This window comes from Nonomuraea cavernae, assembly GCF_014646355.1.
In the GTDB taxonomy this organism is placed as follows: Bacteria; Actinomycetota; Actinomycetes; order Streptosporangiales; family Streptosporangiaceae; genus Nonomuraea; species Nonomuraea cavernae.
In genome coordinates, this window is the sequence record NZ_BMNH01000014.1 from 1 (window position 1) to 57,671 (window position 57,671).

Genomic DNA, 57,671 nt, shown 5'->3' on the forward strand with positions numbered 1-57,671 from the left:
TGCCGGTGCCGTTGCCTCGGTAGAGGTGTAGGTCCTTGGTGGTGGTGTTGCGGGCGATGATGTCGGCTTTGCCGTCGCCGGTGAAGTCGCCGGGGCTGAAGATGATGTCGAAGGCGGACCAGTTGTGGCCGAACGCCTCGCCGGTTCCCGATTGGAAGCCGCCGCTGCCGTTGCCACGGTAGAGGTGCAGATCCTTGGTCGTGGCATTACGGGCGATCACATCGGCTTTGCCGTCACCGCTGAAGTCACGACCCCCGCCGCCCGCAACGTACGGCCAGATGGTGTTGACGATGATCTGGGCGTCACCCGCCTGCGGCTGATAACGCTCGGGATATGCCGACACCTGCACGGCCTGACATACCTGGCCGATCTGCGCCGTCATCCAGGTGTTGTTCGGATACTTCGACAGCATCTTGTTGAGGAAGGCGTTCGTCGCCCAGGTGGGATTGAGCCGCTGTGCCACGGTGCCCCACGACGCACGCTGCTGGAACAGGCCGAGGCTGTCGTGATCGAGTTCCTCGGCGATGTTGTCGATGCTCGACTCGACGATCGTCGTCGCGATGGCGATGACCGCGGCCCGCGAGTGCAACCCCCGGTCGTGCACCGCCTCGATCACCTTTCGCGCGCAGGAGACCCGGTACGCCGACATGTATCCCCGCATCTTGGCCGTCAGCTTGCCGTTGAGCTGCGTCGCGAGCGCGGAATCGGTCGGTGTCGTGCCCGAGGAGTCACAGGCCGCGAGGGCACGGGCCGTGGAGACGTCGCCGGCCCTCCTGGTGCCATCCGGATCGGGGTCGGCCATGGCGGCGGTCGGTGCGATCAGGGAGGTGACCGCGGTGACGGCCAAGGCCAGACCGGCGAGCCGCACGGCACCCGCCCGTGAGCCAGGTTGAACAACGCGCATCGGAGTTCCTTGTCTCGAGACCATTACGGCTGAGACAGGACACTCCCGGATGGCGGTACAAAACGCCTTCAGAAACTCTGTAAAGGCACTTCGTTCACCGATGCTCGGCCGCCGGCGAAGGCGAAGGCGAAGGCGACGGCGACGGCGACGGCGACGGCGACGGCGACGGGGATGGTCAGGGCAGGTGGCGTTCCAGGGACTCGAGCTTGCTCGTCATCCCGTCGGTGACCCCCTCGCGCAGGTCGGCCTTGAGCACCAGGCTGACTCGGGGCGCCACCTTCGCCACCGCGTCGACGGCCCGCTTGACGACCGCCATCACCTCGTCCCACTCGCCTTCGACGGTGGTGAACATGGCGTCGGTCCGGTTGGGCAGACCGCTGTCGCGCACGACCTGGACGGCGCGGGCCACCGGCTCGGCGACCCCTTCGCCGACGCCCAGCGGAGTGATGGAGAATGCGACGATCATGGGTGCCCCCTCGCGGCTCGGGGCACGGCCCATCCGCGCCCGCGGACTCGGCCGGGTGCCGCTCGCGGCCCGAGCTCGGCGGGGAGGACGGCGCTCACCGGCGTGAATGATCCTAGCGAGCGCCCAGGAAGCGAAAAGCCACGGCACCCGCAGTGCCGTGGCTAGCGCGGAAAGTCAGACGTGCTCATGCTCCTCTTCGTCCTCGTCACTCGGGCCGTCGGAGGGCTCGACACCCAGCACGGCCTCACGTGGCTCGATCTCGTCGATGTGGTCCACCAACTGCAGCACGTGGTCGGGCTCGATCAGCCACTGCAGCGCGGACGCGCCGGTCTCGTCGGAGGTGACGAGCTCGGCCTGCTCGGCCCGCTCCTCCTCCGTGAGCTCGGCGTCGGGATGCCGGATCTCGGCCAGCGCGGCGGCCTGCAGCGCATCGACATCGAGCACCTCGACGGTCAGTTCGACCGTCAGGCGTAGGAATTTCTCGTTATCGCTCATGGCGACGATGCTAGGGCAGCTTCCACTCGACAGGAGCCGCGCCCTGCTGAACGAGCAGCTCATTTGCCCTGCTGAACGGCCGGGAGCCGAAGAAGCCGTTGCGCGCCGAGAGGGGGGAGGGGTGCGCCGACTCGACGCGCGGCACCCGACCCAGCATCGGGGCGAGGTTGCGGGCGTCGCGGCCCCACAGGATGGCGACCATCGGCTTGTCGCGGGCCACCAGCGCGCGGATGGCCTGCTCGGTGACCTCTTCCCAGCCCTTGCCGCGGTGTGAGGCGGGCTTGCCGGGCATGACGGTCAGCACCCTGTTGAGCAGCAGCACGCCCTGGTCGGCCCACGGAGTCAGGTCGCCGTTGGCGGGCCGCGGCAGGCCGAGGTCGGTCTCCATCTCCTTGTAGATGTTGACCAGGCTGCCGGGCAGCGGCCGCACGTCGGCGGCGACCGAGAAGGACAGCCCGATGGGGTGCCCGGGCGTCGGGTAGGGGTCCTGCCCGACGATCAGCACCTTGACGTCGTCGAAGGGCTGGTTGAAGGCGCGCAGCACGTGGGCTCCCGCCGGGAGGTACTGCCTGCCTTCGGTGATCTCCTTGCGGAGGAACTCGCCCATCTGGGAGATCCGCTCGGCGACGGGCTCCAGCGCGTGGGCCCATCCGGCTTCGACGACTTCGTTCAGGGGACGACCGGCCATGACTGTTGAGCCTATCCAGGTCTGGTACGGCCCGTGCCCGAAACCTGGACGCTGGGCCGTACCAGAATGATCACGACGGGCGCCCGTGCCCCCGCGGGTGTACGGGCGCCCGCCATCGGCGGAGCTACTTCACGGAGCCGGCCATCATGCCCTGCACGAAGTAGCGCTGGAAGGCGAAGAAGAGGACCAGCGGGATGATCAGCGACATGAAGGCGCCGGAGGACAGGATGTCCACGTTGGAGCCGAACTGCCGCATCTGAGACTGGAGCGCCTTGGTCATCGGCTGGCTGCCGGGGTTGGCGAAGACCAGCGCGATGAGCATGTCGTTCCACACCCAGAGGAACTGGAAGATGCCGAGCGACGCGATCGCCGGCTTGCCCAGCGGGAACACCACGGAGGCGAAGATCTTCCACTCCGAGGCGCCGTCCATCCGCGCGGCCTCCAGCAGCGAGGCTGGGATGCCGACGAAGAAGTTACGGAGCAGGAAGATCGCGAAGGGCAGTCCGAACGCCACGTGGAACAGGACCACGCCGGGAATCGAGCCGAAGATTCCGATGCCGCCGTAGAAGCTGGCGATCGGGATCAGCGCGATCTGGATCGGCACGATCAGCAGCCCGACCACGACGAGGAAGAGCGTGTCACGGCCCGGGAACTCCATCCACGCGAACGCGTAGGCGGCCATGGCGGCGATGCCGATCACCAGGATCGTGGTCGGCACCGTGATGGCCACGGTGTTCCAGAAGGACGCCGTGAAGCCACTGGCCAGCAGGTTGGAGTAGTTCTCGATGGTGAGCTCGGCGGGCTTGGTGAAGATCGTCCACCAGCCCTCGGCGCTGTTGACCTGCACGCTGCGCAGCGAGACGACCAGCAGGCCGAGCGTCGGCACCAGCCAGAACAACCCGAGCAGCACCATCACGACCTGGACCACGCCGCTGCCGAGGCGGTCGACGATCCGGCCGGCCAGACTTCTGGGCGGAGCCCCCGCCTCCAGGCCGACGGGCGCCGGGGCGCTTACGGTCGTCATGCGTTCTCCCTCCTGAACCGGCGGATGTTCATGATCATGAAGGGGAGCACCAGGATCAGCAGGAAGATCGCCAGGGCGCTGCCCAGGCCCTGGTTGTTCCCGCCGCCGAACGACACCCGCCACATCTCCAGCGCGACCACGTTCGCCTCTGGCTGGACGGACGACGGCGCGATGATGAAGACCAGGTCGAAGACCTTCAAGGTATTGATGATCATCGTCACGAAGACGACGAGCAGCACCGGTGACAGCAGGGGCACGGTGATCCGCCTGAACACCTGCCACTCCGTGGCACCGTCGATGCGGGCGGCCTCCAGGGCGTCACGCGGGATGGCCGCGAGCCCGGCCGCGATCAGCACCATGGCGAACCCGGCCCACACCCAGACGAACGCGCCGATGATCGCCGGTGTGATCAGCGTCGGGCCGAGCCAGGTCAGACCGTTGTACGAGGCCTGGAAGTTCGACTCCGGCAGCCGTAGGACGTAGGAGCCGGCGGGCAGCCCGGCGAAGCGGAACGAGCCGTCCTCGGCGGTCGTGGCGGTGCCGGCCACCCGGCCGTCCATGACCGCCTCCACGGTCATGCCGGGCAGGCCCTTCTCGCCGTCGTCGATGGCGTTGTTGGTGCCGCCGCCTCCCGCGGTGAAGTCGAACCACACCGTTCCGGACAGCGTGTCGCCGCCGGCAGGGGGCTTGGCGGGCTGGGCGTCACTCGGCATGATCCCCGGCTTGACGCCGACGATGGGGATCAGGACGGGCTGGCCCGGCTGCGCGGCCTGCTTGGTGATGGCCCCGCCGCCCTGGGCCGTGACGGGCGATTCGTCGCCCTCACGGGGACGGGCCTCCGGGTAGCCCTGGGAGGAGGAGAACGTGTCGTGCACGGTGGTCAGGACGGCGTTGGCGATGCCCTTGTCCGGGTCCTCCTCGTAGACGAGGCGGAAGATCACGCCGGCGGCCATCAGCGAGACGGCCATCGGCATGAACACGATCAGCTTGAACGCGGTCGACCACCTGATGCGCTCGGTCAGCACCGCGAAGATCAGACCCAGCGTGGTGACCACGATGGGCGCCGCGACCACCCAGATCAGGTTGTTGCGGATCGTGGTGAGCATGCCTTCGTCGGAGAAGATGGTGGCGTAGTTGCCGAGCCCGACGAATCCGGTGCCGGCGGAGTCGAAGAGGCTCCGGTAGATCGAGTAAACGATGGGGTAGACCACCCAGACTCCCAGCAACACCGCCGCCGGGAGAAGGAAGGCGATGGCGAGCGCCGGTGAGGGGCCGAGGCGTCGTAGTGGTTTCTTGCTGCTGCGGGGGGTGTCAGCCGGTCCGGCGGGAGACCCGCCCGAGACTCGCTCGGACGGGTCCTGCGGGCCGTTGAACCGTTCGGTCACGGCCATACCTCTTACTTCCAGGCCTTCTTGGCTTCGGCCTCGAGCGCGTCCTGCGCGCCCTTGATGTCGCTCGGGTCGCGCAGGAAGTCCTGCAGGACCTTCCACTCGCCCTTGCCGTCGGTGCCGCCGAAGGCGCTCGGCGCGAGGTCGGACATGTCGTAGCGGACGGCGTCACCGGCCGAGACGATGGTCTGGCCGAGCGCCTTGGTCAGCGGGTCGGGGTAGTTGTCGGGGGAGACGTTCTTGTTCGGGGACAGGTAGCCGGGGAGCTTGGCCCAGATCTCGCCGCCCTCCTTGGAGGCGAGGAACTGCAGCAGCTCCATGGCGCCGGGGGAGTCCTTCATCGCCACCGCGACGTCGCCGCCGAGCACGACCGGGGAGGTGTCGCCGGCCTTCGGGAACGGGAAGTACTTGGCCTCCTCGCCGACCTTGGCGCCTTCCTGGACGGCGGTGACCGCCACGAAGTCGGCCTCGATGACCATGGCCGCCTTCTTCTGGCCGTAGACCTTGCTCACACAGGTCGGGAAGTCCGTCTGCAGCGCGCCGTCGGCGACGAACTCCTTCTTGCCCGCGATCTGCGCGATCTTCTCCAGCGCGGTGGCCACGCTGGGGTCCGTCCACGGGATCTCGTGCTTGGAGAGCTGGTCGTACTTCTCCGGGCCGGCCGTCGAGAGGTAGACGTTCTCGAACAGGTCGGTCAGGGTCCAGCCGGAGGCGCCACAGAAGGAGAAGGGCGGGGTGCCGGAGTCGGCGACGGTCTGAGCGGCCTTGAGCAGCTCGTCCCAGTTGGTCGGCGGCTGCACGCCGGCGTCCTCGAACGCCTGCGAGCGGTACCAGACCAGCGACTTGTGCGCCGCCTTGATGAGCACGCCGTACACCTGGCCGCCCGCGGAGCCGAGCTCCTTCCAGTAGGGGGTGTAGTTGGTGTCGATCTCCTTGGTCACGCCCTCGGTCAGCGGCTTGAGCGCCTTCTGGTCGGCGTACTGCTGGACCAGGCCGGGCTGGGGCAGGATCGCCACGTCGGGCGGGCTGCCGGCCTGGATGCGCGGGCCGAGGTAGGCGCCGGTGTCCTCACCGGTGGAGGCGTAGGTCACCTGCGCGCCGGTCTTGTCGGAGAAGGCCTTGAGCACCTTCTCGAAGTTGGCCTGCTCGTCACCGGTCCACTTGGCCGCCACTTCGAGCTTGACACCCTCCAACGTCTTGGCACCAGCCGCGGGGGCGGAGCTCGACGCGGTGGGCTCGCTGGTCGTCGGCGCGTTGCCGCACGCGGCCACGGCTACCGCGAGCCCCGCGAGGATGGCTGCTGCTCTGGCGTTTCGCATTAGTGCCTCACTGGGTTCTGATGATCTCTTCGAGTTCGGATTTCAGCGAGACCGCCATGTCGCCGGCGGACTCGCTGTAGGGAGGGCTGAGCGCCTTGGTGACCGAGCTGGCGATGACCAGGCTCAGTTGGTTGTAGTTGGCGCTCGCCGGCCGCGGCTTGGCGGCGAGGATGCTCTCCTTGAGCACGGGCAGGTAGGGGAAGCGCTTGATCAGCTCAGGATCGTCGTAGAGCTCGGACCACACCGGAGGGAAGGAACCTTCGGTGAGGACCCGGCGCTGGTTCTCCAGGCCCGTGAAGTAGCGGATGAACTCCTGTGCGGTGTGCTGGTGCTTGGAGGAGGCGCTGACGGCCAGGTTGATCCCGCCCAGCGAGCTGGAGCCGGGACCGTCGAGGCCGGGCAGCCTCGTGACCGCGAACTTGTCGCCGAGCTTGGCCTTGGCCGGGCCGTACGCGTGCGGCCAGTTGCGGACGAACGCCAGCCGGCCCTCCTGGAAGGCCAGGCGTGACTCCTCCTCCTTGTAGCTCAGCGACTCCTTGGGAATCCAGCCTTCGCGCAGCCCCTGCTGCAGGAAGGCCAGCGCCGTCGCCGCCTTGGCGGGGTCGAGGGTCACTCGGGTGCCGTCGGGGCTGACGACCTGCCCGCCCGCTGACTGCACGGCTTCGGAGAAGTTGACCGTCAACCCCTCGTAGGCGAGGAACTGTCCGGCGTACCCGTCAATATCGTGCTTTTTTGTGACTTCTTGTGCTGCCGTGCGAAGTTCCGCCCAGGTGCGAGGCGGCTTCTTGATGAGGTCGGTGCGGTAGTACAACAGGCCCGCGTTGCTCGTGTACGGCACCGCCCACAACTTGCCCTTGTAGACCGCGGTGTCCACGACGGGCGGCAGGAACCTGTCGAGCGGGAAGAGCCCGCGCTCCAGGGGGATGATCCAGCCGTTCTCCGCGAACTCCGCCGTCTGCACCACGTCAAGCCCGAGCACGTCGTAGCGACTGCTTCGAGCCTGGAGATTGGCCACCATCTGCGCGCGCTGCTCGTCGGCGGCCTCGGGCAGCTCCAGGAGCGTCACCTTCTCGGCCGGGTGGGCCTGGTTCCAGCGATCCAGCAGGGGTTGCAGGTACGCCGTGGTGTCGCGCCCGGTGGCGAACGTGATCGGGCCTGTTCCGCCCGTTCCGGTGTCGTCACCGCCCTCGTCGCCCGTAACCGCGCAACCGGCCGCCAGTAGGACGGACAGCACGATCGGTAGCGAGCGACGCACGCTGTTACCTCCATGTTTCAGCGATTACATACGTGTTAGGTAGATGCATTCATGTTATGCACAGAGGTAATCTGGTGGTCAACGGATTGCTTCGTAACGCTCACGTAACAGAACAGGGAGGTGAGGCGGTGCGGCCGCACCTGCTGGCGCTCCTGGCAAAAGAGCCTGCCCATGGATACGAGCTGAAACAGGCGCTCGAGCAGACCTTCGGCAGCGCCTATCCGTCTCCCAACATCGGACAGATCTATGTGACGCTCGGCAGGCTGGAGAAGGACGGACTGATCAGAGCCGTCGACGTCGAGCAGTCCAACCGGCCCAACAAGAAGGTCTACTACCTGACGGCCAAGGGGCGCGACGCGCTCACCGCGTGGGTCGACGAGCCCACCGAGGGCCCGAGGGTCCGCGACGAGTTCTTCATGAAGCTCGTGCTGGCCCCGCTCACCGGCATCGCCGACCGCATGGCGTTGATCAGCCGGCAGCGCCGACACTATCTTTCGCTCATGCGCGACCTCAATGACCTCCTGGTTCACATCGAGCCCGGCGATCGAGTGGCGATTCTGCTCATCGAAGGTGCCATGCTGCATCTGCAAGCCGATCTCGACTGGCTGGAGCGGTGTCAGGAGGATCTCGCATGAACCCGGTAGTGAAGACGGTCAGCCTGGTCAAGATCTACTCCGGTGGAGCCGTCCCCGTGCCGGCCGTACGCGGGGTGGATCTGCAGGTGGAGCCGGGAGAGTTCGTCGCGATCATGGGTCCGTCGGGGTCGGGCAAGTCGACCCTCGTGCACATGCTCGGCGGTCTCGACGCCCGCACCAGCGGCGAGATCTGGCTCGACGACCAGCGCGTCGACACGCTCTCCGAGAGCGCCTGGGCGCTGCTGCGGCGCAAGAAGATCGGATTCATGTTCCAGTTCTTCAACCTGGTCGCCAACATGACGGTGGCCGACAACGTGGAGTTACCCGCGCTGCTGGCCGGCGTCTCGCCCAAGGACGCCCGCGAGCGCCGCGAGCACCTGCTGGGCGCCCTCAACCTCTCCGAACGCGCCGACGCCGCTCCGGGCCAGTTGTCGGGCGGCGAGCAGCAGCGGGTCGCGCTGGCCCGCGCGCTGGCCAACCAGCCGAGCGTGCTGCTGACCGACGAGCCCACGGGCAACCTCGACAGCCGCAACACCCGCGACGTGCTGCGCCTGCTCAGCGACGTGCACAAGGAAGGCCAGACGATCATCATGGTCACCCACGACGCCCGGGTGGCGAGCCTGGCCGACCGCCTGGTGTCCCTGTTCGACGGCGAGATCGTCGACGACGGCCGCATCGCGCGCCGGCGTACGGGCACGGCCGGCGCGGTGATCGACCTCAGATGAGCTGTGGCGAGATGAGCGGGTGAGATGAGCACAGCGCTGGCCGGTGGCCGGTGGATCAGAGCCGACCTGCGGGCCAGGAAGGGCCAGGCGACCCTCACCGTGCTCGCCGTGGCCGGGATCGTGGCCGCCCTCATCACCGCCGTCACCCTGCTCGAGGACGGCACCAATCCGTGGCGCAACCTGTCGGCCCAGACCGACGGCGCCCACGTGTGGCTCTACACCAAGGACAGCCCTCAGGTCGCCGTGGGCGAGATCGACGGCGTGACCGACACCGCGGGGCCCTACCGCTCGGCGCCCGTCACCGTCGCCCAGGACGGCAAGAAGGAGCCCGCGTCGTTGCGCGCGATGTCCGCCGCGCGCCCGCTGGTGGCCCACCCGGTGGTGGCCGAGGGCCGCTGGCTCGACTCGACCCAGCTCGACGGCGTGGTGGTCGAGCGGTCGTTCGCCAGCTCGCTGCGGCTGCGGGTCGGCGCGCCGTTCACGATCATCGCGCTGAGCGGAGAGCGCCACACGCTGTACGTGCGCGGCATCGCCGACTCCGCCGAGCAGGGCTTCTACCCCGAGTGGACGCCCGGCCTGGCCTGGGTGCTGCCGACCATGCTGGAGCGGATCGAGCCCATGCTCGGCCGCAGCGAGTGGGTGACCGGCCTGCGCCTGGCCGACCCCGACTCGGCCCAGCTCGTCTCGCAGCGCGTGGTCGTCATGCTGGAGGACCAACTGCAGCGGGTCTACACCTGGCGCGAGGTCCGGGCCGCGATGGAGCTGGACAACCGGCTGCTCGGCACGCTGCTGGCGCTGTTCGGCGTGGTCGGCCTGGTGGCCGCCGCGCTCGCGCTGGCCAACGCCGCCGGCGGGCGGGTGCTCGGTCAGCTACGCGACCTGGCCACGCTCAAGTCGCTGGGATTCACCGGGGGCCAGGTCGCCCTGCTGCTCCTGGTCGAGCACGGCGCGCTCGGCCTGCTCGGCGTCGGGATCGGCACGCTGGCCGGCTGGGGGGTGGCGGTGGCCTTCCTCGGCGTCTCGGTGCCGCCGATGCCCATGCTGGCCATCGTGGCGGGCACCGCGCTGGTCGTGCTGGCCGCGGTGGGCGTGCCCGCGTGGCGCGGCGGACGCACCCCGCCCATCCCGGACGCCCCGGTGGCGCCACCCCGGGGCCACCTGTCCAGGATGGCCCGGCTCGCCCTCCTCGTACGCCTCCCGCCCGCCCTGGTCCTCGGCACCCGCGACGCCTTCACCAGGCGGGTGCCCGCGTTCCTGACCGTGTTCGGGCTGGCCGTGCCGATGATGATGATCACGATCGGCCTGGGCGTCTGGTCCACGCTCGACGGCTTCCTGAGCCATCCCGAGCAGGTCGGCCAGCACGCGTCGCTGTACGTCAAGCCCGGCAAGCTGGATCCGGCCGAGGCCAGGCGCGTCGCCGTGGAGGATCCCGACGTGCGCGCCGTCTACCCGGGCACCGACGTCAACGCCCTGGCTCCCGGAGAGGCCCGTTCGGTACGGGTCCGGGCGCTCGGCACCACGGGCGAGCCCTACCCGTTCCCGGTGGTCGAGGGCCGGATGTACGGCCGGCCAGGCGAGGCGGTCGCCGGGCAGGGGCTGCTCGACCTGCTCGGCCTGAAGATCGGCGACCGGGTGCGGCTGACCGTGGGCGGTTCGCCGCTGATCGTGCGCATCGTCGGCCGGACCGTCGAGCCCGACCTCGACGGCGAGGTGCTGTCCGTGGGCCTCGACAGCCTGGCGGCCAAGGACTCGGTGCCGCCCGAGCACTACGCGCTGGCGCTGCGCCCCGGAGCCGACCCCGGCGAGGTGCGGGCCAGGCTACTGGCCGAGTCGGCCGAGAGCCTGGAGGTGCAGCGGGTGGTCAACCCCGCCGACCGGCTGGCGGTGATCCGGGTGGTGATCGTGGCGCTGATCGTGGTGCTGGCGCTGATCGGCCTGGCCAACCTGCTCACGGCCAGTGCCCTGGGGCTGCGTGACCACGCGCTGGACCTGGCGGTGCTCAAGGCGATGGGGCTGACGCCGCGGCAGGTGATGGCGACGCTCGTGACCGGCACCGGGCTGCTCGTCGTGCTGGGCGTCGCGGCGGGCACGGCCGCCGGGGTCTCCATGGTGACCGGCCTGATCGATCTGCAGGGGCACACGAGCGGGGTGGGCGCCGGCATCGGCCGGGCGCCCTCGGCGCTGACACTGACGCTCGCCGTGCTGGCGGCGGTGGGCGCGGCACTGACGGTGGCGCTCATCCCGGCCCGCCGCGCCGCCCGCGCCCAGGTGCCTGTCACGGCCCGCTGAACCGGGCGAGGGCACCACATGCGAAAGCGTCCGGCACGGTTTTCGCCGTGCCGGACGCGCGGACGCTCAGGGCTTGAGCGCGAACCAGTAGAAGCCGTGACCCGGCAGCGTGAGCAGGTAGGGCAGCTCACCGATCACCGGGAACCGCACCCCGCCCCGCGCCTCGACCGGCGTCATGCCGGTGAACCGGCGCAGGTCGAGCTCCACCGGCTGGGGATACTTCGACAGGTTGTTGACGCAGAGCATCAGGTCGTCGCCCTCCTCACGGATGTAGGTGAGGACCGCGGAGTTGGACGACCACATCTCGGTGTAGGCGCCGGTGCCGAACACCGGGTGGTTGCGGCGGATCTCCAGCATCCGGCGGGTGAAGTGGAGCAGTGAGCCGCTGTTGCGCTGCTGGGCCTCGACGTTGACCGCCTGGTAGCCGTAGATCGGGTCCATGACGGCGGGCAGGTAGAGGCGGCCGGGGTCGGCGGCCGAGAAGCCGGCGTTGCGGTCGGGGCTCCACTGCATCGGCGTGCGCACCGCGTCGCGGTCCTCGAGCCAGATGTTGTCGCCCATGCCGATCTCGTCGCCGTAGTACATGACCGGCGATCCGGGCAGGCTCAGCAGCAGGGCGGTGAACAGCTCGATCCGGTCGCGGTCGTTGTCGAGCAGGGGCGCGAGGCGGCGGCGGATGCCCAGGTAGGCACGCATCCGCGGATCCTGGGCGTACTCGTTGTGCATGTAGTCGCGCTCTTCCTCGGTCACCGTCTCGAGCGTGAGCTCGTCGTGGTTGCGGAGGAAGATGCCCCACTGCGCCGAGTCGGGCAGCTTGGGAGTGCGCGACATGATCTCCGAGATGGGTTCGCGCGTCTCCTTCTTGACCGCCATGTAGATGCGCGGCATCAGCGGGAAGTGGAAGGCCATGTGGCACTCGTCGCCGCCCACGGTGGGGTCGCCGAAGTACTCGACCACGTCCTCGGGCCACCCGTTGGCCTCGGCCAGGAGCACCCGGTCGGGGTAGAGCCGGTCGACCTCGGCGCGGATCTTCTTCAGGTAGGCGTGCGTCTCGGGCAGGCCGGAGCAGGCCGTGCCCTCCCGCTCGAACAGGTAGGGCACCGCGTCCAGCCGGAACCCGTCGATGCCGAGGTCGAGCCAGAACCTCAGGACCTCCAGCATCGCCTCCTGCACGGCCGGGTTGTCGTAGTTGAGGTCGGGCTGGTGGTGGAAGAAGCGATGCCAGTACCACTGCTTGCGCACCGGGTCGTAGGTCCAGTTGGACTCCTCCGCCCCGATGAAGATGATCGGCGCGTCAGGGTAGCCGGTGGGCTCGTCGGCCCACACGTAGAAGTCGCCGTACGGCCCCTCGGGGTCGTGACGGGAGGCCTGGAACCAGGGATGCCGGTCGCTTGTGTGGTTCATCACCAGGTCGGTGATGATCCGCAGGCCTCGCTCGTGGGCGGCTTCGATCAGCTGGATGAAGTCCGAGAGATCTCCGAAGTCAGGAAGGATCTTCATGTAGTCGGAGATGTCGTAGCCACCGTCGCGCAGCGGCGACTCGTACAACGGGAGCAGCCACAGGCAGTCGACCCCGAGCCATTCCAGGTAGCCCAGCTTCTCGATGAGACCGCGAAGGTCTCCGGTGCCGTCGCCGTTGGAGTCCTTGAACCCGCGGACGAGAACCTCGTAGAACACCGCCCGCTTGTACCAAGAGGGATCCTCCGAGACGAACGCCTCGGAAATCGGCTCCGGCGATGGGGATGCGTTGATCATATGTCGCTCACAGAAGGAGATGTGGGCAGGACGAAGTCACCGGTTCCCCGGCGTTTGCTTTCTGGTGACCGCGCCGCCTGAGGTCGTCATCCCTGCGAACCTCATGCCCTTGACGAGACCGGATTTGTGATCCAGTGCCCGCTTGTGCGGCGCTTACGGGCCGAACACTACCAGCCCGTCGGCTTTCCGGAACCGCTATTGCTGTGCAGCCCTTAATACCCAGGAGATCACTGCGTAACCGCGTTGTTACCCGCAGTTCATTTCAGAACGGCGGAGACAGCTCATCCAGGTCGTTCTCGAAGTCATTCAGCCACAACCCGAACAACACCAACCCACGCACCCAGAAACGGTCGTTCCAGCCACGGAAACGGGTAAGCGCGTCGGGGCCGCCGCCGATCACCTCGTGCAACTCCTCCGACAGCAGCGACGGCACCCGTTCGGCCACGGTGCTCAGCATGCGGTGCGAGTAGGCGCGCGCCGGAGCGGCGGCCGAGCGCAGCGGGACCCGCCGCAGCGGCTGCTTGACGACATTCGTGGACGGCAGCGCGGCGACCCGTGGGTTGGCCGCGTGGAGCAGCTCACGGTAGAAGCGGCCCTGGTCCTTACGGCTCACGCCCACCGACAGCGCCGCGTCGAAGAAGTCGGGGTGGATGAACGGCGCCGCGAACGACGCCTCGGGGCCGACCAGGTTGACCGCCGAGCGGGCGATGCCGCGCACGGTGCGGGTGTGCAGGACCGACAGCGGCAGCTCGGCCCGGTGGCCGTGGAGCATCGAGGTGGCGGCGCCGAACTGCTCCCTGACGGCCTCCTCGATCCAGGCCGCCGCCCGGGGCGACAGGAACGGCCGCGACGGGGCGCCGAGGCTCAGCGAGCCGAGCACGGCCGCCGACCGCTCGGCCTGCGACGTGGCCTCCAGCGCGGCTCCGCTGACCATGAAGTTCTTCAGCAGCGGCCCGCCCGCGAGCCCGTCGACCAGCATCCGCCCCGAGCCGTGCACCTCCTGGGCGAACGGTGCGTACCAGGCGTGGTGCGGCGTCAGGTATTCGAGCCTGCGCGCCACCTCCATCGCGTCGCCGGGATAGGCGGCCGGGTCCTGCGTGATCACCCGGTGCTCGACGCCCAGCTCGCGGGTGATCGCCCTGGCGAACGCGATGTCGGTGTCGGTGCCGTCGTCGGGGCTGGTGGTCCACGACTCGACGTCGGCGCCCCTGGCCACGGCGACCGAGCAGAGCAGCCGGGAGTCGTAGCCGCCGCTGACCGGCACGAGCAGCCGCCGCCCGTCGTAGTCCTTGTAGACGTCGTGCAGGATCTCCAGCAGCTCGCCGGCCGTGGTCCACGCCTCGTAGGGCTCGCGCCGCAGCCACCGTGGCAGCCTGCGCTCCGTGGCCAGTGCCCCCCGCTCGTACATCAGCGCGCTCGACCCCGGCAGCCGCTTGACCTGGGAGTAGGGGGTGGCGTCGCCGAGCGGGAAGGTCACCTGGATGATCGAGGCCCAGGCCGCCCAGTCGAGCTCGATCGGGACCAGCGACAGCAGCGGCTGGATCAGGGACGAGAAGTAGACCGCGTCGCCCAGGCGTACGTAATAGACGTCGACCAGGCCGAGCGCGCCGGCGTGCAGCGTGACGCGCTCGCCGTCGCCGATCAGCCCCGGTGTCTCGTAGGTCTCGGCGACCGACATCCAGTCGCCGAGCGCCAGCGGCCGGCGCTCGCCCCAGGAGAACGCGAACGCGCCGTCGGCGCGGTGGTAGGGCGGCAGCGGCGCCGAGCTGAACAGCGCGGCCTCGGCCGTCTGCAGGGCGGGACGGACCCGAGGCCCGGCTCCCGTCAGCTTGCCGAGGACGACGGAGTCGACCCGGCCGAAAGCGCCGCAGACGTAGGGCCGCACGTTGAACTGCACCGGAATCTCATCCCTTCGAGACGCTTCCTGCAGAAGAGTATCCTTTGCCGGGCTAGGAATCGGAGGTCTCGGTGAGCACTGAGCTGGAGAGCACGAGGCGCGCGCTGCGTGATGCGATCGCCCAGGCGGAGCACGCGGCCGAGCTGGCCAGGCTGCTGGAGGCCGCGCAGTCGCGGCTGGCCGGCGCCGAGAGCGACGCCGAGGAGGCCAGGGCGCTCGCCGAGCGGCTGGCCGAGACCGAGGAGCGGCTGGAGGCCGAGCGGGCCGCCGCCGAGAAGCTGCGCAAGGAGCTGGCCGAGCAGCGCTACCAGGCCGAGGTGGCCAACTGGAAGCTCTCCTCGATCAAGGTGGCCCGCTGGAACCGTCTCGGCGACGCCATCAAGAGCGGCAAGAACAACCCGGTGCGCCTGGCCAAGGGGCTCAAGGGCGCGGCCAAGCCGGTCAAGCGGCCCTCGGCGCCCAAGCGCGCTCCGGTCGCGGGCGGCCGGCGGGCCAAGGACGAGCGGCCCGGCGCCGCCTTCCAGGCCACCACCTCGATCAGGAAGCTCGACGGCGCGTCCTTTCGGCTGAAGCCGTTCCGGGTGCCCACCGGGCCCAACACGCGCCCGCACCTGACGGCCGCGGTGATCGCCGATCCGCACGCCGAGGCGCTGCTGCGCTACGAGTGGCGGCAGACGACCGGGTTCACGCCGCGCGACTTCGCCCGCGTGCTGCCCCTGGAGGTGCCCCACCTGCTCGTGGTCGAGTCGGTCACGCGGGGGCCGTGGGCCGAGGAGATCGTCGGTGAGCCGGGCGACGGGCTCAGGGCGCTGCTCGCCTGGTGCGCCGAGCGCGGCATCCGCACGGTGTTCTGGCACACGCAGGGCGACATCGCCGACTACGCCGCCGCCGCCGAGCTGTTCGAGCACCGCTTCAGCACCCATGCCGCCGAGGGCTGGCGGCGCCTGTCGTTCGGCGTCCAGCCCCGGGTGCACAACCCGCTGCCGCTGGCCGGCGGCCGGGTCGACCGGGTGCTCACGCTGGACCAGCTGCTGCCCGGCCACCTCACCTATCCCGACGTGCTGACCTCCTACCGCTGGCCCGCCGCCGTCGACTGCCCGCCCGGCACCCCGCAGTGGCGGCTGGCCGAGATCGCGGCCTGTGGAACCCCCATCGGCGACGAGCCCGACTCCCGCAGGGCGCACGCCGCCCTGCGCCGCGCCTACGCCACCGGCACGATGACCGAACGGGTCGACGACCTGCTGGAGGCGATCGGCCTGCCCAGCCACCGGGCCACGCTCGACATCTCGGTGCTGCTGCCGGTGCTCGACCGGTCGCTGCTGGAGCACGCGCTGGCCCAGGTGGCGCGTCAGTCCGCGACGGTGTCGCAGCTGGTCGTGTTCGGCCCGCCGGAGTCCGAGTTGCGCGCCCGCGACGTGCTGCCCGGCGTCGACGTGGTCTTCCGCGACCTCGACCCGGGGCTGTCGGCCGGAGCGATGCTCGACCGGGGTCTCGACCTGTGCGAGTCCGACCTGGTCTCGGTGATGGACCCGCGCGACGTCTACGGCCCCCACTACCTGTCCGATCTCAGCCGGGCCTTCCTGTTCAGCACGGCCGACATCGTCGGCAAGGCCGCCTTCTACGCCCACCTGCGCAAGCCGCAGGCCACGCTGCTCAAGCAGCCCGACGCCGAATACTCCTACCTGCCGGAGGTCGCCGGGGCCACGCTGCTGGCCCGCCGGGGCGTGCTGCGCGAGCTCGGGTTCGCCGACCTGACCGAGGGGTGGGACGCCGTGCTCATGCGCCAGTGCCGCGCCGACGGGGTCAAGGTGTTCTCGGCCGACCGGTTCGGCTACGTCCGGGTCCGCGACGAGGACCGCTGGCTGCTGGGCGCGGCCCACCTGGTCGAGTACGGCTCCGCCGAGCCGCACGCGCTGATCTGACCGGTGGCCCCCGCGTCGTACACCGGGGCGGCCGGATGCCCGTAGGGTCGTCGCCATGACGGCGCGGCGGCTCGCCGGGGTGCTGGGCGAGCCCCCGGCGCCGGACGGGACATGGGAGCGGGAGGCGGTCTACGTCTCGGCCGCCGCCCTGCGCCGCCGCGTGCCGCCCGAGGCGCTGGCCGCCCGGGTCCGCGAGGTGCCCGGGGTGTCCGGGGTGGAGGCGCTGTCCAACGGGTTCCTGCGGATCGTCGTGGCGGTGCCGGGTGCGCTGGTCGAGGAGGTGGAGCCGGTCGCCGGCCTGCCTGATCCGTGGCCCGACCTCCCGCGCACCTGGGACAACCCGGGGTTCGTGGTCCGCTACGCCCGCGCCCGCGCGACGGCCGTGCGGCGCTGGGCCCGCGAGCTGGGGGTGCCGTGCGAGGGCTTCCGCCCGGACCTGCTCGACGACCCGCGCGACCGGGCCGTGCTGCGCGTCCTGGCCGAGCTCCCGAGCAGGCGCGCGAGCCTCTCGCCGGGCTGGGAGTCCTTCCTGGTACGGCTCGCGCTCGCCTACCATGACGCCCACGAGCTGGCTCCGGCCGTGCCGGTGGGGGACGAGCCGCCCGGTCCGGTGCACACGGCCCGCGTGCGGCTGGCGGGTGCGGTGCGCGAGGTGCTCGTCGGCCCGGACCGCTTGTGAATCCTCGTAAAATATCTGGTAAAACGGTTAAAAACCGTAAAAATATCCCTGCTCAGGCCGGATTCCGTCTCGATACGTGGGCAGCCGGTCCAGGAGGAACGAGGGTTCCGATAGCCTCGTTCGGGTGAGTCGATTCGCCCATCCCGCCGGAGACCGCCACGCCGAGCCGCCGGCCCACGAGCGCCCCCCGCTGGCGCCCGCCGACCTCAACCGGATCAATCCCACGATCTGGCCCCGAACGTCCGGCCGCGTCGATGGCGCGCTCACGATCGGCGACGTCGACGTCCGCGAGCTGGTCCGCGAGCACGGCACCCCGCTGTACGTGCTCGACGAGCACGACGTGCGCTCGCGCATGCGCGACTACGCCACCGCGTTCGCCGGCTCCGAGGTCCACTACGCGGGCAAGGCGTTCCTCTGCAAGGAGGTCGTCCGCTGGCTGCGCGACGAAGGGCTCGGCCTCGACGTGGCCAGCGGCGGTGAGCTGGCCGTCGCGCTCAGCGTCGGCTTCCCGCCCGAGCGCATCACCCTGCACGGCAACAACAAGTCCGTCGCCGAGCTGACCAGGGCCCTGGAGGCCGGCATCGGCCACATCGTGGTCGACTCCTACGAGGAGATCGCCCGCCTCGGCTTCCTCGCCGACCGCCACGGCAAGCGCCCCAAGGTGATGGTCCGGGTCACCACCGGGGTCGAGGCGCACACCCACGAGTTCATCGCCACGGCCCACGACGACCAGAAGTTCGGCCTGTCGCTCAGCTCCGGCGCCGCCGCCGAGGCGGTCCGCCGGATCCTCGCCCTGCCGTCGCTGGAGCTCGTCGGCCTCCACTCGCACATCGGCTCGCAGATCGTCGACACGGCCGGGTTCGAGGTGGCCGCGCGCCGCCTGGCCACGCTGCTCGTGCAGATCAAGGCCGAGCACGACGTGCTGCTGCCCGAGCTCGACCTCGGCGGCGGCTACGGCATCGCCTACATCGAGGGCGACGAGGCCCCCGACATCAAGCAGATCGCCGACAGCCTGCGCGAGATCGTCGCCAAGGTCTGCACCGACGCCGGGCTGCCGGTGCCGAGGCTGACCGTCGAGCCGGGCCGCACCATCGTCGGGCCCGGCGGCATCACCCTCTACGAGGTCGGCACCGTCAAGGACGTCGAGGGGCTGCGCACCTACGTGAGCGTCGACGGCGGCATGAGCGACAACCTGCGCACCGCCCTCTACGGCGCCGACTACACCGCCGTGCTGGCCAGCCGAGAGAGCTCGGCCGAGCCCATGCTCAGCCGCGTCGTCGGCAAGCACTGCGAGAGCGGCGACATCGTGGTCCGCGACTGCTTCCTGCCCGCCGACCTCGCTCCCGGCGACCTGATCGCCGTGGCCGCCACCGGCGCCTACTGCCGCTCGATGGCGCACAACTACAACTACCTGCCCAAGCCCGCCGTGGTCGCCGTCGCCGACGGCGAGGCTCGCGTGATCGTGCGGGGCGAGACCGAGGACGACCTGTTGAGGGGGCAGCTGTGAAACCGCTGAAGGTTGCGTTGCTGGGCTGCGGGGTCGTCGGCTCCCAGGTCATCCGCCTGATCCGCGAGCAGGGCGACGACCTGGCCGCGCGCATCGGCGCGCCGCTGGAGCTGGCCGGCGTCGCGGTGCGCCGCCTGGGCCGCAAGCGCGACGTCGAGATCGCCCCCGAGCTGCTGACCACCGACGCCGAGTCGCTGGTCGCCCGCGACGACGTCGACATCGTGATCGAGGTCATCGGCGGCATCGAGCCGGCCCGGTCGCTGATCGTGGCCGCCCTGTCGCGGGGCAAGTCGGTCGTCACCGCCAACAAGGCACTGCTGGCCGAGGACGGCGCGACGCTGCACGAGGCGGCCCGCGCCGGCAAGGGCGACCTCTACTTCGAGGCCAGCGTCGCCGGGGCCATCCCGCTGCTGCGGCCGCTGCGCGAGTCGCTGGCCGGAGACCACGTCCAGCGGGTGCTGGGCATCGTCAACGGCACCACCAACTACATCCTCGACAAGATGGACTCCACCGGCGCGTCGTTCACCGACGCCCTGGAGGAGGCGCAGACCCTCGGCTACGCCGAGGCCGACCCCACGGCCGACGTCGAGGGCTTCGACGCCGCCGCCAAGGCCGCGATCGTGGCCGGGCTGGCCTTCCACAGCCGGGTGACCGCCGCAGAGGTGCACCGCGAGGGCATCACCGACATCACCGCCACCGACGTGGCCTCGGCCAAGGCCATGGGCTACGTGATCAAACTGCTGGCCATCTGCGCCCGGTCCGACGACGGCCGGTCGATCGGGGTGCGCGTGCATCCGGCGATGATCCCGCGCTCCCATCCGCTGGCCGGCGTGCGCGAGGCGTACAACGCGGTGTTCGTGGAGGCGGAGTCGGCGGGGCAGCTGATGTTCTACGGCAAGGGCGCGGGCGGCGCGCCGACCGCGTCCGCCGTGCTGGGCGACCTGGTGGCGGTGGGCCGCAACCGGCTCGCGGGCACCCGCGGTCCCGAGGAGTCCACCTACGCGTCGCTGGCCGTGCACCCGATGGGCGAGACGGTCACCCGCTGCCACGTGGCGCTCGACGTGGCCGACAAGCCCGGCGTGCTGGCCACGGTGGCCGACCTGTTCGCCAAGCACGACGTCTCGATCCAGACCGTCCGCCAGGAGGGGCGCGGTGACGACGCGCAGCTCGTCATCGTCACCCACCGGGCGACCGACGCGGCGCTCACGGCCACCATGGAAGGACTGCGCGACCTCGACATCGTCCGCGCCGTGGCGAGCGTGATGCGCGTCGAGGGCGACGAGTAGCCGAGCCTTCCCGGAGCCGTTCCCCGGGAATCCGTGTGTTCCGCCCGGAGACGCCTTTCGCGCAGGCGTCAGGAGTGCGGGAAGGCCAAGGCGCGGATCCGGCGGACGGCCTTCCTGAGCACCGTACGTTCCTGGACGCGTGACAGCCGGACCGCCTCCCGGCGCCAGGTCTCGGCCTTGTCGCGCCACCGGGCGGTGTCCCGTTCCCTCTTGCCCACCTCCCTGCGGAGCCGGGCCAGCTCGGCGCGCAGGTCCGCCGTACGGTCGCGGAGCTGCGCGAGCTCCTTCTCCCGCCGCATAGCCAGCCGCTCGGCCTCCGGGACGGGGCGCCGGCGCGGCGGGTAGACGAGCGGTCTGCGGGTGATGTCCCACGCCGGCCCGTCCAGCCATTCGAGGCCGAACACCTCGTCGAGGACGTCGTCCAGGCGCTCTCCGGGCTCGGCCACCAGGGCGGCGCGCGCCAGGGCGGACACGCGCTCCAGCCGGGCCACCACCACCCCTTCGCCCGTCTCGTCCAGCGCCAGGCACAGGACGCCGCCGTCGTGCTCCTCCAGGTGGCCGACGAGCCGTTCCACGGAGTCACGGGCCGGGACCCAGCCAGGAGGGATCAGCAGCCGGAAGGGAGGCACGACCTCCCGCCCCGGACCGGCCGCGCGCCCGGCGTCCGGCCACGCGGAGTCGCCCGCCAGGCGGACCCTCGGGTCGTGCTCGAACGTGGCGTGGACGAGCCTCAGGTCCAGGTCGGCGTCGCGCAGCGGGGAACGGCGGCCGGTGCCCAGAGCCGCCCACGGACCCGTGACGGTGACCCGGATGTCCGGAAGGCTGCTCGCGAGGAGGGCGTCGACCGTGGCGCGCACGTCCTCGTAGGCCCCGGCCGGGACGTAGGCGTCCACGTACGGCACGAGCCACTGGCGGCCGGGATCCGTACGAAGATAACGGCGGTACGGCACCCGGTCCGCCACGTACGGGTCGTTGTGGCGCTTGAGGGCGGCGAAGTCCCGCATGGCGGTGGGCAGCCCGAGATGCCAGGCCCGCGCCTCGGGGTCGGGCACGAAGACCGCGCCCGCCTGGGTCAGCCGGTAGCCCAGCTCGGTGTCCTCGGCCAGCACCAGCGAGGTGTCCAGGCCGCCGATCGAGCGCAGCAGCGCGGCGGGGTAGGACGCGCTGGCGCCCACGTGGATCCTGGTGGCCAGCGAGCTGGGCGCGGTGCGCAGGCCGTCGTGCTCGGCGATGATCTGCTCGGCCCAGTCGTGGCGGTGCGGCGACAGCGGGAACAGGCTCTCCTCCGTGCCCGCCAGCACGGCCGCGCGGACCCGCTCCGGCGTGGGCCGCCGCTCGGCCGAGGTGAAGTCGATCCAGCCCAGCACCACCAGGTACGGGGCGAGGTGGTGCCAGCGGAGCTGCGCCTCGACGTGTTCGCGGTGGGGGACCATGTCGGCGTCCAGGACGAGGACGACGTCGCCGGTGGCCGCGTCGAGGCCGGTCTGGACGGCCCAGGCGCGTCCCCAGCCGCCGGGCGGGGCGGGGATCAGCCGGGTTCCGGGCGGGACGATCTCCGACAGGCACAGGGGAGGCGTGCTGCCGTCGTCCACGACGACGATCTCCGTGAGCTCCGCGGGGTAACTCTGCGCCGAGAGCGCCGCCAGCGTGAGGTCCAGCGTCTCCTGCCGGTCGTGGGCCGGGATGACGACCGTCACGGTCAGCGTGGGCTCCCAGTCGCCGAGCCGGGGCGGGGTCAGCACGCCGAAGTCCTGGCGCCGGATCCGTGGTCGGTTCACGGCAGGGCGCTCCCGTCCAGCTCCATCAGGGCGCTGGGGCGGAAGCCGCGCCACTGGTCCCTGTTGCGACGCAGGAACGTACCGATCGGCTCCTGCCAGGTGTGGTTGGCGGCGGGGCCACGGCGCAGGATGTAACCGAGGCCGTGGGTGCGGTAGATCTGGCCGCCCGCGGCCTGCATGGCCTCCTGGAACTGGGTGTCGACCGAGCGGCGCAGCGGCCGGAACCCCCCGACCGCCTGGAACGCCGACCGCTCGGCCAGGATCGTGCCGCCCGCGACGAAACTGGTGATCTGCTCGGTGATCTGGCTGCGGTGCACGGTGACGTCGATCGACGACAGGTAGACGAACTCGGGCACGGTCCCCACCACCTGCGCGCCGGAGTAGGAGTGGGCGAGCAGCAGGTCGGACAGGAAGTCGGGGCCGTACCAGTCGTCGTCGTCCATCTTGAGCAGGAACGAGCCCGAGGCGCGGGCGGCCGCGTTGTTCAGCACCTGGCCGAAGATCTCGTCGTGGCCGGCCTCGTAGACGGTCAGCGGCCCGTCGAAGGCGGCGATCGCCCGGGCCACGTCGGGGTGTCCCCGGGGCAGGCCGTGCAGGGCGAGGACGACCTCGACCCGCGCTCCGCGCTGGCGGGCGACCTGGTCGAGGGCGAAGCCCACCATGTCGGTCCGGCGGGTGGCGAGCAGCACGGAGGTCAGCGGTGGCGCCTGGGCGGGCGCGCCGAGCTGCTCCCAGCGGGCGGCCACGCCGTGCGTGCGCAGCGCCGCGCGGCGCAGCCGGACGCTGTGCTCCTCCCGCCGGAGATCATCGGAGAGGTCGGGGTCTGTCGTCACCAACGTGATCAGTTCGGCTCCGAGAGCGCCCGCCCAGCGCGGCACGCTCTCCGCGACCAGCGGGATCCCCGCCGCGGCCAGCCCCGCGAGCACCCGCACGGCGGCCAGCGGGCCGCTGTGCGCGTGCCGCCAGTCGACCGTGAGGCCCCGGATCTGCCTCAGCCTGGACACGTCCGCGTCGGTCACTCCGCCCGACTCGGCGAACGCCGTCACCAGGCGTCCGTCCAGCACCACCGACCAGCGCCCGTCGCGCTCCTCCAGCGACGCCATGCCCCGGGACGGCGTGGTGACGAACCCCTGCGGGTTCACCAGGCGCTCGTCGACCGGCGGAACCATCGACGGGTCGCCCAGCACGTCCGGATCGGCCAGCGGCAGCGCGGCGCCGCCTGGCCGGCCCAGCCGCTCCCAACTGGCGGCGCGCGACGTCGGCCGCTCGACGGGTGTCTCGTCACCGGTCCACGCGACGAGGGCGCGGGCTTCGTTCGGGCCGGCCGGGACGGGGGTGCGGGCTTCGTGCGGATCGGCCGGGACGGGGGTGCGCGGGGCCGGCTCGCCGGCTTCCAGCGTGCGCAGCACCACGTCACCGCCCGGTGCGCCGACCCGCTCGGGCACCGGTCCGCCGATCTCGGCGGGGGTCGCGTTGGGGTCGCCGGGCCGCCAGTCGGCCGAGCCGACGCCCGCGATCGCCGCCGCCGGCGCCGCGATCACGTCCAGCCGGTGCCCCGCGAAGGCGCGCGCCGTCGCCGCCACGGTACGGCCCGCGGGCGTGGGGGCCGAGAAGCGGGCGTCCACCACCCACACCCGGTCCTTGGGCCGGTGCACCCGCAGATCCGTCAGGGAGCGCCACCGGTGCGCGGGAGTCGGCGTCGGCACCGGGGCCGGATGCGAGGCCGGGGTGTCGAGCACGGCCACGACCACGCGCCGCGCCTCCGGCAGCAGCTTGTGCAGGGTGGCCGCGCGCCGCAGGTCGGCGGGCGTGCCGGCGATCACGAGGACCTCGTGCACCCGCTCCGTCACCGGCGGCGGCTCCAGCAGATCCCGGTCCAGATCGACCACGCCGGCCGCGCCGAGCCCGCCGAGCCCGCCGGCCGCGCCGAGCCCGCCGGGCAGCGTCTCCGCGCCGACCCCGGTCAGGAACACCCGAGCCTTCGGCAGGTCGGCCAGCAACTCGCGGATCACTCCGAACTCCTCAGGTGCCGCATCGGTTCGCGGATCACTCCGGACTCCTCAGGTGCCGCATCGGTTCGCGAGTCAACCCGCGCTCCTCAGGTGCCGCAGGAGTGAGCTGAGCCGCCGCCCCTCGGTGACAGGCTCGGCGGACAGCCGTTCCACCTCCGCCGACAGGCGCTCGACCTCCGCCCGCAACGCCTTCACCTCGTCCCGCCGCTCTGCGGCCACCGCGCGCCACTTGACCGCGTCGCCCGACGCGGGCTCGGTCTCGGCCGCGGGAACGATCCCGTACTCCTCGCCGCTCACCCAGATCGAGCCGAACATCTCGTCCACCAGGTCGTCGGCCGCTCCGGGGAAGAACGCGGCCCGGGAGAACGCCGCGGTGCGTTCCAGCCGGGCCGTCACCACGCCGTCGGCCGACTCGGCCAGGACGGCGCAGACGAGGCCCAGCAGGCCGGGCTCGGCGAGCCGTACGAGCCGGGAGAGCGTGTCGGCGCCCGGCGCCCAGCCGGGCGGGAGCGTGAGCAGGAAGGGGGAGGGGGCCGCGGAGACGGGCGCGGTCTCGGCGAAGGTGACGCGCGGCTCGTGGCGGTAGAGGTTGTGGATGAGGCGCAGGTCGAGCAGGGGCTCGTCGAGGCTGGCGCGGCGCCCGCCGGTCAGCCGCCCCCAGGGCCCGACGACCGTGACGCCGATGTCGTCGAGGGTGCCCGCGAGCGCCGCGTCCACGCAGGCGCGCGTCTCCTCGTAGCCGGTGGCCGTCACGACGACCCGCACGTAGGGCACGAGCCAGTGCCGTCGTGGGTGTTTGCGCAGCCAGCGCAGGTCGGGGACGAGGTCGCCGAGGAACGACCAGTTGTGCCGGTGGACGTCCTTCTCCCGGCGCATGACCGTGGACGGGCCGATGTGCCGGCCCCGGGCCTGGGGGTCGGGGATGAACACCGCTCCGGCCTGCGCCAGCCGGTAGCCCAGCTCGGTGTCCTCGGCCATGTCCAGGCGCGGGTCTACGCCGCCCGCCGCGCGCAGCAGGCCGGCCCGGACCGAAGTGGAGGCCCCGGTGTGCAGGAGGTACGCACCCGCGCCGGCGTCCTTGAGCATCCGGGTCGTTTCGAGCGTTCGGCGGGTGTACTCGGCCTGGACGCCCTGTTCGTCCAGGGTTTCGACGAAGCGGGTCTCACCGATCACGACCGCGTGGTCGATCAGGTGGTGCCAGCGCATGTGGGCTTCGAGGTGGTCGTCGTCCAGGATCATGTCCGCGTCGAGCCAGTGGATCACGTCACCGGTGGCGGCGAGCTGTCCGGTCTGACGGGCGGCGCCGCGGCCCCAGCCGTCCCGGACCCGTACGATCCGTGCGCCGGGCACGTCGCGGGGCTCGATCGGCGGCTCGCTGCCGTCGTCGGCCACGACCACCTCGGTCAACTCGGCGGGGTAGGTCTGACGCGCCAGCGCGGCCATGGTGCGGCCGAGCTCCGCCTGACAGTCGTAGGCGGGGATGACCACAGAAAGGGTCAAGATCGGATTCCAGCTCCCGATCGCGGGCGGCCGGAGCGAACCATAATCGTTGTGCCTGATCTTGGTCATACCCCGCCCTTGGCCAGGGCGCGGACCTCCTGGCGCAGTTCCTCCACCTCTCGCGCGCGGGTGATGGCGTTCACCCGGTCCTCGCCGAGGGAGGCGAGGATCGCGCCCAGGTCGTCGTCGCGCCGCGTGGCCGACTGCTCGACGGCGGCGGCCAGACGGTCCAGCCTCGACTCGATCCGGCCGAGCGTGGTGGTGACCTTGGCGAGCCCGGCTTCGTGCTTCTTGATGCGCTGATCCATGCGCTGCGCCTTTCCGTCGAGGCGGCGCACGATGAGCACGAGCACGGCGAGGGCGGCCAGAGCGATCAGGGACGCCGCGATGGCTCCCGCGGCGGCCCAGGTGATCAGGTCTCCGAGCAGCAGCACCACGAGAGCGGCCACGACCACGACACCGAGGATCGCGGCGACCGCTGCCAGTCGGCGGGGCGAGAGCATCCGCGCATACCTTCCATAGACATGACTAAACCGGCGTCAGGGGATATTGACACCCTAAGCAACATTCGCCACTACCGTGCCATAAGTTCCTGTGTGATAACTGGGAATTGCTTCCGCCCCGACCTGCAGCGCTTTCCGGCATGAAGGTGGACTCGCGGCCTACGTGCCAGTAAACCGGCGTAAGGTAGGCGCCGACTGAGTCCCCGCCGGTCGAGGAGCACCACACCTATGTCCGTCACCCCTTGCGGCTTCACACGCACGCCGGAGAAGGGGCTCGCCCGCCTGCACTGGAGCGAGGCCGGCTGGCAGGTCGACGGGCAGCCGCCCGACCCTGGCGCGCTCCGCCCGCTGCGCGGCCTCGAGATCGAGTGGCCCGGCGACGCGGTGCCCCTCGACGGGCTCACCCGGCTCGCCGCCGCCGGCGTGCCCCTGACCACCCCCACCGCGCCCGGCTGGGTGCCCGCCGACCTGGCCGATCTGCTCACCGACCGTTCCTGGCTCGACCACGCCCCCGACGGCACCGCGCGCTCGCTGGCCGACCTGCGGCGCGAGGAGCACAGCGTGCGCCTGCGCCGCCTCGCCCATCGCTCCGGCCACATCCCCTCGATCAGCGTCGTCATGTCGACCAGACGTCCCGAGCTGGTCGGCGCCGCCCTGACTCAGATGGCCCGCCAGCGCGACGTCGAGATCGAGGTCCTGCTCGGGCTGCACGGGGTGCCCTTCGAACGGGTACGCCAGGCCGTCGAGGACTGCCCGCTGCCCGTGGCCTGGATCGAGGCCCCCGCCGAGGTGCCGTTCGGCCGGGTGCTCAACCAGGCGGCCGTCCTGGCCAGCGGCGACTACCTGGCCAAGTGGGACGACGACGACTGGTACGGCCCCCGCCACCTCGCCGACCTGGTCATGGCGGCCGGCTACTCGGGGGCCGACATCGTGGGCACCGCCGGCGAGTTCTTCTACCTGGAGCCGCTGCACGCCACGATCAGGCGCACCAGGTTCGCCAGCGGCGCCGCCTACCCGAGCGAGGTCTGGTCCGACCATGTGGCGGGCGGCACGATCCTGCTCTCCCGGGCCAGATTCGGCGACACCGGCGGATTCCCGGCCCAGCCCCGGGCGGTCGACCGCGACTTCCTGAAGGCCGCCTCCGAGGCCGGCGCCCGCGTCTACCGCACCCACGGCCTCGGCTACGTGCTGCGGCGCACGCTCAGCGACGAGCACACCTGGCGGCTCCCGCTCGCCCACTTCCTCAAGGTGGCCACCAACCAGTGGCGGGGCTTCCGCCCGAGCCACCTGCTGGAAGCCGCATGAGGGTCCGCGGCAACGACTACCGCGTCCTGCGGCCTCACGAGGGGTACGACCCCACGCTGCGCGTCAGCGTGATCGTGCCCGCCTACGGCGGCCAGGACAAGCTCGACCTGGTGCTGGCCGCACTGGCCCGGCAGACCTACCCGGAGGACCTGACCGAGGTCATCGTCGTGGACAACGGCAGCGCGCCGCCGCTGCGGCTGCCCCGCGAGCGCCCGGCCGGCACCCGGCTGATCGTCTGCGAGACCCCCGGCCGGGCCGCCGCCCGCAACGCGGGCCTGGCCGCGGCCACCGGCGACGTCATCCACTGGCTCGACTCCGACGTGCTGCTCACCCCGGGCGCGGTCGAGGCGCACATGCGCTGGCACCACACCGCCCCCTACCTGGTCGTGACCGGCTACATCAGGTTCACCGAGGCCCCCGTGCCCGCCGAGCTGCCCGACGACCTGGAGCGGGCCTTCGAGCCGGCCGAGCCGCACGCCTGGATCATCGACCTGGTGGAGCGGACCAACGGCCTCACCGACAACCCGCAGCGGCCGTTCAGCCTGCACGTCGGCGGCGCCACCTCGGTCAACGCCCGGCTGGTCGAGGCCGCGGGGCCGATGGACGACGAGCTCATCCTCGGCCAGGACACCGAGATGGGCTACCGGCTGGCGCAGGCCGGAGCGGTGTTCGTGCCCGAGCCCGAGGCCCGCGCCTACCATCTCGGCCCCACCATGCGGATGCGCGACAAGCAGCCCATCGACCGCGTGAGCCACGCCTTCGTGGCCGACCGCATCCCCTCCTACCGGTGGCTGCGCGCCAACCCCGGACGCCAGTGGAAGGTCCCGTACGTCACCGTCCTGCTCGACGGCACCGCCGGCTACGAGACCGTACGCGCCACGGTCGACGCCCTGCTGGCCGGGACCGTGCCGGACCTCTCGATCGTTCTGGTCGGCCCGTGGGACTCGGCCGGCCACGAGCGCCGTGCCCCGCTGACCGACCCCGGCCTCGACCTGGCGCTGATCCACGGCCACTACCGCTACGAAGGCCGGGTGCGGTTCGCGTCCACCGACGAGGCCGACCCGGCCGTCCCCTTCGTGCTGCGCCTGCCCTCCGGCTGGGTGCCCGGCGAGGACACCCTGGCCAGGCTCCTCGACCTGGCCCGCGACGAGGGCCTCGGCCTGGTCAACGTGTTGCTGCGGGAGTCGGCCGACGGCCTGCTGACGGCCCGGCTGGAGCGCGCCTCCGCCTTCGCCAGGGCCCGGATCGTGCTCCGGCCGGGGGAGTGTCTCGACGACGCGGTCGACGACGTGTCGGGCGTGTCGTGGGTGGAGGCCGAGAGCTACCCCTTCACCACCGAGCCCGCCGTCGTCCTCGGCCGTCGCGGCGCCCTGCGCGCCAGGACGGAGGCTCAGGAAGAGGCCGCGCGGCTGGCCAAGGAGGTCGAACGGCTGCGCGGCCAGGTCGCCAAGTGGCGTGACGAGGCGGCCAAGTGGCGCAAGAGCGCCGTCGAACTCCGCCGCGAGGTCGGCTCCCTGCGCCGCCAGCTCGCCGCGGCCAAGCGCGCCCAGCAGGGGTTGCGCGTCGTCCTGTCCACCACGGTGAAACGCGCGCTCGGCAAGGGGCGCCGCTGAGCCGTCAGCCGGTGCGCAGCGCCGACTTCAGCCGGCCCAGGAGGGTCCGCTCGACCGGCTCCTCCGGTGCGGCCGCCACCGGGACCGTCACGGCCGGCGTCGCCGTGGTGGCGGCGGCCGGGGCCGCCGGGGGCCAGTAGCGCTCCGGCGGCACGTGCCGTACCCCGTGGGTGGTGGCGATGACGGCGTCGAGGTCGTCGTCCGGTGCGGCGAGCAGGTGCGCGCGCCCCAGGGCGGAGGTGCGTTCGAGACGGGCGGTGCGGCCGTCGGGCAGGTCCACGACGAGCACGCCCGTCAGGTCCTTCTGCACGGTCTCCACCATGCGTTCGAGCGTCGCGCGGTGCAGCGGCACGTCCACCGGCCCCCGATAGCGGAAGGGCGTCGGCGCGGGCGTGGGCGCGGCCTCGTCGATCAGCCTGATCCGCTCGTCGTGCGCGAACAGGTCGCGCATCAGCCGCAGCTCGAAGCACGGGTCGCCGAGCACCGAGCGCCGCCCCTCGCGCAACCGCGACCACGGCCCCACCAGCGTCACCGCGACGTCCTGCAGCTTGCCGTCGAGCGCCGCCGCCACCGCCCGCCGCACGACCGCCTCGGAGGTGTCGGTCACGTCCAGCACGATCTCCACGTACGGGACCAGCCACCGCCGCCCGCGATCCTTGCGCAGGTCGCGCCGGAGCGGCACGCGGTGCGCGAGGTAGGGCTCCACGACCCGCACGGCCCGCTCCCGGTCGCGGTGCTGCGCCGGCAACCCGAGGTGTACGGCCTGCGCCTCCAGGTCGGGGACGAACACCACCCCGTGCATGGCCAGCCGGTAGGCGAACTCGGTGTCCTCGCCCCGGGCCACCGTCGGGTCGAGACCTCCCACGGCGTGGAAGACCTCCCGGGGCAGGGCGAACGTCGGCCCCGTGCACACGTGGTAGGGATTGCGGCTCCGGCGCAGCCCGTCGGTCTTGGCGATCGTCGCCTCGGTGGAGCTCGCCACCGCCCGGTCCAGGTCGAACAGCTCATCCAGCCGCCGCGCCCGGAACACCTCGTTCGCCGTGAGCGACGGCGCCTCGACGAACTTCTTCATCCCGATCGTGACCAGGTAGTCGGTCAGGTGGTGCCACCGGGCGAGTGCCTCGATGTGCTCCCGGCAGGCCACCATGTCGGCGTCGAGCCGCTGGATGATCTCGCCGTCGGCGGCCTTGGCGCCGGTGTTGACGGCGTTGGAGATGCCCCACCCGCTCTCGGTCCTGACGACGCGGGTGTTGTCGGGCCTGATCTCCGGCAGCCGGATCGGCGGCTCGCTGCCGTCGTCGACGACCAGCACCTCCAGTAGGTGGCCCGGATACGTCTGGGCGGCCAGCGCGGCCAGCGTCAGCTCCAGGTGCGGTCCGCCGTGCGCCGGAATGACCACGCTCACCGACAGGGCGGGCGACCAGGCGCCGAGCTCGGGCGGCTGCAGTGGTGAAAAGTCGTTCTGCGTCATCGCGGGACGCGCGCTCATGATGGTGACCCCCTGGCGCGACCTTATCGACAGTTGCTGAGAATTTCCTCAATTGCGGCATGTCCGACCATGGCCACGCCGCCCCGGCGGTCCGGGGCCCTCCGGCCGACCGTCCCCTCCCGGGCACCCCGTACACTTTGTGCCTGACAACGCAGGTAGGGAGTCATCATGAGCAGGTCGTGGCGTGGCCTCATCGAGGAGTACCGTGAGCGGCTTCCGGTCACCACGAAGACGCCCGTCATCACGCTGCTCGAGGGCGGCACCCCACTGGTGCCCGCGCACCGTGTCTCGGCCCTCACCGGATGTGACGTCTACCTCAAGGTCGAGGGCGCCAACCCGACGGGCAGCTTCAAGGACCGTGGCATGACCATGGCCATCAGCAAGGCCGTCGAAGAGGGCGCCAAGGCGGTCATCTGCGCCTCCACCGGCAACACCTCGGCCTCGGCCGCCGCCTACGCGGTGCGCGCCGGGCTCACCTGCGCCGTCCTGGTGCCGCGAGGCAAGATCGCGATGGGCAAGCTGGCCCAGGCGCTCGTCCACGGAGCCACCCTGCTGCAGGTCGAGGGGTCGTTCGACGACTGCCTGGAGATGACCCGCAAGCTGTCCTCCAGCTACCCGATCGCGCTGGTCAACTCGGTCAACCCGTTCCGGCTCCAGGGCCAGAAGACCGCCGCCTTCGAGATCGTCGACACGCTGGGCGACGCGCCCGACATCCACTGCATCCCCGTGGGCAACGCGGGCAACATCTCGGCCTACTGGATGGGCTACCGCGAATACCTCACCGACGGGGTGTCGTCGAAGGCGCCCCGGATGTTCGGCTTCCAGGCCAGCGGGTCCGCGCCCATCGTCAACGGCGCCCCGGTCGCCCATCCCCACACGATCGCCACCGCCATCCGCATCGGCAACCCGGCCTCCTGGCAGCTCGCCATCGCGGCGCGTGACGAGTCGGGCGGCGACATCCAGTCGGTGACCGACCGCCAGATCGCCGCCGCGTACAAACTGCTGGCCCAGGAGGAGGGCGTGTTCGTCGAGCTCGCCTCGGCGGCCAGCGTGGCCGGTCTGCTGCAGGCGCACGCGCGGGGGCTGATCGAGCCGGGCCAGCGCATCGTCTGCACGGTCACCGGCAACGGTCTCAAGGACCCCGACTGGGCCATCGCGGGCGCCCCGGCCCCGATCACGATCCCCGTCGACGTCCAGGCCGCGGCGGGCGCGCTCAACCTCGCCTGACGCCGCGTACGCGCGCGGCGACACTCGTCCGGACAGTCATCCGGACGTTCATCCGCACGACCTATCCGCACGACCCATCCGCACGACCCATCCGCACGACCATCTGCACGACCTCGGCGTGGTTCGGCCGCGCGCGGGATCGCGGACCGAGAGGGAAGTCTGACCGATGAGCACCGTGGTGATCCACGTGCCGGCGACGTCGGCCAATCTGGGGCCCGGGTTCGACTCCCTGGGCCTGGCGCTGGGGCTGCACGACGAGGTCGAGGCGACGCTCACCGGTGAGCCGGGCGTCCGCGTGACCGTCGAGGGTGAGGGCGCCGGCGAGCTCGATCTCGGCGAGGGCCATCTGGTCGTCAAGGCCATGCGCAAGGCGTTCGACCGGATGGGCATGGCGCAGCCCGCCGGGATCCGCCTGCACTGCCGCAACCGGATCCCCCACGCCAGGGGGCTCGGCTCGTCGTCCGCGGCGATCTGCGCGGGCCTGCTCGCCGCGCGCGCCCTGGCCGGCGAGGGCGAGTTGTCGGACGACGAGGTGTTCGCGCTCGCCACTGAGATGGAGGGCCACCCCGACAACGTGGCTCCGTGCCTGGCCGGAGGGCTGACCGTCGCCTGGACCGAGCACTCGGGCGCACCGCGTATGGTGAAACTAATCCCCGATGCGCGCATCCGGCCCGTCGTGATCGTTCCGGCGACGCGACTGGCCACCGAGACCGCTCGGGGGCTTCTTCCGAAGGACGTGCCCCACAAGGACGCCTCCTTCAACGCCGGCCGGACCGCGCTGCTGATCGCGGCGTTGCTCCAGATGCCGGATCGCGAGCTACTGCTGGCCGCGACGGAAGATCGGCTCCACCAGGAATACCGCGCGCCTGCGATGCCGCGGAGTGCGGATCTGGTAGAACGTCTCCGTGCAGTGGGCGTGCCCGCGGTCGTCTCGGGGGCGGGTCCCACGGTTCTTGCGTTTTCGACACCGGATTCGCAGGATTTGATCGCGCCAGAAGTGGGTAATGACTGGCACATCCAGCAAATGGACGTCGACCCGGTTGGTGCGAACGTTCAGTTCCCCGAGACACGCTGATGACACTTAGACCTTCAGGGAATAGTCGTGTGCGCTGGTGATGTTAGGCTGATAGCCGCACCAGATGCCCCCTTGGTGGGTGCGTGCTTGTCAGCCATGCATTGCTGCATTGTGCTTCACGCCGTGAGGCGTGGGCGGCGCGGCTGTCTCCCCGGAATCCGTTACCTCCGGTTGGCCCACACCCGGTTGGCCCAAAGTGAGGCGGCGACGACGGGGGCTTGCGCGTTCGAATCACCTCGACATCTGGCTGGCGACAGCAATCTGGGGGGTGTCTTCCACGCGTCACCGTCCTGTGACGGCCTGGACGAGCCCCTCCCCAAGAGTGGCGGCCGTCCCCAGCGACGGCCGAAGATCGCAAAGTGCACCCCGACCCGGTCTGCGCCGGATCGCAAGCACCTCCGGGACGCCCGGCGGAACAAAACCGGGGCCCGACCCCTGGGAAGGACCTTTTAGTTGAGCGACACCACCGAACTCCTCTCCGACGCACCAGGCTCGCCTGCGCAGCCGGCGTCCGGCGACACCCCCACCCGCGCCGTGGCCAAGCCCCGTGCGCGTCGCTCCGGCACCGGCCTCTCCGCCAAGGTGCTGCCCGAGCTGCAGAAGATGGCCGCCGAGCTGGGCATCAGCGGCACCGGACGGATGCGGAAGAGCCAGCTCATCGCGGCCATCCAGGAGAAGCAGGGCGTCGGTTCCGGAGACAGCGCACCTGCTCCCGTGGCCGAGGCACCGGCAGTGGCCGCGGCCACCGCCGAGGCGGCGCCCGTGACCGAGCGTCCGGCTCGTGCCCGCAGGGAACGCTCCCGCGCCAAGACCGTCGAGGAGCCCGCTGCGCAGGCCGCCGAGCCGGTCGTCACCGCGCCCGAGCCCGTGGCCGCACCGGCCGAGCCGGTCGTCGAGCAGACCTCTCAGCCCGCCGACACCGGTCACGGTGACCCGCGCGGCGACCGGGGCGAGAGCCGGCGTGAGCGCCGCAGCCGCGGCGAGCGCCGCGACCGGGGCGAGCGTTCCGGCAACGACCGCGGTGAGAGCGGCCGCGATGGCGGTCGTGACAGTGCTCGTGACAGTGCTCGTGACAGTGGCCGCGACAGCGGTCGTGACGGCCGCGATGGTGGTCGTGACGGCGGCCGCGATGGTGGTCGTGACGGTGGCCGTGACGGCTCCCGCGGCGAGGGCGGACGCTCCGACCAGCGGGTCGACTCCGGCAGCCGCTCCGACCAGCGGAGCGACCAGCGCAATGACCAGCGGGGCGACCAGCGGGGCGACGACGACGACCGCGGCGGCCGTGGTCGTCGGGGCCGCTTCAGGGAGCGCAACCGTGGCCGTGGCCGCGACCGCTTCGACAGCAGCGAGCCCGTGATCGGCGAGGACGACGTTCTCATCCCGATCGCCGGCATCCTCGACATCCTCGACAACTACGCGTTCGTCAGGACGAGCGGCTACCTGCCGGGCAGCAACGACGTCTACGTCTCGCTCGCCCAGATCCGCCGCAACGGCCTGCGCAAGGGCGACGTCATCACCGGCGCCGTCCGCCAGCCGCGCGACGGTGAGCGCCGCGAGAAGTTCAACGCCCTGGTCCGCCTCGACACCGTCAACGGCATGGACCCGGAGCAGGCCCGCAACCGGCCCGACTTCAACAAGCTCACCCCGCTCTACCCGCAGGAGCGCCTGCGCCTCGAGACCGAGCCGAACATCCTCACCACGCGGATCATCGACCTCGTCTCGCCGATCGGCAAGGGCCAGCGCGGCCTCATCGTCTCGCCGCCCAAGGCCGGCAAGACGATGGTGCTCCAGTCGATCGCCAACGCGATCACCCGCAACAACCCCGAGTGCCACCTGATGGTCGTGCTCGTGGACGAGCGGCCCGAAGAGGTCACCGACATGCAGCGGTCGGTCAAGGGCGAGGTCATCCACTCGACCTTCGACCGTCCGGCCGAGGACCACACCACGGTCGCCGAGCTCGCCATCGAGCGGGCCAAGCGCCTGGTGGAGCTGGGCCACGACGTGGTCGTCCTGCTCGACTCGATCACCCGTCTCGGCCGCGCCTACAACCTGGCGGCCCCGGCGTCCGGTCGCATCCTGTCGGGTGGTGTCGACTCCACGGCCCTCTACCCGCCCAAGCGCTTCTTCGGCGCCGCTCGCAACATCGAGAACGGCGGCTCGCTGACGATCCTCGCCACGGCCCTGGTCGAGACCGGGTCCAAGATGGACGAGGTCATCTTCGAGGAGTTCAAGGGCACCGGCAACATGGAGCTCAAGCTCAACCGCTCCCTGGCCGACAAGCGCATCTTCCCCGCGGTGGACGTCGACGCGTCCGGCACCCGTAAGGAAGAGATCCTGATGGCCAAGGACGAGCTTCAGATCGTCTGGAAGCTCCGCAGGGTCCTCCACGCGCTGGACATGCAGCAGGCTCTGGAGCTTCTCCTGGAGAAGATGAAGGAGACCAAGTCCAACGCCGAGTTCCTCCTGCAGGTCCAGAAGACCACGGTGAGCAACGACCGCGACTGACGCACCATCCGAAAGGGGCGGCCCGGGATCACCGGCCGCCCCTTTCGCATGACTCGACCCGCGAGGGAATGCATCGTGGCCTGGGATGGTTTCAGTGTCTGGCACACTGGTAGCTGACCCGTAGCGGTTCCGGTTCCCGCCCCACGCGAGAGCGTCACATGGCGACCCGGCGACCGCACCCCGAAAGGACAGCGATGAAGCGCGACATTCACCCTGACTACAACGTGACCCAGGTCACCTGCACCTGTGGCAACACGTTCACCACCCGCAGCACTGCCAAGAACGGCAGCATCCACGCCGACGTCTGCTCGGCCTGCCACCCGTTCTACACCGGCAAGCAGAAGATCCTCGACACCGGCGGCCGGGTGGCCCGCTTCGAGAAGCGCTTCGGCAAGAAGTCCGCGGGCAAGTAGCTTCACCGACGCCGGCCCGGACGCACCACGGTGCGCCGGGTCGGCGTTGTTGGTGAACGGCCCGCCCACATCCAGACAGAAGGACCCACGGTGAACCTCGACGAGTTGCTCAAGGAGTATTCCGAGCTGGAGCTGCAGCTTGCCGACCCCGCCGTGCACGCCGACCAGAACAAGGCACGCACCCTCGGCAGGCGCTACTCCCAGCTCACCCCGATCATTCACACCTACCGCGAGCTCGAGTCCGTCCGCGACGACCTGAGCGCCGCCAAGGAGCTGAGCGGCGAGGACGAGGCGTTCGCGGCCGAGGCGATCGAGCTGGAGGAGCGCGTCCCGCAGCTGGAGGAGCGCCTCAAACACCTGCTGATCCCGCGCGACCCCAATGATGACAAGGACATCATCATGGAGATCAAGGCGGGCGAGGGCGGTGAGGAGTCCGCGCTGTTCTCGGGAGATCTGCTGCGCATGTATCTCCGCTACGCCGAGCGGCTCGGCTGGAAGGCCGAGATCATCGACAGCCAGCCGTCCGACCTCGGCGGATTCAAGGACGTCACGGTCGCGATCAAGGCCAAGGGCGACGAGGGCGTCTGGTCCAGGCTCAAGTTCGAGGGCGGCGTCCACCGCGTGCAGCGGGTGCCCGTCACCGAGTCGCAGGGCCGCATCCACACCAGCGCCGCCGGCGTGCTCGTCTATCCGGAGGCCGAGGAGGTCGACGTCCAGGTCGACCCCAACGACCTGCGCATCGACGTCTACCGCTCCAGTGGCCCCGGCGGGCAGAGCGTCAACACCACCGACTCGGCGGTCCGCATCACCCACATGCCCACGGGCACCGTGGTCTCCTGCCAGAACGAGAAGAGCCAGCTGCAGAACAAGGAGTCGGCGCTGCGCATCCTGCGTGCCCGGCTGCTGGCCATCGCCCAGGAGCAGGCCGACGCCGCGGCGCAGGCCGAGCGCAAGTCGCAGGTCCGCACCGTCGACCGTTCCGAGCGGGTCCGCACGTACAACTTCCCCGAAAACCGCATCTCCGACCACCGGGTCGGCTTCAAGGCGTATAACCTCGACCAGGTCCTCGACGGTGAGCTCAACGCCGTCACCCAGGCACTCATCGACGCCGAGATGGCGGAGAAGCTCGCACAACACTCATGACATTTCTGCTGGACGAGATCGCCCTCGCCACCGCTCGGCTCGCCGAGGCAGGTGTGCCGTCGCCGCGCACCGACGCCGAGGAGATCGCGGCCTTCGTCCACGGCGTGCGCAGGGGCGAGCTCCACACGGTCAGGGACGCCGACTTCGACGCGCTGTTCTGGGAGGGCGTCGCCAGGCGCGCGGCCCGCGAACCTCTGCAGCACATCACCGGCCACGCCTACTTCCGCTACCTGGAGCTGAAGGTGGGGCCGGGCGTGTTCGTGCCGCGCCCCGAGACCGAGGTCATGGCGGGCTGGGCCATCGAGACACTGCGCGAGATGGACGTCGCCGCCCCGCTGGTCGTCGACCTTGGCACCGGCTCCGGGGCGATCGCGCTCTCGATCGCCCAGGAGGTCGCCCTCGCCGAGGTGCACGCCGTCGAGGTCGACCCCGACGCCTACGGATGGGCCAAGCGCAACATCACGGAGCACGGCCAGGGTCGCGTCCACCTGCACCCCGAAGACCTGGCAGAGGCGTTGCCCGAGCTCAACGGCAAGGTCGACCTGGTCATCTCCAACCCGCCCTACATCCCGCCCGGCGCGATCCCCCGCGATCCCGAGGTGCGCGACTACGACCCGTCCCGGGCGCTCTACGGCACCGGCGACGACGGGCTCGGCGAGGTGCGCGCGGTCGAGCGCACCGCCCGGCGCCTGCTGCGCCCCGGCGGCTGGGTCGCCGTCGAGCACGCCGACGAACAGGGCCGGTCGGTTTACCTCACGTTCCCCGAGGACAACGGCTGGCGAGACGTACGCCTGCGCCAGGATCTGACCCGCAGGGACCGCTTCGTCACCGCACGGCTCGGCCAGGACTAGGATGCACGGCGTGGGCAAACGCTATGACTGCACCGACCTCGAGCAGCGCGCCGAGGGCCTGACCGAGGCCGCCGCCGCGGCGCGCCGCGGTGAGCTGGTCGTGCTGCCGACCGACACCGTCTACGGCATCGGCGCCGACGCCTTCACCCCCGCGGCGGTCACCGCGCTGCTCGCCGCCAAGGGGCGCGGCCGTGACATGCCGCCGCCCGTCCTCGTCGGCACCGTACGCGCGGCCGGCGCCCTCGTCGAAGACCTGGGCCCCTACGGTCAGGACCTCATCGACGCGTTCTGGCCTGGTCCGCTCACGCTGGTGTGGAAGGCCAACCGGGCGCTCTCCTGGGACCTGGGCGACACCAAGGGCACCGTGGCCATCCGCATGCCGCTCCACCCGGTCGCCCTCGACCTGCTCAAGGAGACCGGGCCGATGGCCGTCTCCAGCGCCAACCGTTCCGGCGCGCCCGCGGCCGTCACCGCCGACGAGGCCCATGAGCAGCTGGGCGACGCGGTCGCCGTCTACCTCGACGGCGGCAAGACCACCGACCACACCCCGTCGACGATTCTCGACCTGACCTCGGCCGTGCCGCGGCTGTTGAGGCGCGGGACGATCCCCGTCGAGAAGCTGCGCGGCATCATCGGCTACGTCGCGACCGACGACTGACCGATACCGTCTGCTTATCCCGGCTGCGGTGGTGCCCGCCGGATGCCTACGGTGATTCCCGGAGCGGCCACGACGTCCGGGAGTAGCCCATGGGCAAGTTCGACGGCATGGATCCCCAACTGGTCCGCGAACTGCTGGCCGAGGTGAAGCAGGCGGCCACCCAGCTGCGCGCCACCGAGGCCCGGGTCGTGCAGGTCATGACCCGGGCGGGCCTGGCCACGCAGACCACACACCGCCCCGTCCAGGTCGCCGAGGCCGCCGACACCATGGTCAAGGACGTCAACGACCGGCTGGGGCTGCTGGAGAAGAAGGCCGACCGGCCCCGGGGCGACTCCGCCCCCACGGTGGGGGGCGACGGCAAGCCCGCCGACGAGCCCAAGGAACCACGCGACGACCGCTCCCGCGACGACAACCCCCGCAGCGACACCACCAAACCGGCCGAGGACGCTCCGAAGACCAGGGACGACGGGAAGCCGTCCGAGGATGCGAAGACGGGCGATCAGGCCAGGCGGTCGGACGACGTGCCGAAGACCGGGGATGATGCGAAGCCGGACAAGCCGTCTGAGGATGCGAAGACGGGTGATGAGGCCAGGCGGTCGGATGACGTGCCGAAGACCGGGGATGATGCGAAGCCGGACAAGCCGTCCGAGGATGCGAAGACGGGCGATGAGGCCAGGCGGTCGGGCGACGTGCCGAAGACCGGGGATGATGCGAAGCCGGACAAGCCGTCCGAGGATGCGAAGACGGGCGATGAGGCCAGGCGGTCGGACGATGTGCCGAAGACCGGGGACGACGGGAAGCCGTCAGAGGACGGTTCTAAGGCGTGTGACGACGCGAAGCCGGACAAGCCGTCTGAGGACGCGAGGACGGGTGATGAGGCCAGGCGGTCGGACGACGTGCCGAAGACCGGGGACGATACGGCGGTGGGTGACGAGCCGAAGGATGACGATCGGGACAGCAGGCGGGACCGTGGCGCCGAGGCCGACGGGCAGCGCGTGGACACCCCGGCCAAGGATCATCCGGACGACTCCGACCCGCACAGACCGCAGGTCATCGAGGTCGACGGAGTCAAGGTGCTCCAGGTTCCGATCGATCCGCCCACGGCCGAGCAACTGCGCGAACTGCTGGAGAACATCGACAACGTCCAGCCGATCGACATGCCGTCCCCGGGCGGCGACGGCCAGCCTGCTGACGCCACCAACGGCACGGGCACGCCGGACGTCGGCAAGTGGGCCAACGACGGCGACGACGTGGTCTCCGCCGAGGCCCGCCCCCTGGACATGGACGGGCTGAAAACGGTCGTCGACCACGCTCGTGACATCCAGCCGCTCGACCTGCCCGGCGTGGAGGTTCCGCCAGGGGAGTACGGCAGGGGCGAGTGGGCCGCCAGGGAGATCCGGCCGGACGGCCCAGCCGGCACGATCGCACCCGGGACCCCGGTGGACACTTCACCGGCTTCTCTCACGGACACGCCCACTGGCGTCACCGCAGCAACAGATCCGTCCGGTGGCACCACCGCAACAGCCGATCCGGGTGACTCCGCTCCAGCGGCCGACACCTCAGGCGGCAACGGCTGCGCGCCGGCCGACCCCACGCCCGACCGCGATTCTCCCGCCGACGCGCGCGCGGACCGCGATACGGGTGTCCAGCCGGATCGTGATGCGAACGGTGGTGGTGTGCCGGACGCGCGGGTGGACCGCGATGCCGGTGTTCAGCCGGATCGAGGAGCCGATGCGGATGGTGGTGGTGTGCCGGAGCGCGGCAGTGATGGTGGGGGAGGGACCGAGCAGGGGGAGCCGGTGGTGATCGATCCGACTCCGCCGGCCGGAACCGGGGACACGCCGGTCGCCGGGGGCGAGAGGGCAGGGCAGGGCGACGGGGACGGGCGGGGAGCCGGGGTGGAGAGCGATGCCACGAGGTGGGCGGACGACGGGAGCGATGTGGTGTCCGCCGAGGCGACGCCGCTCGATCTCGACGGGCTGAGGACGCTGATGGCCCACGCCAGGGACGTCGAGCCGCTGGACCTTCCCGGAGTCGAGGTCCCGGCCGGTGAGTACGGCAGGGGCGAGTGGGCGCCCAGGCACGTCGTGCCGGACGGTCCGCCCGGCGCGGTCGATCCGGGCCCGCGCGAGAGGAGCGAGTGATGTACGTGGACCCGCCCGCGCCCCAGCCGATGCGACCGGGGGAGAGACCTCCCGCGACGGCCGGCACCGATCCGCTCAGCGTGCAGCCCAGGGCCTGGGAGTTCAATCCCGAGTACCAACGCCTGGTCAACGCCTGGCAGGCCGCTCTGCCCCTGCTGGAGGGCCTCACGACTGCCCTCGACAAGGCGTACGGGCTGGCCAGGAGTCCGCAGACGTGGGACGCGCCGGTGGGGAGCCGCTACGTCGAGGACATCGGCGAGTGGCGCAAGCGGCTCGCCCTCTACCGCCAGGCGGTGCTGACGTCGATCAGTGACGAGGCCGCCGACACCCCCCGCTGGATCCCCAGCGCCGCGGGCGCGCCTCACGCCTTCTCCTGAACGCGCTCTCCTGAACGCCTACTCCTGAACGCCTCCTGAAGACCTCCTCCTGACCACGACGTATCAGGAATGTGACGCCGGGCGAACGATGCGTCGTCATGGACCTGTGGGAAAATCGGACACTCGGTCGTACAGTGGAGAAATGGGTGGACAACCCTACTACGGCCCGGACTTCGGCCTGCTCCAGCGGGAGGACCCCGAACTGGCCCAGGTGCTGCTCGACGAGCTCGAGCGCGAACGCGACGGGCTGCAGCTGATCGCGAGCGAGAACTTCACCTCGCCCGCCGTTCTCGCGGCGCTCGGCTCCACCCTCACCAACAAGTACGCCGAGGGCTACCCGGGCAGGCGTTACTACGGCGGCTGCGAGGTCGTCGACCGGGCCGAGCGGCTGGCGATCGACCGGGCCCGGCGGCTGTTCGGCGCCGACCACGCCAACGTGCAGCCGCACTCCGGAGCCTCCGCCAACCTGGCGGCGTACGCGGCGCTGCTGCAGCCGGGCGACACGATGCTGGCGATGGCGCTGCCGCACGGCGGCCACCTCACCCACGGCTCCAGGGTGAACTTCTCGGGACGATGGTTCAACGTGGTGTCGTACGGCGTCCGCCGCGACACCGAGCTCATCGACTACGACGAGGTCCAGGACCTGGCGGTGCGTCACCAGCCGAAACTGATCGTGTGCGGCGCGACCGCCTATCCGCGGCTGATCGACTTCTCCGCCTTCCGCGGCATCGCCGACGAGGTGGGCTCCTGGTTGCTGGCCGACGTGGCGCACCCGATCGGGCTGATGGCCGGGGGTGCGATCCCGTCCGCTGTGCCGTACGCGGACGTCGTGACGTTCACCACCCACAAGGCGCTGCGCGGACCACGCGGCGGGGGCATCCTGTGCACGGCGGAGCTGGCCGCGCGGATCGACCGGGCGGTGTTCCCGTTCATCCAGGGCGGCCCGCTGATGCACGTCATCGCGGCGAAGGCGGTGGCGTTCGGCGAGGCGATGCGGCCGGAGTTCGCCGGCTACGCGCGCAGGGTGGTCGCCAACGCGCGGGCGCTGTGCGACGCGCTGGCGGCGGAGGGCATGCGGCCGGTCAGCGGCGGCACCGACACCCACCTGGCGCTGATCGACCTGCGCGGGCTGGGCGTGTCCGGAGCCGAGGCCGAGCGGCGCTGCGCAGCGGCGGGAATCACGCTGAACCGCAACGCCATCCCGTATGATCCGGAGCCTCCGGCCGTCACCTCGGGGATCCGCGTGGGCACTCCGTGCGTCTCAACCCAGGGGATGGGGCCCCAGGAGCTCAAGGAGGTGGGGACGTTGGTGGCACAGGCGGTGCTCCGGCCCGGCTCGGCGGCCGACGTCAGGGAGAGGGTGTCGGCGCTGCTGGCCATCCATCAGCCATATCTCAGCGAATATTAAGCTGGTCTGTGTCGTTTTCCGGTCACAGCTGGCCGGAGCATCCGGGAAACTAGGTCCGTGCGCGAATACCTGTTCATGGCGCTCGTCGCGGCGGCGGTGACGTATCTCCTCGTCCCGCTGGTGCGCCGCTTCGCGATCCGCATCGGGGCCGCTCCGGAGATCCGCGAGCGTGACGTGCACACCACACCCACGCCTCGGCTGGGCGGGCTGGCGATGTACGGCGGGCTGGTGGCGGGCCTGCTGGTGGCGAGCGAGCTGGCGCACACCGGTAAGGCGCTCAGCGCCGACGGCGACCCGGTGATGGCGCTGCTCATCGCCGGCGGCATCATCACCGTGACCGGCTTCCTCGACGACTGGTGGGGCATGGACCCCTTCATCAAGCTGGCCGGTCAGGTCGCGGCTGCCGGGGTGCTGGTCTACTACGACCTGCGGCTGGTCTATCTCCCGTTGCCCCAGGACTGGGGCGGCTCCACCAGCCTCGACTACACGCTCAGCACCATCATCACCATCCTGGTCGTGGTCGTCACCATCAACGCCGTCAACTTCGTCGACGGGCTCGACGGGCTGGCGGCCGGGATCGTGTGCATCGCGGCCATGTCGACCTGGGCCTACTCGATCCTGCTGTCGCAGAGCATCAGCGGCAACAACATCACCACCACGGCGGGCATCGCGGCCGTTCTCATCGGCACCTGCCTGGGCTTCCTGCCGCACAACTTCCATCCCGCCAAGATCTTCATGGGTGACACGGGCGCGATGCTGATCGGCCTGGTCCTCGCCTCCTCGATCGTCACCGTCACGCCGCTCGACCCGGCGGTCATCGAGGACATGAACAAGTTCGCCGTCCTGCTCCCGCTGCTGCTGCCCGCGGCCGTGCTGGTGCTGCCGCTGGTCGACCTCATCACCGCCGTCGTGCGGCGCACGTCCTACGGCATGTCGCCGTTCGCGCCCGACCGCGGCCACCTGCACCACCGGCTGATGGACATCGGCCACTCGCACCGGCGCTCGGTCCTCATCATGTACGCCTGGGCGTTCCTGTTCGCGTTCGGGATCGTCGCGATGTCCTGGCGGGGAGTGCCGGTCCTGCTGTTCCCCGTGGTCATCCTGCTCGCGATCGGCGTGCTGGTGCTGATGGCCGCACCTCGCTGGCGCGGTCGCGGCGGGGCGCCCAGGCGTGGCAAGGAGCCGACCGACGACGACGGTCCGCCTACCGGTCCGATGCCGCCCATCCTGCCGGCGTCCGACGCCACGCGGCCGGTACGCCGGGCGGACGATCCTCCTCAGGAACGCGCGAGCGCCGAAGGGAAACCGGTCATTCCTGCCTTTCCTGGTGGTTCATGATCGTGAACTAGAAACGGCAGGTAAAAGCGGTCTTCTGTGAGCTTGTGATATCTTTCACGAGCAGGGGCTCCCATTGCATACGCTCTGGGAGTAGCAAACGCTCGCTTGACAATCGTTTCTGGAGCATCGATGCAGGCCAACGACGTGCGCGTCCTCAAGAGCGCCGCGATCCCCACCCTCGCGGCGGGAGTGGTCGCCGTGGTCGTGGCCCTCGTGCTCGCCGGAGGCAAGGGAGCGCTCGGCGCGACGCTGGGCACGCTGCTCGTCGGAGTCTTCTTCAGCATCAGCGTGGTGGTCGTCAGCTACGCCGCACGGGTGTCCCCCCAGATCATGGCCATGGCGGCGATGGGGAGTTACCTCGTCAAGGTGATCGTCATCATGGTGATGTTGGTCACGTTCAGTGACAGCACGGCGTGGAACACGAAGGCTTTCGCCTGGTCCGTCGTGGTCTGCACGATCATCTGGACTGCCTTCGAGGTCCGCGCCTTCATGAAAACGAAGATGCTGTACGTCGACCCCGAAGCCAAGGTTCCCGGAAAGAGCGACTGATGTCGCTGGTAAAAGGCTGGGGTCCGATATGACTAGTCCTCCTCGCTCCTGCTATCGTCAGGCCCGCGATGAGCGAACAGGAACGCCGACCGGAAGACGACGGTCAGGACTTCGCCAACGCCGCTTGGTCGATCCCCAGCTCCCTGCTCGCCGGGATGGCGATCTATGGCGGTGGCGGCTGGTTGCTGGACCGTTGGCTCGACACGTCCGCGTTCTTCCCCATAGGCGTCGTCCTGGGGGTCGTGCTATCCGTCTATCTGGTCTACCGGAAGTACGGTCGCTAGTCCCACGTAGCGATCGCTTCGCTGAGGAAACCCTTGTGATCCACTACGACGTTGAAGGGAACGCCGCGTGACTGCGCTGACGGTCCTCGCCGACGATCAGTTCGGGGCGCCCACGCCCGATGAGCTGTTCAATTTGCCCCCCATCATTGCCGGGGTCGACTGGTTCACCAAGCCGGTTCTGCTGGCGCTCCTCAGCACGATCCTCGTGATCGGCGTCTGCTGGGCCGCCTTCGCCAGCCCGAAGGTCGTTCCCCGGGGTGTGCAGAACGTCGTCGAATACGGCTACATGTTCGTCCGTGACCAGGTCGCCCGGCCCTTCCTGGGCAAGGACGCCGACCGGTGGATGGGCCTGCTGGTGAGCGTCTTCTTCCTGGTGCTGATCTGGAACGTCATGGGTGTCATCCCGCTCGCGCAGTTCCCGGTGGCCTCGCACATCGCCTTCCCGGCCGTGCTCGCCCTCTCGATCTACGCGCTGAAGGTCTACCTGGGTGTCAAGCACCAGGGGGCGGGCGGCTACTTCAAGAACATGATGTTCCCCCCGGGGCTGCCCAAGCCGATCTACCTGCTGCTGGCCCCGATCGAGTTCCTGTCGAACATGATCATCGCACCGTTCACGCACGCCGTGCGACTGTTCGCCAACATGTTCGCGGGTCACATGCTCATCGCCTTCTTCAGCATGGTGGGCTTCTGGTTCCTGTTCGAGAAGCTGACCCCCCTGGGTGCCGGTGTCGGTGTCGTCGGCGTCATCATGACGATCATCCTGACCGGGTTCGAGATGTTCATCCAGTTCCTGCAGGCGTTCCTGTTCGCGATGCTGGCCGCGATGTACATCGGCGGATCGCTGCATCCCGAGCACTGACAACCACAGACCGGAATAGTCCAGACCGGTGGAGACTTCGCTTCACCGGCCGTCCAGTAAAGGAAAACAGCAATGAGCGTTCTCGCTGAGGTCTCCGGCAACGTCACCGCCATCGGTTACGGTCTCGCCGCCATCGGCCCCGGCATCGGCGTCGGCATCATCTTCGGTCAGGGCGTGCAGGCCATCGCGCGTCAGCCCGAGGCTTACGGCCTGATCCGGCAGAACATGCTCCTCGGCTTCGTGCTCACCGAGGCCCTCGCCCTGATCGGTCTGGTCGCGCCGTTCATCTTCGCCAACATCTAACGACCAGACGAATCCCCTGACGAAAGGCTGCATCCATGACTACGGCAGCTACGCTCCTCGCGGCGGAGGAGGGCGCCAACCCTCTCATCCCGCACGTCTACGAGCTCGTCGTCGGTATTTTCGCGTTCTTCGCGGTCGTCCTCGTCGTCGGCAAGATTCTCGTCCCGCGTATCCAGAAGACGCTGGCCGAGCGGACCGACGCCATCGAGGGTGGCATCAAGAGGGCGGAAGAGGCCCAGGCCGAGGCGCAGGCCCTGCAGCAGCAGTACCGCGACCAACTCGCCGAGGCGCGGCACGAGGCCGCGCGTCTCCGCGAGGAGGCTCGCGAGCAGGCCGCGCAGATCAAGGCGGAGCTCCGCGAGGAGGCGCAGGCCGAGGCCCGGCGCCTCGTCGAGGCCGCGCACGCGCAGATCGAGGCCGACCGTCAGCAGGCGTTCGCCCAGCTCCGCACGGAGATCGGCCGCCTGTCGACCGACCTGGCCAGCCGCATCGTCGGCGAGTCCCTTGAGGACGAGGCGAGGCAGCGCCGCACCGTCGACCGGTTCCTCGACGAGCTCGAAGGCTCCGGCGCGCAGGCGGTGCGTTAATGAGAGGCCTGAGCAGAAGCTCGCTGGCGGAGGTCGAGGAGCGCTTCAACGCGGTCGCCGGCAGTGCCGACCTCGGCACGCTCTCCGACGAGCTGTTCGCGATCGCCGATCTGCTCGACCGTGAGCACGGCCTGCGCCGTGCGCTGTCCGACCCGGCCAGGGCCGCGGAGCAGAAGGCGCGGACCGTGCGCGCGCTGCTCGACGGCAAGGTCGGCGAGGCCGCCGTCGCCACCACTGAGGCCGCCGTGTCGGCCAGGTGGTCGCGCGCCGGTGACCTGGCCGACGTGCTGGAGCGGCTCGGAGTCGTGGCCGCGGCCGCCGAGGCCGAAGGCCAGGGCACGCTCGACGAGGTCGAGGACGAGATTTTCCGCTTCGGCCGCGTCGTCGCCGCCAACCCCGACCTCCGTCGCGCGCTCACCGACGCGGCGGCCCCCGAGGAGGGCAAGCGGCAGCTGCTGCGCGACCTGCTCGGCGGCAAGGTCGCGCCGACCAGCCTGCGTCTCATCTCGCAGCTGGCAGTGCACCCAAGAGGACGTAGCCTGGAGACAGGTCTGCAGGAGGTCGGCCAGTTGGTGGCGCAGCAGCGCCAGCGCCTCGTCGCGGTGGTGCGCAGTGCCGTCGACCTGACCCAGGAGCAGAAGCTACGCCTGGCGGCGTGGCTGCGGTCCTCCTACGGTCGTGACGTGCACCTGAACGTCGAGGTGGATCCGCGAGTGCTCGGTGGTTTCTCGGTCCGCATCGGCGACGAGATCATCGACACCACCATTGTGGGACGAATCGAAGAAGTCCGCCGCCGGTTGGCCGGCTAGGCGAATAGGGAGACAGAGTAGAGATGGCGGAGCTTACGATCCGGCCGGACGAGATCCGGGACGCGCTTGAGCGCTTCGTCCAGGCGTACGAACCGGAAGGCGCCGCGCGCGAGGAGATCGGGACCGTCGTCGACTGTGGCGACGGCATCGCCCATGTCTCCGGCCTTCCCTCGGCGATGGCGAACGAGCTGCTCGAGTTCGAGGACGGCACGCGCGGCCTGGCACTGAACCTCGACACCCGTGAGATCGGTGTCGTCATCCTGGGTGACTTCAGCCACATCGAGGAGGGCCAGACGGTCCGGCGGACGGGCGAGGTCCTGTCCGTGCCCGTCGGCGACGCCTTCCTCGGCCGCGTGGTCGACCCCCTCGGCAAGCCGCTCGACGGCAAGGGCGCCATCGAGTCCGAGGGCCTGCGCGCCCTTGAGCTCCAGGCCCCCTCGGTCGTCCAGCGCCAGCCGGTGAAGCAGCCGCTGCAGACCGGCATCAAGGCGATCGACGCCATGACGCCGATCGGCCGCGGCCAGCGCCAGCTGATCATCGGTGACCGTGGCACCGGCAAGACCGCGATCGCCGTGGACACCATCCTCAACCAGCGCGACAACTGGGCCTCCGGTGACCCGGAGAAGCAGGTGCGCTGCGTCTATGTCGCGGTCGGCCAGAAGGGCTCGACGATCGCGCAGGTGCGGGCTCGCCTGGAAGAGGCGGGCGCGCTCGAGTACACCACGATCGTGGCCGCCCCGGCCTCCGACTCGGCTGGTTACAAGTACATCGCCCCCTACACCGGTTCGGCCATCGGCCAGCACTGGATGTACCAGGGCAAGCACGTCCTCATCGTCTTCGACGACCTGACCAAGCAGGCCGACGCCTACCGCGCCGTGTCGCTGCTGCTGCGCCGCCCGCCGGGTCGCGAGGCCTTCCCGGGTGACGTGTTCTACCTCCACTCCCGTCTGCTGGAGCGCTGCGCCAAGCTCTCCGACGACATGGGCGGCGGCTCGATGACCGGCCTGCCGATCATCGAGACCAAGGGCAACGACGTCTCGGCGTTCATCCCGACCAACGTCATCTCCATCACCGACGGCCAGTGCTTCCTGGAGACCGACTACTTCAACGCCGGTATCCGCCCTGCCATCAACGTCGGTATCTCGGTCTCCCGAGTCGGTGGCTCGGCGCAGATCAAGGCGATGCGGAAGGTCGCGGGCACGCTGCGCCTGTCGCTGTCGCAGTATCGCGACCTGGAGGCCTTCGCGGCCTTCGCCTCCGACCTGGACGCGGCGTCCAAGGCCCAGCTGGAGCGCGGTCAGCGCCTGACCGAGCTGCTCAAGCAGGCCCAGTACTCCCCGTTCTCGGTCGAGCGTGAGGTCGTGTCGGTCTGGGCCGGCACCACCGGTGAGCTCGACGAGGTGCCGGTGGAGGACGTCCGCCGCTTCGAGACGGAGTTCCTCGACTACCTGCAGACGAGCCACAAGGGCATCTTCGACAGCATCCGCGAGACCAACGATCTGTCGGACGACACGGTGACCGCCCTCAAGGACGCCGTCACGGAGTTCAAGAAGGGCTTCACCACCTCGTCCGGCGAGCTGCTGGTCAAGGACGAGCCGGTCGCGCCGCTCGAAGCCGAAGAGGTCGGCCAGGAGAAGATCCGCAAGGTCGTCCGCTCGGCGGAGAAGAAGTAGGCCATGGGTGCCCAGCTAAGGCTGCTGCGGCGGCGGATCAGGTCGGTCAAGTCGACGGCCAAGATCACGCGCGCCCAGGAGCTCATCGCCTCCTCGCGGATCGTGAAGGCGCAGATGCGGATGCAGGCGGCGCTGCCGTACGAGCGTGAGATCACTCGCGCCGTCACCGGCGTCGTCAGCAACGCGGCCAGCGTCGACCATCCGCTGACCGTGGCGAAGGAGAACCCGAGCAAGGCGGGCGTCCTCGTCGTCACCAGCGACAGCGGTTTCTGCGGCGGCTTCAACGCCAACGTGCTGCGTGAGGCCGAGGCCCTGCGCGGGCTGCTGGAGAGCCGCGGCCTTTCCGTGGTGCCGTTCGTCACCGGGCGCAAGGGTGTCACCTGGCACTCCTTCCGCAACCGGGAGATGGGCGGGCAGTGGGTCGGGTTCTCCCGGGCGCCCTCCTACCGCAACGCCAAGGAGATCGCCGAGACGCTGATCGAGTCGTTCAAGGACGACAACGGGATCGACGAGATTCACATCGTCTCGACCGAGTTCGTCTCGATGCTCACGCAGAACGTCGTGGTCAAGCGCATCCTGCCGCTGGAGGTCGAGGAGACCGAGGCGTCCGAGACCGACGCGATCCCGCCGTACTTCGAGTTCGAGCCGACCGCGGCGGACGTGCTGGAGTCGCTGCTGCCGCGTTACGTGGAGTCCCGCATCTTCACGGCACTGCTCGAGTCGGCGGCTTCCGAGGAGGCCGCCCGCCGTCGCGCGATGAAGTCCGCCACGGACAACGCCAACGAGCTGATCCGCGTGTTCACCATGCAGATGAACCAGGCTCGCCAGGCCGAGATCACCCAGGAAATCAGCGAGATCGTCGGTGGGGCCAGCGCGCTCGCTGACGCCGCAGCGGGGAAAGAGTGAAATGACTGCAGAGGCTGTTGAGACTGTTGAGACCCAGGCGGCCGGTGTCGGCCGCGTGGCTCGCGTCACAGGGGCCGTCGTCGACGTGGAGTTCCCCGTCGAGGCGATGCCCGAAATCTACAACGCGCTGAACGTCGAGGTGACGCTCGGCGGAGACAGCAAGGTGCTGACCCTCGAGGTCGCCCAGCACCTGGGCGACAACCTCGTCCGGGCCATCTCCATGCAGCCGACCGACGGACTGGTCCGCGGCGCGGCCGTCACCGACTCCGGCGCGCCGATCTCGGTGCCCGTCGGTGACGTGGTCAAGGGCCACGTGTGGAACACGCTGGGCGAGTCGCTCGACGTTCCCACCGCTTCCCTCAAGATCGAGGAGAAGTGGGGCATCCACCGGCCGTCGCCGCCGTTCGACCAGCTCGAGTCGCGCACCGAGCTGCTCGTCACGGGCATCAAGGTCATCGACCTGCTCACGCCGTACGTACAGGGTGGCAAGATCGGCCTGTTCGGCGGCGCGGGTGTGGGCAAGACCGTCCTCATCCAGGAGATGATCCGTCGAGTCGCCCGCAACTTCGGTGGCACCTCGGTGTTCGCCGGCGTCGGCGAGCGCACCCGTGAGGGCAACGACCTCTGGCTGGAGATGGAGGAGGCCGACGTCCTCAAGGACACGGCGCTCGTCTTCGGTCAGATGGACGAGCCGCCGGGCACCCGTCTGCGGGTCGCCCTGTCCGCCCTGACGATGGCGGAGTACTTCCGCGACGTGCAGAAGCAGGACGTGCTGCTGTTCATCGACAACATCTTCCGCTTCACCCAGGCCGGTTCCGAGGTGTCCACGCTCCTCGGCCGTATGCCGTCCGCCGTGGGTTACCAGCCCACGCTGGCCGACGAGATGGGTGTGCTCCAGGAGCGCATCACCTCGACGCGTGGTCACTCGATCACCTCGATGCAGGCGATCTACGTGCCCGCCGACGACATCACCGACCCGGCGCCGCACAACGCGTTCGCGCACCTCGACGCGCAGACCGTGCTCTCGCGGCCGATCTCGGAGAAGGGCATCTACCCCGCGGTGGACCCGCTCGACTCCACCTCCCGGATCCTCGACCCGCAGATCGTCGGCGAGGAGCACTACCGGGTGGCCCAGGAGACCAAGCGGATCCTGCAGAAGTACCGCGAGCTCCAGGACATCATCGCGATCCTCGGCATCGACGAGCTCTCCGAAGAGGACAAGGTCACCGTCCAGCGCGCGCGCCGGATCGAGCGGTTCCTGTCCCACCCGATGTACGCCGCCGAGGCGTTCACCGGTCAGCCCGGCGAGAACGTGCCGCTGGACGAGACGATCGCCTCCTTCAAGGGCCTCTGCGCGGGCGAGTACGACCACCTGCCCGAGCAGGCGTTCTTCATGGTCGGTGGCATCGACCAGGCCATCGCCAAGGCCAAGGAACTCGAGCGGCACTAGATCGCCCAGCCAGAGGGCGTCGCGAGCCCGGAGCTACGGTGGTGGTGCGGCCATGGTCGCGCCACCACCTGATCGGAAAGGAACCTACACAAGTGGCGAAGCTACGCGTAGGGGTTGTCTCACCCGAGCGTGAGATCTGGTCGGGCGAGGCCGACATGGTGATTGCCAAGACCGTGGACGGCGAGATCGGTATTATGCCGCAACACGCACCCGTGCTCGGCGTCCTGGTCGAGGGCGGCGTGCTGCGTGTGAAGCGGGAGGGCGAGGGCGATCTGGTCGCGGCCGTGCACGGGGGGTTCATCTCCGTGGCCGATGACGAGGTGTCCGTGCTCGCCGAGGTGGCCGAGCTCGGTTCCGAGGTCGATGTCGCCGCTGCCCGTGACGCTCTCGACCGGGCCCAGGCCTCGATCGAGGCCAACCAGGAGGACGCCGACGCGGCGATCGAGGCCAAGCGGGCGAAGGCCCGGTTGCGCGCGGCGGGCGAAGAGGTCTGATTTTCATCGAGCCTAGGGGGCGGCTTTGGTAGCGACGGTTCTGATCTGTGTGCTGCTGGCCGCCGTCCTGGTGGCCCTTCGGGGTCTGACGCTGGCCCGTTCGCGGGGCAGTGTGCCGTGTCGCCTGCAAAAGGCCGGCAACGGCTGGCGGAGCGGGGTAGCCCGCTATGCCGACGGGGAGCTCCATTGGATTCCCCTCATGGGTCTGCGACTGAGGCCGCGCCACGCTATCGCGAGGCGCGGCCTCGTCGTTTCGGGCCGGCGCGTGCTGGACAACGGCCTCTACGCGATCGACTGCGGCGGCACGACGCGCGGCATCTCCCTCGCCATGAGCGCCGACGCCCTGACGGGCTTCCTGGCCTGGCTTGAGTCCGCTCCTCCGAGCGCCTACCTCGACGTCGCCTGAGCCGCCCCTCAGCGGTCGTTCAGCGGGTGCCGCCGGGCTTCCAGAGGATCTCGTCGCCGCCGTGTGCCACCCGGCAGAGGATGAAGAGCAGGTCTGACAGGCGGTTGAGATAGGTGGCCGTCAGCGGGTTCATGTCGTCGTGCGCCTGCAGGGCCGCCCAGGTCGTGCGTTCGGCGCGGCGGACCGTGACCCTGGCCAGGTGCAGCGCGGCCGTCGCGGGATCGCCGCCGGGCAGGATGAAGCTGCGCAGCGGCTTGAGCGGCTCGTTGAAGCGGTCGCACTGGGCTTCGAGCCACTCGACGTAGGACGGTTCCACGCGCAGGGGCGGGAACTCCGGCTCGGCCACCACCGGTGTCGCCAGGTCGGCGCCCAGGTCGAACAGCTCGTTCTGGACGCGTATGAGCACGGCGACGAGGTCGGCGGGGAGCGTGCCGTGGGACAGGGCGATGCCGAGGTGGGCGTTGGCCTCCTCGACGTCGGCGTAGGCGGCCAGCCGCGGGTCGGTCTTGGAGGTGCGGCTCAGGTCGCTCAGCGCGGTGGTGCCGTCGTCGCCGGTGCGGGTGTAGATCCGGGAGAGCACAACCGGCTTGTCCTTGTCTGAGCGCGTCATGGAGCCAGCGTAATGACAAATGTCATCCGAAGCGGACGCGGGATGCACCTCTGGATCGTGACTTCTCCGACTACCTGGACGAATGCCGTACAGGCCACGATGTTATTCATGATGAAGGAGATGACCTGATGTTGGAGATCAGCGAACTGCGTAAGCGCTTCGCGGGCGGGCCTGACGCGCCCGAGGGCAAGGTGGCGCTGGACGGGATCGGGTTCGCGGTACGGCCGGGTGAGATGTTCGGCTTCGTGGGCGCGAACGGCGCCGGCAAGACCACGACGATGCGCATCGTGATGGGTGTCCTGCGGGCCGACTCCGGCTCGGTGAGCTGGCAGGGCAGGCCGCTGACGTACGCCGACCGGCGCGGGTTCGGGTACATGCCGGAGGAGCGTGGGCTCTACCAGAAGATGCGGGTGGCCGAGCAGATCGAGTACTTCGGCCGGCTGCGCGGGATGAGCCCGGCGGCGGCGGGCAAGGCCACCGGTGACCTGATCGAGCGGCTCGGGCTGGGCGAGCGCAAGGGAGACGCGGTCGAGTCGCTGTCCCTGGGCAACCAGCAGCGGGTGCAGCTCGCGGTGGCGCTGGTGCACGACCCCGAGGTGCTCGTGCTGGACGAGCCGTTCTCCGGACTGGACCCGCTGGCGGTCGACACCCTGGCCACGGCGTTGCAGGAGCGGTGCAGGGGCGGCGTACCGGTGATCTTCTCCAGCCATCAGCTGGACCTGGTCGAGCGGCTGTGCGACTCGGTCGGCATCGTCTCCGCCGGCCGGATGGTGGCCACCGGGACGGTCGAGGAGCTGCGGGCCGCCGAAGGCGGCACCCTTCGCGTGGTGGTGCGCGATCCCGAGCCCGGCTGGGCCGACGGCCTGCCGGGAGAGGTGACCGTCAACGGCGACCGGCACGTGCTGCGCGCACAGGACGGCGACGGCCAGGAGATCCTGCGCCGCGCCGCGAAGGCCGGCCACGTCGAGCACTTCGGCATGGAGCAGCCGTCCCTGACCCAGATCTTCAAGGAGGCCGTGGCGTGAACGGGTTGTTGCTGGTGGCGCGACGGGAGATCGCCACACATATCCGGACCAAGGCGTTCGTCATCAGCCTGCTCATCACGGCGGCGCTGGTGGGCGCCGCCGCGTTCGCGCCGAAGGTCTTCGGCGGCCCCGACACCTACACGCTGGGGACCGTCAACTCCCAGCAGCTGCCGCTGCAGGCGGTCGCGCCGGACGCGGAGATCGAATGGCGGGCGTTCCCCGACGAGGCGGCCGCCAAGCGAGCGGTGCTGGACGGCGACGTGGACGCGGTGCTCGTCGACGGCGTCAAGGTGATCAGCGACGGCGAGATCGACTCGGAGCTCGGCATCCTGCTGCAGAGCACGAACAGGGAGATGAAGCTCGGCGCCGCGGGCGTGAACATCCCGCCGCTGCGGATGGAGTCGGTGGGCGCCGACACCCGCTACCAGGCGGCGCGCACCGGGATCGCCGTGGTGCTGGTCCTCGTGCTCTTCATGCTCGTCATCGGCCAGACGATGACGGTGGCCATGGGCGTGGTGGAGGAGAAGGGCAGCCGGATCGTGGAGATCCTGCTCACCTCGATCCGGCCGTGGCAGCTGCTCGGTGGCAAGATCCTCGGCCTGGGCGCGCTCGGGATGATCAACCTGGTCACGATCCTCGGAGTGGGGGTCGCCGCCGCCCTGGCCTCAGGTCTCGCGATGGACTTCCCACCGGGGATGCCGGGCATCGTGGCGGGGGTGCTGATCTGGTTCGTGCTGGGCTACGCCTTCTTCGCGACGCTGGCGGCCGCGCTGGGCTCGCTGGTCTCGCGCCAGGAGGAGGTCGGCAACGTGATGTCTCCGCTGACGATGCTGATCATGGCGGCCTACTTCGTCGCCTTCTACGCCACCGCGGAGCCGACCAGCTCGGTGGCCAGCGTCATGGCGTTGATCCCGCCGTTCTCCTCGATGGTGATGCCGGTGCGGATGGCCGCCACCGAGGTGCCGATCTGGCAGGTCGGGCTGTCCATGGCGCTCATGGTGCTGGCCGTGCTGGTCGTGCTCTCCTTCGCCGCGAAGGTCTACGAGCGGGCGGTGCTGCGCACCGGCGCCAGGGTCAGGCTCGGCGAGGTCCTGCGCGGCAAGTAGCGCGTCGTGGCGCGGACGTACGTGAAGTAGACGCACGCGATCTCGGCGGGCTGGACGGAAGCGGTGGGGATGGACGCGATCAAGCGGGCGCGCCTGCTCAGCAAGTGGGTGCTGCTTTTGTTTCTGGTGATGATGTGGTTCTGCCTCGCTCTGGTGATGTTCGCCGAGGTCGCCATGGGCACGGCGCAGTGGTTGCGCGTCGGGCCCGCCTTGGTCGCCACCGTCTGCTTCTCCCGGCTCTACCTGCGCATCGTGGACGCCTTGCTCGACTCCAGGTACGCCTCCAGGCAGATCATGGTGGCCGGGGCGCTGGCCCTGTTCGCGCTGGTCATGGGCGGGGCCGATCCGTTCGGCTGGGGCTTGCCGCTGATGGTCTGGCTGTCGGTCGCGACCGTGGGGATCAGTGGCCGGCGGGCCGTCGCGCTGTCGGCGGCGACGTTCGCCGTGGCGGTCCTGGTAGGTGTGGTGAGCGTCGTGGCCGGCTGGAACCTGACGGCTCTGGAGACCGGTGATGCGGGCGCGAGCATCACCGGCATTGTCATCGGCTACGCGCTGATGGCCGTGAGCTTTCCGGCCTCCAACCGGCTGTGGATCTGGATCTATGAGCTGGCCAGGCAGGCCCACGAGGGCCGGGAGGCGCACGCCCGGCTGGCGGTGGCCGAGGAACGGCTGCGCTTCGCCCGGGACCTGCACGATCTCGTCGGACACCAGTTGTCCCTCATCGCGGTCAAGTCCGGGCTGGCCGTGCGCCTGTCCGGCGCCGAGGAAAGCCCTGCCAGGACCGAGATGACCGAGGTCCACACGCTGACCAGGAAGGCGCTGCGCGAGCTGAGGCAGGCGGTGCGCGGCTACCGCGAACTCGACCTGCCCGCCGAGTTGGAGAGCGTGAAGAGCGTGCTGGAGGCGGCGGGTGTCCGCTGCGAGCTTCACCTGCCCTATCGCGAGCTGCCCGACGGTGTGGCCCCGGTGTTCGCCTACGCCGTGCGTGAGGCGGTGACGAATGTCCTGAAGCACAGCTCGGCCACCTTCTGTGACATCACGCTGAGTTTCACCGCTGAGCGGGCGGAGCTCCGGGTGCGCAACGACGGAGTGGTCCGGCAGCACGTCGCCGACCTGGGCAGCGGGCTGAGCGGCATGGGTGAGCGCATCGCCGCCGTGGGCGGGGAACTGACCGCCCGTCCGACGGGCGACGGGGAGTTCACCTTGACCGCGGTCGTGTCGCTCCCGATTCGTGGGTAGGGGGCAGGTGTCGGAGACGACCCTTGCCGACACCCTGTGACAGGGTATGGCTACGCCGCGTGAACCGACGCGCGGTGTGACTGAGGAGGTGGCATGCGGGTCCGGGGTAATCCGAAGGCCCAGGTGGTGCGGATCGGTGCTCGGCTCGACGCCGGTACGTCCGCCGGCGTGCGGTCCCACCTGCACGACGCGGTCGACCGCGGCGAGGGCGACCTGATCCTCGACGTCTCCGAGCTGGAGATGATCGATGCCACCGGGCTGGGGGTTCTCGTAGGCACGCATCGGCGCGCGCTCAGCGTGCAACGCCGTCTCGTACTTCGGGGAGTGCCCCCGCGGATCATGCGGATCCTCGCGGTGACCCGGCTGAATCGGGTCCTTCGCGTCGAGGTGCCCGCGGCCGCGGTGGCCTGACGGGGTGGCGGCGGGCCGCGGAGCCCGCCGGAGACCGCGCCATATCGGAGCGGGCAACGATCAGCCGTTGCCCGCTCTCGTATGTCCGGGGTGGTCAATGTCTTTTCCCGAACGTGATTCGATGGGGCGGGAACGGAAGCCGTTAACACGCACTTCCATCGGCGATAGTGGTAAAAATCCGCCCGATATGTGAATAACGGGCGGATTATTGACGTGTCATTCCCTCAGAAAATCACTATGTGTGATCGCCATCTCACGGTGGCCCGAGCGACCGCCCGAAGATGTGCACGGCCACGCCGACCAGATCCTCGATCTCCGGCGGGTCGTCCGCCAGCAGCCATTCGATGAGCAACTCCTGAAGTGCCCCAATTGCCCCGAGAGCTACCAGCCGCAGGTTCACCGTGCCTGCGGGTGGGAAATCGGTTGAGGCGTTCTCCACGAGTTGGGCGAAGGACTTGATCGCGCGCTGTCGTGAGTGCGTCAGGACGTCGCCCGACCTGCGCACCTCCAGGTGCATGATGCGGGCGCGACGCCAGTCGGCCGTCGCGAATCCGATATAGGCTCGGATGCCCGCCTCGACGCGCCCGGCCAGGGTGCCGGGCGCCTCCTCCAATGCCTTGGCGACCACGGAGAGACTTTCCTCGATGCACCGCTCGTGCAGTGCCTGAAGGAGTTCCTCCCGGCCGCCGAAACATTCGTAGAAGGCGCGGTTGGAGATCCGCGCCTCGGAGCACAACCTTTCGATCGTCGTAGCCGCGAAACCTGGCTTCGCGTATAGCGTGTAGGCGGCTGTCATCAGCCGCTCCCGTCTGTCTGCCAGCCTTTGCTCGGCCGACATTCCCCGGTAAGACCGGTTCACATTCCACCCGTCCAACATGATCGTGGCCCCCAGAGCACACAATTATGGACGGATGATCCGTTTTGGGAAAGAGCGTGTGGTTTACCTCTTGCGTCGTCCATGCAAGAAGGTGATGAGGCTGATCAGTCGCTCAATCTCATCGGCCCCCCGGGCGAACGAAGTGAGATTCATTCCCGGCATCGGGAAGCGTTGGCGGGAGATGGCCTTGGGCCTGGCGAACTCCCTGAGACCGTCGGCTCCGTGGATGCGCCCGAAGCCCGAGTCGCCGACGCCGCCGAACGGCAGTGAGGGCACCCCGGCGAATGAGATGACCGAATTGATGGCCGTCATCCCTGACCGCATCATGCGGGCCAGCTCCATCGCCCGGCGCGAGTTGCCGGAGAAGATGGTGCCCGCCAGCCCGTAGGCCGAGGCGTTGGCCAGCTCCAGCGCCTCGTGGACGTCGTTGGTGCGCCGCACGGTGATGGTCGGGCCGAACGTCTCCTCGCGCACCGCGGGGGAGTCCTCGGGCACGTCCTCGACGATCAC

Annotated in this window: 53 protein-coding genes (1 of these 53 running past the window's edge); 35 read left to right on the forward strand and 18 right to left on the reverse strand. The window is 70.1% G+C overall.

All coding sequences use genetic code 11. The annotated features are described in order from the left end of the window. The 8 genes from IEY82_RS39280 to IEY82_RS21995 form a co-directional block, all read right to left on the reverse strand. A partial coding sequence (locus IEY82_RS39280; protein ID WP_229697640.1) for an FG-GAP repeat domain-containing protein occupies positions 1–904 on the reverse strand: 904 nt, incomplete at its 3' end. A 175-nt stretch (positions 905–1,079) separates the two neighbouring features. Continuing rightward, entirely contained in the window at positions 1,080–1,370 is a 291-nt protein-coding gene (locus IEY82_RS21965; RefSeq protein ID WP_189126073.1) for an MTH1187 family thiamine-binding protein, read from the reverse strand. A 174-nt stretch (positions 1,371–1,544) separates the two neighbouring features. After that, positions 1,545–1,865, reverse strand: coding sequence for a hypothetical protein (locus IEY82_RS21970; protein ID WP_189126074.1), 321 nt, complete (start codon positions 1,863–1,865; stop codon positions 1,545–1,547). A 10-nt stretch (positions 1,866–1,875) separates the two neighbouring features. Further along, positions 1,876–2,553, reverse strand: coding sequence for a uracil-DNA glycosylase (locus IEY82_RS21975; RefSeq protein WP_189126075.1), 678 nt, complete (start codon positions 2,551–2,553; stop codon positions 1,876–1,878). A gap of 124 nt (positions 2,554–2,677) precedes the next feature. Then, positions 2,678–3,577, reverse strand: coding sequence for a carbohydrate ABC transporter permease (locus tag IEY82_RS21980; protein WP_189126076.1), 900 nt, complete (start codon positions 3,575–3,577; stop codon positions 2,678–2,680). Next, entirely contained in the window at positions 3,574–4,968 is a 1,395-nt protein-coding gene (locus IEY82_RS21985; protein ID WP_189126077.1) for an ABC transporter permease, read from the reverse strand. Before IEY82_RS21985 ends, IEY82_RS21980 begins: the two co-directional genes overlap by 4 nt. 5 nt (positions 4,969–4,973) lie before the next feature. Next, positions 4,974–6,284, reverse strand: a complete 1,311-nt coding sequence (locus IEY82_RS21990) for an ABC transporter substrate-binding protein (RefSeq protein WP_189126078.1) — start codon at positions 6,282–6,284, stop codon at positions 4,974–4,976. Positions 6,285–6,291: 7 nt separating this feature from the next. Next, the gene (locus IEY82_RS21995; protein ID WP_225263523.1) at positions 6,292–7,539 is read right to left on the reverse strand and encodes an ABC transporter substrate-binding protein; all 1,248 of its coding nucleotides are present in this window, start codon (positions 7,537–7,539) and stop codon (positions 6,292–6,294) included. Between the two features lie 128 nt (positions 7,540–7,667). On the opposite strand from IEY82_RS21995, the gene IEY82_RS22000 reads away from it, so the two are divergent. The 3 genes from IEY82_RS22000 to IEY82_RS22010 are packed head-to-tail and all read left to right on the forward strand — an operon-like array spanning position 7,668 to position 11,188. Further along, a complete protein-coding gene (locus tag IEY82_RS22000; protein WP_189126079.1) occupies positions 7,668–8,174 on the forward strand; it encodes a PadR family transcriptional regulator in 507 nt (168 codons plus the stop codon). Next, on the forward strand, positions 8,171–8,899 hold the full coding sequence (locus IEY82_RS22005; RefSeq protein WP_189126080.1) for an ABC transporter ATP-binding protein: 729 nt from the start codon (positions 8,171–8,173) through the stop codon (positions 8,897–8,899). The genes IEY82_RS22000 and IEY82_RS22005 overlap by 4 nt, the downstream gene beginning before the upstream one ends. Before the next feature lie 24 nt (positions 8,900–8,923). Next, positions 8,924–11,188, forward strand: a complete 2,265-nt coding sequence (locus tag IEY82_RS22010) for an ABC transporter permease (protein ID WP_189126081.1) — start codon at positions 8,924–8,926, stop codon at positions 11,186–11,188. A gap of 66 nt (positions 11,189–11,254) precedes the next feature. Here the strand turns inward: IEY82_RS22010 and treS are convergent, their stop codons facing one another. Both treS and IEY82_RS22020 read right to left on the reverse strand, forming a co-directional pair. Then, positions 11,255–12,943 (reverse strand): maltose alpha-D-glucosyltransferase, encoded by a 1,689-nt coding sequence (treS, locus tag IEY82_RS22015; protein ID WP_189126082.1) that lies wholly within the window; start codon positions 12,941–12,943, stop codon positions 11,255–11,257. A gap of 262 nt (positions 12,944–13,205) precedes the next feature. Beyond that, the gene (locus IEY82_RS22020) at positions 13,206–14,840 is read right to left on the reverse strand and encodes an asparagine synthetase B family protein (protein WP_189126083.1); all 1,635 of its coding nucleotides are present in this window, start codon (positions 14,838–14,840) and stop codon (positions 13,206–13,208) included. 71 nt (positions 14,841–14,911) lie between these two features. Here IEY82_RS22020 and IEY82_RS22025 point away from each other — a divergent pair, with 71 nt between their 5' ends. The 4 genes from IEY82_RS22025 to IEY82_RS22040 all read left to right on the forward strand — a co-directional run bounded on the left by IEY82_RS22025 (position 14,912) and on the right by IEY82_RS22040 (position 20,234). Continuing rightward, positions 14,912–16,762: a hypothetical protein gene (locus IEY82_RS22025; protein WP_225263521.1), complete on the forward strand. Its 1,851-nt coding sequence runs from the start codon at positions 14,912–14,914 to the stop codon at positions 16,760–16,762. A gap of 55 nt (positions 16,763–16,817) precedes the next feature. After that, positions 16,818–17,441, forward strand: coding sequence for an anticodon-binding protein (locus tag IEY82_RS22030; protein ID WP_189126084.1), 624 nt, complete (start codon positions 16,818–16,820; stop codon positions 17,439–17,441). Between the two features lie 124 nt (positions 17,442–17,565). Continuing rightward, positions 17,566–18,948, forward strand: coding sequence for a diaminopimelate decarboxylase (gene lysA / locus IEY82_RS22035; RefSeq protein WP_189126085.1), 1,383 nt, complete (start codon positions 17,566–17,568; stop codon positions 18,946–18,948). Then, positions 18,945–20,234, forward strand: a complete 1,290-nt coding sequence (locus IEY82_RS22040) for a homoserine dehydrogenase (RefSeq protein WP_225263519.1) — start codon at positions 18,945–18,947, stop codon at positions 20,232–20,234. Before lysA ends, IEY82_RS22040 begins: the two co-directional genes overlap by 4 nt. Before the next feature lie 68 nt (positions 20,235–20,302). Here the strand turns inward: IEY82_RS22040 and IEY82_RS22045 are convergent, their stop codons facing one another. From IEY82_RS22045 to IEY82_RS22060, 4 genes are all read right to left on the reverse strand, one after another. Continuing rightward, entirely contained in the window at positions 20,303–22,012 is a 1,710-nt protein-coding gene (locus IEY82_RS22045; protein WP_189126086.1) for a glycosyltransferase, read from the reverse strand. After that, the gene (locus IEY82_RS22050) at positions 22,009–24,024 is read right to left on the reverse strand and encodes a glycosyltransferase (protein ID WP_189126087.1); all 2,016 of its coding nucleotides are present in this window, start codon (positions 24,022–24,024) and stop codon (positions 22,009–22,011) included. The genes IEY82_RS22045 and IEY82_RS22050 overlap by 4 nt, the downstream gene beginning before the upstream one ends. 72 nt (positions 24,025–24,096) lie before the next feature. Beyond that, the gene (locus IEY82_RS22055) at positions 24,097–25,524 is read right to left on the reverse strand and encodes a glycosyltransferase family 2 protein (protein WP_189126088.1); all 1,428 of its coding nucleotides are present in this window, start codon (positions 25,522–25,524) and stop codon (positions 24,097–24,099) included. 65 nt (positions 25,525–25,589) lie between these two features. Further along, the gene (locus tag IEY82_RS22060; protein WP_189126089.1) at positions 25,590–26,027 is read right to left on the reverse strand and encodes a hypothetical protein; all 438 of its coding nucleotides are present in this window, start codon (positions 26,025–26,027) and stop codon (positions 25,590–25,592) included. A 228-nt stretch (positions 26,028–26,255) separates the two neighbouring features. On the opposite strand from IEY82_RS22060, the gene IEY82_RS22065 reads away from it, so the two are divergent. Then, a complete protein-coding gene (locus IEY82_RS22065) occupies positions 26,256–27,332 on the forward strand; it encodes a glycosyltransferase family 2 protein (protein WP_189126090.1) in 1,077 nt (358 codons plus the stop codon). Beyond that, entirely contained in the window at positions 27,329–28,945 is a 1,617-nt protein-coding gene (locus tag IEY82_RS22070) for a glycosyltransferase family 2 protein (protein WP_189126091.1), read from the forward strand. The genes IEY82_RS22065 and IEY82_RS22070 overlap by 4 nt, the downstream gene beginning before the upstream one ends. Positions 28,946–28,949: 4 nt before the next feature. Here the strand turns inward: IEY82_RS22070 and IEY82_RS22075 are convergent, their stop codons facing one another. Beyond that, a complete protein-coding gene (locus tag IEY82_RS22075) occupies positions 28,950–30,434 on the reverse strand; it encodes a glycosyltransferase family 2 protein (protein ID WP_189126092.1) in 1,485 nt (494 codons plus the stop codon). 168 nt (positions 30,435–30,602) lie between these two features. Here IEY82_RS22075 and thrC point away from each other — a divergent pair, with 168 nt between their 5' ends. From thrC to IEY82_RS22185, 22 genes are all read left to right on the forward strand, one after another. After that, positions 30,603–31,661, forward strand: coding sequence for a threonine synthase (gene thrC / locus IEY82_RS22080; protein ID WP_189126093.1), 1,059 nt, complete (start codon positions 30,603–30,605; stop codon positions 31,659–31,661). A gap of 166 nt (positions 31,662–31,827) precedes the next feature. After that, complete coding sequence (gene thrB / locus IEY82_RS22085) at positions 31,828–32,736, forward strand: homoserine kinase (RefSeq protein ID WP_189126094.1); 909 nt, start codon at positions 31,828–31,830, stop codon at positions 32,734–32,736. A 453-nt stretch (positions 32,737–33,189) separates the two neighbouring features. Continuing rightward, on the forward strand, positions 33,190–35,241 hold the full coding sequence (rho, locus tag IEY82_RS22090) for a transcription termination factor Rho (protein ID WP_189126095.1): 2,052 nt from the start codon (positions 33,190–33,192) through the stop codon (positions 35,239–35,241). 194 nt (positions 35,242–35,435) lie between these two features. Then, on the forward strand, positions 35,436–35,654 hold the full coding sequence (gene rpmE, locus IEY82_RS22095; protein WP_189126096.1) for a 50S ribosomal protein L31: 219 nt from the start codon (positions 35,436–35,438) through the stop codon (positions 35,652–35,654). 90 nt (positions 35,655–35,744) lie between these two features. Then, positions 35,745–36,797, forward strand: coding sequence for a peptide chain release factor 1 (gene prfA / locus IEY82_RS22100; protein ID WP_189126097.1), 1,053 nt, complete (start codon positions 35,745–35,747; stop codon positions 36,795–36,797). Then, positions 36,794–37,648, forward strand: coding sequence for a peptide chain release factor N(5)-glutamine methyltransferase (prmC, locus tag IEY82_RS22105; RefSeq protein WP_189126098.1), 855 nt, complete (start codon positions 36,794–36,796; stop codon positions 37,646–37,648). Before prfA ends, prmC begins: the two co-directional genes overlap by 4 nt. A gap of 1 nt (position 37,649) precedes the next feature. Further along, positions 37,650–38,306, forward strand: a complete 657-nt coding sequence (locus tag IEY82_RS22110) for an L-threonylcarbamoyladenylate synthase (protein ID WP_229697641.1) — start codon at positions 37,650–37,652, stop codon at positions 38,304–38,306. A gap of 89 nt (positions 38,307–38,395) precedes the next feature. Next, positions 38,396–40,450 (forward strand): hypothetical protein, encoded by a 2,055-nt coding sequence (locus tag IEY82_RS22115; RefSeq protein WP_189126100.1) that lies wholly within the window; start codon positions 38,396–38,398, stop codon positions 40,448–40,450. Then, the gene (locus tag IEY82_RS22120) at positions 40,450–40,827 is read left to right on the forward strand and encodes a hypothetical protein (protein WP_189126101.1); all 378 of its coding nucleotides are present in this window, start codon (positions 40,450–40,452) and stop codon (positions 40,825–40,827) included. Before IEY82_RS22115 ends, IEY82_RS22120 begins: the two co-directional genes overlap by 1 nt. A 142-nt stretch (positions 40,828–40,969) precedes the next feature. Next, positions 40,970–42,235 (forward strand): serine hydroxymethyltransferase, encoded by a 1,266-nt coding sequence (gene glyA, locus IEY82_RS22125; RefSeq protein ID WP_189126102.1) that lies wholly within the window; start codon positions 40,970–40,972, stop codon positions 42,233–42,235. A gap of 57 nt (positions 42,236–42,292) precedes the next feature. Further along, positions 42,293–43,573, forward strand: coding sequence for a glycosyltransferase family 4 protein (locus IEY82_RS22130; RefSeq protein WP_189126103.1), 1,281 nt, complete (start codon positions 42,293–42,295; stop codon positions 43,571–43,573). Positions 43,574–43,702: 129 nt separating this feature from the next. Beyond that, the gene (locus IEY82_RS22135) at positions 43,703–44,122 is read left to right on the forward strand and encodes a Cg1360 family ATP-synthase-associated protein (RefSeq protein ID WP_189126104.1); all 420 of its coding nucleotides are present in this window, start codon (positions 43,703–43,705) and stop codon (positions 44,120–44,122) included. A gap of 68 nt (positions 44,123–44,190) precedes the next feature. Further along, positions 44,191–44,406 carry an AtpZ/AtpI family protein gene (locus IEY82_RS22140; protein WP_189126105.1) on the forward strand — a complete coding sequence of 72 codons (216 nt, stop codon included), beginning with the start codon at positions 44,191–44,193 and terminating at the stop codon, positions 44,404–44,406. A gap of 67 nt (positions 44,407–44,473) precedes the next feature. Next, positions 44,474–45,265 (forward strand): F0F1 ATP synthase subunit A, encoded by a 792-nt coding sequence (gene atpB, locus IEY82_RS22145; protein WP_189126106.1) that lies wholly within the window; start codon positions 44,474–44,476, stop codon positions 45,263–45,265. Between the two features lie 72 nt (positions 45,266–45,337). Continuing rightward, positions 45,338–45,568 carry an ATP synthase F0 subunit C gene (gene atpE, locus IEY82_RS22150; protein WP_189126107.1) on the forward strand — a complete coding sequence of 77 codons (231 nt, stop codon included), beginning with the start codon at positions 45,338–45,340 and terminating at the stop codon, positions 45,566–45,568. A 35-nt stretch (positions 45,569–45,603) separates the two neighbouring features. Then, entirely contained in the window at positions 45,604–46,155 is a 552-nt protein-coding gene (locus IEY82_RS22155) for a F0F1 ATP synthase subunit B (protein ID WP_189126108.1), read from the forward strand. Continuing rightward, on the forward strand, positions 46,155–46,964 hold the full coding sequence (locus IEY82_RS22160) for a F0F1 ATP synthase subunit delta (RefSeq protein ID WP_189126109.1): 810 nt from the start codon (positions 46,155–46,157) through the stop codon (positions 46,962–46,964). Before IEY82_RS22155 ends, IEY82_RS22160 begins: the two co-directional genes overlap by 1 nt. A gap of 23 nt (positions 46,965–46,987) precedes the next feature. Then, positions 46,988–48,637, forward strand: a complete 1,650-nt coding sequence (gene atpA, locus IEY82_RS22165; RefSeq protein ID WP_189126110.1) for a F0F1 ATP synthase subunit alpha — start codon at positions 46,988–46,990, stop codon at positions 48,635–48,637. A 3-nt stretch (positions 48,638–48,640) separates the two neighbouring features. Next, entirely contained in the window at positions 48,641–49,543 is a 903-nt protein-coding gene (locus tag IEY82_RS22170; RefSeq protein ID WP_189126111.1) for a F0F1 ATP synthase subunit gamma, read from the forward strand. 1 nt (position 49,544) lies between these two features. Next, positions 49,545–50,993, forward strand: coding sequence for a F0F1 ATP synthase subunit beta (atpD, locus tag IEY82_RS22175; RefSeq protein ID WP_189126112.1), 1,449 nt, complete (start codon positions 49,545–49,547; stop codon positions 50,991–50,993). Positions 50,994–51,085: 92 nt separating this feature from the next. Further along, positions 51,086–51,487: a F0F1 ATP synthase subunit epsilon gene (locus IEY82_RS22180; protein WP_189126113.1), complete on the forward strand. Its 402-nt coding sequence runs from the start codon at positions 51,086–51,088 to the stop codon at positions 51,485–51,487. A 49-nt stretch (positions 51,488–51,536) separates the two neighbouring features. Beyond that, positions 51,537–51,893: a DUF2550 domain-containing protein gene (locus IEY82_RS22185; RefSeq protein WP_225263517.1), complete on the forward strand. Its 357-nt coding sequence runs from the start codon at positions 51,537–51,539 to the stop codon at positions 51,891–51,893. Positions 51,894–51,912: 19 nt separating this feature from the next. On the opposite strand, the gene IEY82_RS22190 is transcribed toward IEY82_RS22185, so the two are convergent. Then, positions 51,913–52,503 carry a cob(I)yrinic acid a,c-diamide adenosyltransferase gene (locus tag IEY82_RS22190; protein ID WP_189126115.1) on the reverse strand — a complete coding sequence of 197 codons (591 nt, stop codon included), beginning with the start codon at positions 52,501–52,503 and terminating at the stop codon, positions 51,913–51,915. Positions 52,504–52,631: 128 nt separating this feature from the next. Between IEY82_RS22190 and IEY82_RS22195 the strand changes: the two genes are divergently transcribed. From IEY82_RS22195 to IEY82_RS22210, 4 genes are all read left to right on the forward strand, one after another. Next, positions 52,632–53,528, forward strand: coding sequence for an ABC transporter ATP-binding protein (locus IEY82_RS22195; RefSeq protein WP_189126116.1), 897 nt, complete (start codon positions 52,632–52,634; stop codon positions 53,526–53,528). Continuing rightward, positions 53,525–54,634, forward strand: coding sequence for an ABC transporter permease (locus tag IEY82_RS22200; protein WP_189126117.1), 1,110 nt, complete (start codon positions 53,525–53,527; stop codon positions 54,632–54,634). Before IEY82_RS22195 ends, IEY82_RS22200 begins: the two co-directional genes overlap by 4 nt. 69 nt (positions 54,635–54,703) lie before the next feature. After that, on the forward strand, positions 54,704–55,873 hold the full coding sequence (locus IEY82_RS22205; protein ID WP_189126118.1) for a sensor histidine kinase: 1,170 nt from the start codon (positions 54,704–54,706) through the stop codon (positions 55,871–55,873). A gap of 93 nt (positions 55,874–55,966) precedes the next feature. Beyond that, complete coding sequence (locus IEY82_RS22210) at positions 55,967–56,284, forward strand: STAS domain-containing protein (protein ID WP_189126119.1); 318 nt, start codon at positions 55,967–55,969, stop codon at positions 56,282–56,284. 253 nt (positions 56,285–56,537) lie between these two features. Here the strand turns inward: IEY82_RS22210 and IEY82_RS22215 are convergent, their stop codons facing one another. Together IEY82_RS22215 and IEY82_RS22220 are read right to left on the reverse strand one after the other, a co-directional pair. Further along, positions 56,538–57,080, reverse strand: a complete 543-nt coding sequence (locus tag IEY82_RS22215) for a TetR/AcrR family transcriptional regulator (RefSeq protein ID WP_225263514.1) — start codon at positions 57,078–57,080, stop codon at positions 56,538–56,540. A 144-nt stretch (positions 57,081–57,224) separates the two neighbouring features. Further along, positions 57,225–57,671, reverse strand: the 3' end of a protein-coding gene (locus tag IEY82_RS22220; protein ID WP_189126121.1) for an aldehyde dehydrogenase family protein. It continues 1,026 nt past the right edge of the window; the window shows 447 of its 1,473 coding nt (coding positions 1,027–1,473); its start codon lies beyond the right edge, outside the window; its stop codon occupies positions 57,225–57,227.

Bases quoted from the DNA above. Each gene is read 5' to 3' on its own strand.
- IEY82_RS21965 (WP_189126073.1), bottom strand. From the start codon at position 1,370: ATGATCGTCGCATTCTCCATCACTCCGCTGGGCGTCGGCGAAGGGGTC.
- IEY82_RS21970 (WP_189126074.1), bottom strand. From the start codon at position 1,865: ATGAGCGATAACGAGAAATTCCTACGCCTGACGGTCGAACTGACCGTC.
- IEY82_RS21975 (WP_189126075.1), bottom strand. From the start codon at position 2,553: ATGGCCGGTCGTCCCCTGAACGAAGTCGTCGAAGCCGGATGGGCCCAC.
- IEY82_RS21980 (WP_189126076.1), bottom strand. From the start codon at position 3,577: ATGACGACCGTAAGCGCCCCGGCGCCCGTCGGCCTGGAGGCGGGGGCT.
- IEY82_RS21985 (WP_189126077.1), bottom strand. From the start codon at position 4,968: ATGGCCGTGACCGAACGGTTCAACGGCCCGCAGGACCCGTCCGAGCGA.
- IEY82_RS21990 (WP_189126078.1), bottom strand. From the start codon at position 6,284: ATGCGAAACGCCAGAGCAGCAGCCATCCTCGCGGGGCTCGCGGTAGCC.
- IEY82_RS22005 (WP_189126080.1), top strand. From the start codon at position 8,171: ATGAACCCGGTAGTGAAGACGGTCAGCCTGGTCAAGATCTACTCCGGT.
- IEY82_RS22010 (WP_189126081.1), top strand. From the start codon at position 8,924: ATGAGCACAGCGCTGGCCGGTGGCCGGTGGATCAGAGCCGACCTGCGG.
- treS (WP_189126082.1), bottom strand. From the start codon at position 12,943: ATGATCAACGCATCCCCATCGCCGGAGCCGATTTCCGAGGCGTTCGTC.
- IEY82_RS22030 (WP_189126084.1), top strand. From the start codon at position 16,818: ATGACGGCGCGGCGGCTCGCCGGGGTGCTGGGCGAGCCCCCGGCGCCG.
- IEY82_RS22060 (WP_189126089.1), bottom strand. From the start codon at position 26,027: ATGCTCTCGCCCCGCCGACTGGCAGCGGTCGCCGCGATCCTCGGTGTC.
- IEY82_RS22065 (WP_189126090.1), top strand. From the start codon at position 26,256: ATGTCCGTCACCCCTTGCGGCTTCACACGCACGCCGGAGAAGGGGCTC.
- IEY82_RS22070 (WP_189126091.1), top strand. From the start codon at position 27,329: ATGAGGGTCCGCGGCAACGACTACCGCGTCCTGCGGCCTCACGAGGGG.
- IEY82_RS22075 (WP_189126092.1), bottom strand. From the start codon at position 30,434: ATGAGCGCGCGTCCCGCGATGACGCAGAACGACTTTTCACCACTGCAG.
- thrC (WP_189126093.1), top strand. From the start codon at position 30,603: ATGAGCAGGTCGTGGCGTGGCCTCATCGAGGAGTACCGTGAGCGGCTT.
- thrB (WP_189126094.1), top strand. From the start codon at position 31,828: ATGAGCACCGTGGTGATCCACGTGCCGGCGACGTCGGCCAATCTGGGG.
- rpmE (WP_189126096.1), top strand. From the start codon at position 35,436: ATGAAGCGCGACATTCACCCTGACTACAACGTGACCCAGGTCACCTGC.
- prmC (WP_189126098.1), top strand. From the start codon at position 36,794: ATGACATTTCTGCTGGACGAGATCGCCCTCGCCACCGCTCGGCTCGCC.
- IEY82_RS22110 (WP_229697641.1), top strand. From the start codon at position 37,650: ATGCACGGCGTGGGCAAACGCTATGACTGCACCGACCTCGAGCAGCGC.
- IEY82_RS22115 (WP_189126100.1), top strand. From the start codon at position 38,396: ATGGGCAAGTTCGACGGCATGGATCCCCAACTGGTCCGCGAACTGCTG.
- IEY82_RS22120 (WP_189126101.1), top strand. From the start codon at position 40,450: ATGTACGTGGACCCGCCCGCGCCCCAGCCGATGCGACCGGGGGAGAGA.
- glyA (WP_189126102.1), top strand. From the start codon at position 40,970: ATGGGTGGACAACCCTACTACGGCCCGGACTTCGGCCTGCTCCAGCGG.
- IEY82_RS22135 (WP_189126104.1), top strand. From the start codon at position 43,703: ATGCAGGCCAACGACGTGCGCGTCCTCAAGAGCGCCGCGATCCCCACC.
- IEY82_RS22140 (WP_189126105.1), top strand. From the start codon at position 44,191: ATGAGCGAACAGGAACGCCGACCGGAAGACGACGGTCAGGACTTCGCC.
- atpE (WP_189126107.1), top strand. From the start codon at position 45,338: ATGAGCGTTCTCGCTGAGGTCTCCGGCAACGTCACCGCCATCGGTTAC.
- IEY82_RS22155 (WP_189126108.1), top strand. From the start codon at position 45,604: ATGACTACGGCAGCTACGCTCCTCGCGGCGGAGGAGGGCGCCAACCCT.
- IEY82_RS22160 (WP_189126109.1), top strand. From the start codon at position 46,155: ATGAGAGGCCTGAGCAGAAGCTCGCTGGCGGAGGTCGAGGAGCGCTTC.
- atpA (WP_189126110.1), top strand. From the start codon at position 46,988: ATGGCGGAGCTTACGATCCGGCCGGACGAGATCCGGGACGCGCTTGAG.
- IEY82_RS22170 (WP_189126111.1), top strand. From the start codon at position 48,641: ATGGGTGCCCAGCTAAGGCTGCTGCGGCGGCGGATCAGGTCGGTCAAG.
- atpD (WP_189126112.1), top strand. From the start codon at position 49,545: ATGACTGCAGAGGCTGTTGAGACTGTTGAGACCCAGGCGGCCGGTGTC.
- IEY82_RS22190 (WP_189126115.1), bottom strand. From the start codon at position 52,503: ATGACGCGCTCAGACAAGGACAAGCCGGTTGTGCTCTCCCGGATCTAC.
- IEY82_RS22195 (WP_189126116.1), top strand. From the start codon at position 52,632: ATGTTGGAGATCAGCGAACTGCGTAAGCGCTTCGCGGGCGGGCCTGAC.
- IEY82_RS22205 (WP_189126118.1), top strand. From the start codon at position 54,704: ATGGACGCGATCAAGCGGGCGCGCCTGCTCAGCAAGTGGGTGCTGCTT.
- IEY82_RS22210 (WP_189126119.1), top strand. From the start codon at position 55,967: ATGCGGGTCCGGGGTAATCCGAAGGCCCAGGTGGTGCGGATCGGTGCT.
- IEY82_RS22215 (WP_225263514.1), bottom strand. From the start codon at position 57,080: ATGACAGCCGCCTACACGCTATACGCGAAGCCAGGTTTCGCGGCTACG.